The organism is Microbacterium sp. RG1 (assembly GCF_005347485.1).
GTDB classification, from domain to species: Bacteria; Actinomycetota; Actinomycetes; order Actinomycetales; family Microbacteriaceae; genus Microbacterium; species Microbacterium binotii_A.
On sequence record NZ_CP034121.1, the window covers coordinates 57,672 to 114,925 of the forward strand.

Sequence of the window (57,254 nt, forward strand, 5' to 3'; positions counted from 1 at the left end):
AGCTCGACGGTCAGGTGGGCATCATCGGCAACGGAGCGGGCCTGGTCATGTCCACGCTCGACGTCGTCGCCTACGCCGGCGAGAACCACGGCGGCGTGAAGCCCGCGAACTTCCTCGACATCGGCGGCGGCGCATCCGCCACCGTCATGGCGGCGGGCCTGGACGTCATCCTCGGCGACCCGCAGGTCAAGAGCGTCTTCGTCAACGTCTTCGGCGGCATCACCTCGTGCGTCGCCGTGGCGGAGGGCATCGTCAAGGCGCTCGAGATCCTCGGCGACACCGCGACCAAGCCGCTCGTCGTGCGCCTGGACGGCAACCAGGTCGAGGAGGGCCGCGCGATCCTCGCCGCGGCGAACAACCCGCTCGTGACCCTCGCCGCAGGCATGGACGAGGGCGCCGACAAGGCCGCCGAGCTGGCCGCCGCCTGATCGCCCGCATCGGATAAGGACACAGACATGTCGATCTACCTCAACAAGGACTCCAAGGTCATCGTCCAGGGCATCACCGGCGGCGAAGGCACCAAGCACACCGCTCTCATGCTGAAGGCGGGCACCCAGGTCGTCGGCGGCGTCAACGCGCGCAAGGCCGGCACGACCGTCTCGCACACCGACAAGGACGGCAACCCCGTCGAGCTGCCGGTCTTCGCGAGCGTCGCCGAGGCCATCGAGGCCACGGGCGCCGATGTCTCCATCGCCTTCGTGCCGCCGGCGTTCACGAAGGACGCCATGATCGAAGCCATCGACAGCGAGATCCCGCTGCTCGTGGTCATCACCGAGGGCGTGCCGGTCGGCGACTCGGCCGAGGCGTGGGCTTACGCGATCGAGAAGGGCAACAAGACCCGCATCATCGGTCCGAACTGCCCCGGCATCATCACCCCCGGTGAGTCGCTCGTGGGCATCACGCCCGCCAACATCACCGGCAAGGGCCCGATCGGTCTCGTGTCGAAGTCCGGCACGCTGACCTACCAGATGATGTTCGAGCTGCGCGACCTGGGCTTCTCGACCGCCATCGGCATCGGCGGCGACCCGATCATCGGCACGACGCACATCGACGCGCTCGAGGCGTTCGAAGCCGACCCCGAGACCAAGGCGATCGTGATGATCGGCGAGATCGGCGGCGACGCCGAGGAGCGCGCGGCCGACTACATCCGCGCGAACGTCACGAAGCCCGTCGTCGGCTATGTCGCCGGATTCACCGCCCCCGAGGGCAAGACGATGGGCCACGCCGGTGCGATCGTCTCGGGCTCCGCGGGCACCGCGCAGGCCAAGAAGGAAGCGCTCGAGGCCGCGGGCGTGAAGGTCGGCAAGACGCCGTCCGAGACCGCCGCGCTCATGCGCGAGATCATCCAGGGTCTGTAGGACCCCTCACGAAGGGCGGATGCGGGCGGCCGAGGCTCCCGCATCCGCCCTTCGTCGTATCTCGCCGCAGTAGCCTGGACGCATGCCGCTGACAGGGGAGTACAAGCCGAGCACGTCCGAGTGGGCCCGGTCGCAAGCCGAGCTCTACGAAGCCACCAACGGTGCCGAGGGCGGTGAGCTGCGCGGTGTTCCGATCATCGTGCTGACTACCGTCGGCGCCAAGAGCGGTGGCCTGCGTAAGACCGCGCTCATGCGCGTCGAGCACGACGGGGACTACCTCGTCGTGGCCTCCAAGGGCGGGGCGCCCGAGGAGCCCGCCTGGGGGAACAACATCCGCAAGCATCCGCACGTCGAGCTGCAGGACGGCGCCGTCAAGCGCGACTACACCGCGCGCGAGCTCGAGGGCGAGGAACGCCACCTGTGGTGGGAACGCGCGGTGGCCGTGTGGCCCGACTACGCCGTCTACCAGACCAAGACCGACCGCCAGATCGCGATCTTCGTGCTGGAGCCGCGCGAGGTCTGAGCGCCCGCACACACGCGAACGAGCATCCGTTCGCCGAGTGAGCACCACATGGAGTGCTCGTTCGATGAACGGGTGCTCGTTCGGCGTCGAGGTGGTGGCTCAGCCGCCGAGGGCTGCCTCGATCGGACCACGTACGAAGAACACGACGAAGCCGGCGGCGACGATCCACAGCAGCGGACTGATGCGACGGGCGTGCCCCGACAGCGAGCGGATGACGACCCAGCTGACGAAGCCCGCACCGATGCCGTTGGCGATCGAGTACGTCAGCGGCATGACCGTGATCGTCAGGAACACCGGGATCAGCACCGAGACGTCGGTGAGATCGACGTGGCGGATCTGGCTCATCATGAGTGCGCCGACGGCGACCAGGGCGGCCGAGGCGACCTCGCTCGGCACGATGGTGGTCAAGGGCGTCACGAACATGGCCAGCAGGAAGAGTCCACCGGTCACGAGGTTCGCGAGGCCCGTGCGGGCGCCCTCGCCGATGCCGGTGCCGGACTCGATGAACACCGTGTTGGACGACGACGAGGTCAGTCCGCCCGCGACGGCGCCGATGCCCTCGACCACGAGCGCGGAGCGCAGGCGCGGGAAGTTGCCGCGCTCATCGGCGAGGTTCGCCTCGCGCGAGAGGCCCGTCATCGTGCCCATCGCGTCGAAGAAGTTCGTGAACAGCAGCGTGAACACGAGCATCGCGGCTGCGAGCACTCCGATGCGGTCGAAGGCGCCGAAGCTGACCTGACCCACGAGGCTGAGGTCGGGCAGGCTGAAGATGGATGCCGGGATCTCGGGCACGCTGAGCCCCCATCCGCCGGCGTTGCCGTCGGCGCGGGAGCCGAGGTGCCAGATCGCCTCGACGATGACCGCGACGACGGTGCCGCCCGCGAGACCGATGAGGATCGCGCCCTTGACCTTGCGGGCGAGAAGGATCGCGATGGTCACGAGCGTGAGCACGAACAGGAGCGTCGGGACGGTGGCGATCGAGCCGTTCACGCCGAGACCGACGGGAGGCGACGCGAGGCCCGTGCTCTGCACGAGTCCGCCGTCGACGAAACCGATGAAGGCGATGAACAGACCGATACCGACCGTGATGGCGGTCTTCAGCGCCATCGGCACGGCATCGAAGATGAGCCGTCGCAGGCCTGTGACGGCCAGCAGCACGATCAGGAGGCCGTTGATGAGCACGAGGCCCATGGCCTCGGGCCAGGTGACCTCGCCCACCACGCTGACGGCCAGGAACGAGTTGATGCCCAGGCCCGCGGCGAACGCGAACGGCAGCCGGGCGACCAACCCGAAGAGGATGGTCATGGCGCCGGCGGTGAGCGCGGTGGTCGCGGCGACTTGGGCGAAGCCGAGGGCGTTGCCGGCCACATCCGTTCCGCCGGACAGGATGATCGGGTTCAGCAGGACGATGTAGGCCATCGCCACGAAGGTGACGACGCCGCCGCGGATCTCGCCGCCGACGGTGGCGCCGCGCGCCGTGATGCCGAAGAAGCGGTCGAGACGGCCGGGGGAGGTGGACGAGACGCTGGTGGTACGGGGGTGGTGCACCCGACGAGAGTAGTCGGATGCGGCCCGCTGCGCGACGCGGGAGAGCCGTGGCGGATGCGGGCGGCGTGGGGGGCGGTCACGCAAAGGTCCTCTGGGTAGGGTCAGGGGGCCATGCAACGCGTCCTCGTCCTTCTCCTCTCCGCCCTCGACGCCCTCGTGGCGGCGGCCGTCGGCCTCGCCGTCGCGGGCGCCCCGCTGACGGTGTTCTGGTTCGTCGCGTTCGGCTCGGGAGATCTCTCCGCGATCTGGCAGAGCGCCGCGACCATCTGGCAATTCGGGCATTCTGTTCCCGTCGCGATCACACTCCCCGAGGTCTACGTCGCCGAGTTGGGCGTCGATGCCACCCTCGCGAGCTTCACACTCTCCCTCGCCCCGTTGGCCTTCGCCGCGTTCACCCTGCTCTTCGGCGGGCGCTCCGGAGCCCGCGCCGGGCGCGCCGGGGCGCCGTGGAGCGGCGCGCTCACGGGAACGCTCGTGTTCGCCGCGCTCGCGTCCGGCATCGCCGTCACCTCGCAGGCGTCGTTGACCGGCACCGATCTCTGGCGCGCCATCTGCTATCCCACCGCGTACTACGCCGCCGGCGTGCTCGCGGGCGCTCTCCACCGTGCCTGGGTCGACGGTGACGACGGGCCCGTCGACGCCCTCCGTGCTCGACTCGACCGCGCCCGGGGTGCTTGGCCCGAGGTGCCCGAGCTCGCCGTGCGCGGCGGGGCGATCGCCGTGACGGGGATGGTCGCCGTGGGTGCCGCGGTCCTCGGGGTCGCCCTCATCGTGCGCGCTCCGAACATCGTCGCGCTCTCTCAGGCGGGCAACCTGGATGCGGGCGGCGCCGCGGTCCTCGCGCTCGCCCAGTTGCTGTACCTGCCGACCCTGCTCGTCTGGGCGTTGTCCTTCGTCGCGGGCCCCGGCGTCGGGCTCGGCGCGGGGAGCGTCGTCTCGCCGGCGGGCACGCAGCTCGGCGTGCTGCCGGGCGTGCCGATCCTGGGCGTGCTGCCGGAGGGGGCCAGCAGCTGGTACCTGCTGTTCGCCCTGCTCCCGATCGCGGTCGGAGCCGTCGCCGGCTGGGCGACCCGATCCCGCCTCAGCCCGCGCGGCTCGACGGCGGATGCGGAGAGCACCGGCATCCTCGTGACGCTCACGCTGTCGATCGCCGCCCTGGCCGGGCTCGCCACAGCCCTGATGGCGGTCCTCGCCAGCGGCAGCATGGGACCCGGACGGCTGTCTGCTGTCGGCCCGGACGCCGTCGCCGTCGGCGTCGCCATCGGCGTCGAGGTGGGGCTGGGTGCGGCGATCCTGCTGCTCTCGCCACGTCGGCGCGGCGACGAGGCGGCGGCGACGACCGCATCCGAGCCGGGTGTGTTCGCGCGGCTGACGGGCGCGCGCGGAGGCGCGGATGACGGCGCCGAGCGGGCGGATGCGGCGCGCGACTAGACTGTGCGGGTGCTCACGGTCGCCGTTCTCATCTCCGGCACCGGCTCGAATCTCCGAGCCCTGCTGGAGGCCGCGGCGGAAGCCGATTTCCCGGCCCGCGTGATCGTGGTGGGCGCCGACCGCGAAGCCTCCGGTCTGGCTCACGCCGAGGAGTTCGGCATCCCGAGCTTCGTCATCCCGTGGCAGGGCGCCGACCAGCGCGAGGCCTGGGGGGAGGAGCTCGATCGGCAGCTGCGTGTCTGGCAGCCCGACCTCGTCGTGCTCTCGGGGCTCATGCGACTGCTGCCGCCGTCGGTCGTCGCCGCGTGGAGTCCGCGCCTGATCAACACACACCCCGCCTACCTGCCGGAGTTCCCCGGTGCCCACGCCGTGCGCGACGCGATCGCTGCGGGCGCCGCCGAGACCGGAGCGAGCGTCATCGTCGTCGACGACGGCGTCGACACCGGTCCGATCCTCGCCCAGGAGCGCATCGCGGTGCACCCGGGCGACGACGAGTCCGCGCTCCACGAACGCATCAAGCCCGTCGAACGACGTCTGCTCATCGACGTCGTTCGCCGCATCGCCACCGGCGAGCTCGACCTCGCCGCATCCGCCGTCTGACCCACCGCAACCGCCCCACCCCGAGGAGTCCCATGGCCGGGCCCAGCCACGATCCGTCCCTCTACCGCGACCGCGATGTCGTTCCCGTCCGCCGCGCGCTCGTCTCGGTCAGCGACAAGACCGACCTGCTGCGTCTGGCCGAAGCGCTGGTCGCCGCCGGCGTCGAGATCGTCTCGACCGGCTCCACCGCGCAGACCATCCGCGACGCCGGGCACGACGTCGTCGACGTCTCGAGCGTGACCGGGTTCCCCGAGTCCCTCGACGGTCGAGTGAAGACCCTGCATCCGGGCGTCCACGCGGGTCTGCTCGCAGACCTCCGCCTCGCGCACCACGAGGAGCAGCTGACCGATCTCGGCATCTCGCCCTTCGAGCTCGTGGTCGTGAACCTCTACCCGTTCGTCGAGACGGTCGCATCCGGCGCATCCGGCGACGCCGTGGTCGAGCAGATCGACATCGGCGGGCCCGCGATGGTGCGCGCCTCGGCGAAGAACTACGCGAACGTCGCGATCGTCGTCTCGCCCGAGTCGTACCCCGCGATCATCGACGCGATCGCCGCCGGCGGCACCTCGCTCGCCCAGCGCAGGGAGCTCGCGGCGCGTGCCTTCGCCCACACCGCGAACTACGACCGCGCCGTCGCGACCTGGTTCGCCGACGAGACCCTCGCCGAGGGCGAGCAGTTGCCCGCGCACCTGACGATCAAGGCCGAGCGGCTCGCGACGCTCCGCTACGGCGAGAACTCCCACCAGCGCGCGGCGATCTACACCCGCACCGGCGGGCACGGCATCGCGCAGGCACTGCAGCTGCAGGGCAAGGAGATGTCGTACAACAACTACGTCGACGCGGATGCGGCACTGCGCGCCGCTTTCGACATGGTCAAGCCCGCGGTGGCGATCATCAAGCACGCCAATCCCTGCGGCATCGCCGTGTCGGCGCCCAACGCGCTCGACGAGATTGCGAGCGCGCACCTGCGGGCGCACGAGTGTGATCCCGTCTCGGCCTTCGGCGGTGTGATCGCGGCCAACCGCACGGTCACGCTGAAGATGGCGGAGAACCTGCGCGACATCTTCACCGAGGTGATCGTCGCCCCGGCCTTCGAGCCGGAGGCGCTGGAGCTGTTCCGTCTGAAGAAGAACCTGCGCGTGCTGCAGCTGCCGGCCGACTGGCAGCAGGAGCGCATGGACGTGCGCCTCGTCTCGGGCGGCCTGCTGCTCCAGGACGCCGACCGCTTCCCGGACGACATCGAGTCCGTCGCGACCGACTGGGAGCTCGTCGCGGGCGAGCGCCCGGCCGGCGAGGAGATGACGAACCTCATCTTCGCCTGGAAGGCGTGCCGCGCCGTCAAGTCCAACGCGATCGTGCTGGCGAAGAACTCCGCCACCGTCGGCATCGGGATGGGGCAGGTCAACCGCGTCGACTCATGCCGCCTGGCCGTCGAGCGGGCGGGCGACCGGGCGGTCGGCTCCGTCGCCGCATCCGACGCCTTCTTCCCGTTCTCGGACGGACCGCAGGTCCTGCTGGATGCGGGAGTCTCCGCCATCGTGCAGCCGGGCGGATCCGTGCGCGACGACGAGACGATCGCCCTCGCCCGCGAGCGCGGCGTGACGATGTTCTTCACGGGAGAGCGCCACTTCTACCACTGAGTCCCGGCGCTTTCGCAGGACATCACCGCCCCGCAGGACGATTTCTTCCGGATCGTCCTGCGGGGCGGTTGTCCTCCTGCCGGAGGAAGCTCAGGCGCTCGGGCGGCCGTAGGCCTCGAGCAGCCGCAGCCACACCTCGCTGAGCGTGGGATACGACGGCACGGCGTGCCAGAGGCGGCTGATCGGCACCTGACCGACGACGGCGATCGTCGCCGAGTGGAGGAGCTCGGCCACATCCTCGCCGACGAACGTGGCGCCGATGATCGTGCCCGCCTCCTCATCGACGATGGCACGGGCCTGGCCCCGGTAGTCGTCGGCGCGGGTGGCGGCCCCGGCGATCCACGAGAGGTCGTAGTCGAGGACCCGGATGCGGCGGCCCGCGGCTTTCGCGGAGGCCTCGGTGAACCCGATGGACGCCACCTCCGGATCGGTGAAGGTGACCTGCGGAACGGCGTCGTGGTCGGCCGTCGCGACGTGCGCGCCCCAGGGCGCGTCGTCGACGGCGGCGCCGGTCGCGCGGGCTGCGATGACGTCGCCCGCGGCGCGCGCCTGGTACTTGCCCTGGTGGGTGAGCAGGGCCCGGTGATTAACGTCGCCGACTCCGTACAGCCAGTCGGTCCCGGTCACGAGCATCGTGTCGTCGACGGACAGCCACTCGCCCGGGGTCAGGCCCACCGCATCCAGTCCGAGATCCCCGGTGCGCGGCACACGCCCGGTCGCCACGAGCACCTCCGCCGCGCGGATGCGGGTGCCGTCCGACAGCTCCAGCTCCTTCTCATCGCCGACGCGCTGTGCCGACACGACGTTCGTGTGGCGGAGGATTCGCACGCCCCGCTCCTCGAGGGCGCGGCCGACGAGCTCGCCCGCGAAGGGCTCGTTCGCTGCCAGCAGTGTGCCCCGCACGACGAGCGTGACCTCGGCGCCGAGATCCGCGTAGGCGGTGGCCATCTCCGCGGCCACCACGCCGCCGCCGATGATGGCGAGGGATGCGGGGATCTCCTGCGCGCTGGTCGCCTCGCGGCTCGTCCACGGCGCGATATCGGCGAGGCCCGGGGTGTCGGGAAGGAGGGCCGCGGTGCCCGTGCAGACGGCGACCGCGTGGCGGGCGGTCAGGCGGGTGACGGCGCCGTCGGCATCCGTCACCTCGACCTGCTTGACGCCGACGAGGCGACCGTGGCCGCGCACGAGGTCGATGCCCGCGCCCGTGAGCCACTGCACCTGCGAGGAATCGTTCCAGTCGTGCGTGAGCGTGTCGCGGCGCCGGAGGACGCCGGCGACGTCGAGGGCGCCCGACACGGCCTGCTTCGCGCCGTCGACGTCGCGTGCCTCGCGCAGCACGGCGCCCGCGCGCAGCAGTCCCTTCGACGGCATGCACGCCCAGTACGAGCATTCACCGCCGACGAGTTCGCTTTCCACGATGACGGCGGTGAGTCCGCCCTGCACGGCGCGGTCGGCGACGTTCTCGCCCACGGGGCCGGCGCCGATGACGATGAGGTCGTAGGTCTGCTCGCTCATGCTGCGACGCTACTCCGTCACGTCCGCCCTGGGCCCCCGCTTGCGCCCCCGCCCTCGCGGGTGTGCGTGTCCGCGCGTGGCCCGGCCCTGTGGCCCCGTTACCCGAGTTGCGTCGCATATGCGCAGATGCGCCACCTTTACGCAGATGCGCCAGAGAATGACTGGCGCATCTGCGTAAAGGTGTGGCGCCACCGGCCGCTGCGGGCGGTTCCGTCGCTCCGGTGGGGCCTGCGCTGCATCCGTTCTGGGTGCGAACGGGAAGCCCCGCATCCGCCACCATGCCAGTCACCTGGGCGGGCTCGGCTCCCCGCATCCGCGAGGCGGGCCCCCTCCGGTGCCGCGGATCCGCTACACCTTCACGCAGATGCGACAGTGAACGTCTGTCGCGGATGCGGAAACCTGTCGCATTTGCGCACATGCGACGCAACTTGGGCGGGAAGAGACGGCGCACCCCGTGCAGCACGCCCCGCGGACCCCGGCCCCCGGGCTGGGCCGCACGGGCACGGAGGCTGGGCCGGCGGCACGGGCCACGCTGCCGTGTCCGAAAACCGCGAGCCGGTGTCGGGGAGGCGTGACAGGCTGGGGACGTGCCCACCTCCGCGATGACCTTCGACGAGCGCTACCGTGCGATCGACGCGCGGGACGCGCGCTTCGACGGCCAGTTCGTCACCGCGGTGCACACGACCGGCATCTACTGCCGTCCCAGCTGCCCGGCGCGCACGCCGCGCGCCGAGAACGTCACGTTCTACCCGACGAGCGCCGCCGCTCATGAGGCGGGCTACCGCGCCTGCAAGCGCTGCCTGCCCGAGGCCGCGCCCGGATCGCCGGAATGGGACCTCCGCGGCGATGTCGCCGGGCGTGCCATGCGCCTCATCGCCGACGGCGTCATCGAGCGCGAGGGCGTGCCGGGGCTCGCCCGCCGGCTCGGCTACTCGTCGCGGCAGCTCGGCCGCATCCTCACCGCCGAGCTCGGCGCACCACCGCTCGCGCTCGCCCGGGCCCATCGCGCCCACACGGCACGGATGCTCCTCGTCGGCACGGACCTGGCTGCCGCAGACGTCGCCTTCTCCGCCGGCTTCGCGAGCGTGCGGCAGTTCAACGACACCGTCCGCGAGGTGTTCGGGATGACACCGCTCGCGCTGCGCGCGCGCCGGAGGTCCGAGAACCGCGCGACCCCCGGTGAGATCGATCTGCTCCTCGCGCACCGGCGTCCGATCGACGACGACGGCATCTTCGCGTGGATGACGGCCCGTGCGCTCCCGGGCGTGGAGACAGTCACGGCGACGACCTTCGCGCGCACCCTTCGCCTGGCCGGCGGAAACGCGTGGTTCGAGGTGCGCCGCGACGGAGACGCGCTGCGCCTCCGCGCCCGCCTTTCACAGCTCGCCGACCTGCCGCAGCTGGTCACGAGGGTGCGTCGGCTGTTCGACCTGGATGCGGATCCGCTCGCCGTCGATCAGGCGCTCGCAGCCCACCCCGAGCTGGCCGAGCGTGTCGCCGCGCTTCCCGGCATCCGCGTCCCCGGCGCAGCCGACCCGCACGAGATGCTCATCCGCGCGATGGTCGGCCAGCAGATCACCGTCGCCGCGGCGCGCACGGCCCTCGCCGCTCTCGCGCAGCACCTGGGGGAGCGGGTGCCCGCGCACGAGGGCACCGACCTGCTCTTCCCGACCATGGCGGCGATCGCCGAGCGCGGCGCAGAGGTGCTGCGCGGCCCCGCCGCCCGCATCCGGGCCATCGTGGGCGCCGCCGCCGCCCTCGCCGACGGCTCGCTCGTGCTCGACGCCGGCGGTGACGCCCACGATCAGCGCACGGCCTTGCTCGCGATGCCCGGGATCGGACCGTGGACCGCCGACTACGTGCGGATGCGGGTCACGGGCGATCCCGACGTGTTCCTCCCCGGCGACGTCGCCGTGCGTACGGGCGCCGCCCGGCTCGGGCTCCCCGCGGAGCCCCGCGCCCTGACCGCCTGGTCCGTCCGTGCCGCACCCTGGCGCAGCTACCTCACCGCGCACCTCTGGGCCGCCGTCGCAGCCGTGCCCGCGCAGATCCCCCGTCCCGCCCACCTCCCGAACGAGAGCCGCATCGCATGACCGCGCACATCGCCACCATCGCCACCCCCGACGGAGCGTTCACCGCTCTCGTCGACGATCGGCAGCGGGTCCTCGCCTCCGGCTGGAGCGCCGACCACGAGGTGATCGTCGCCCGCGTGCGCGCGGCGGATCGACCCGTGGGGATCGTCGAGGGCGCGGTCGACGCCCTGGATGCGGTGGCCGCGTACTACGGCGGAGACGTGCGGGCCATCGACGAGGTCGAGGTGCACCAGACGGGCACCGCGGGGCAGCTCGCGGGCTGGCGGATGCTGCGACGTATCGAGCCGGGGCAGCCTCTCACGTATGCGGAGTTCGCCGCGGCGCTGGGCAGTCCCCGCGCGGTGCGCGCCGCCGCATCCGTCTGCGCGCGCAACGCGCCGGCCCTGTTCGTGCCGTGCCACCGCGTGCTCCGCACCGGCGGCGGGCTGGGCGGCTTCGCGTGGGGCGTCGACGTGAAACGCAGTCTGCTCGCCCGAGAGGCCGCCTGATCCGCGCGTGGGAATGTCCGCGCGGAACTGATCGTTGCACTCAGGGAACACACAGCATAGGCTGGAGGGCTGTCGCGCGCACTCGCCGCGGCATCCGTGCACTCGAGGAGGACGATATGACTCAGGCATTCGCCATTGCGGTAATCCCCGCCGTCCTCGCGGTGCCCGCGCGCTTCGCGTAGCTGCCGCCCGCCGCCTCCGAGCGGCCTTCTCCCTCTCCGAGCCGCCGCACCTCTGCGTGCGACCTCATCCTTCTGCGGCACAGCTGTCGCACGCTCTCTTCGAGGATCATGAGTTCCACACCCTCTCGTTCGTCCACCGAGCCGTCCACGCTTCGCGCCCTCGCGAGGCTCCTGCCGTTCGTTCGTCCCGTGCTGCGTCCGCTCGTTCTCGGCGCCGTCAGCGCGCTCGCCGCCAGCGTCGTCGCCCTGATGATCCCGCTCGTGCTCGAGGGTGTCGTCGCGGGTCCGATCGCCTCCGCCGATCCGACGCAGATCCTCTGGGGCACGCTCGCCGTCATCGGGCTCGGGCTCGCCGAGGCCGCCCTCGTGTGGGGTCGTCGCTGGTTCGTGCTCGCGCCCTCGACCAAGGTCGAGTACGCCTTGCGCACCGGCTTCGCCGCGCGCCTGCAACGACTCCCCGTCGCCTTCCACGACCGGTGGCAGTCGGGTCAGCTGCTCAGCCGCATGATGCAGGACATCAGCCTCATCCGACGCTGGCTCGCCTTCGGCGTGATCCTGCTCGTCGTCAACGTGCTCACGATCGCGCTGGGGTCGGTGCTGCTGTTCCAGTGGCACTGGGTGCTCGGCACGATCTTCCTGCTGTGTTCGGCGCCCCTCTGGTACGCCGGGTACCGCTTCGAGAAGCAGTACGGGGTGCTCGCCCGCCAGAGCCAGGACCAGGCGGGAGACCTCGCGACCGCCGTCGAGGAGAGCGTGCACGGCATCCGCGTGCTGAAGGCGTTCGGGCGCGGATCCCACGCGCTCGCGAAGTTTGCGCGCCAGGCCGAGACGCTGCGCCGGACCGAGCTACGCAAGGCCACGGCCATCGGCCTGATCTGGTTCTGGCTCGTCCTGCTGCCCGAGATCGCCTTCGCGCTGTGTTTGGCGGCGGGGATCGTGCTCGCTCAGCTCGGCCAGCTCTCCGTCGCCCAGCTGTTCGCCTTCTTCGCGATGGCGACGGTGCTGCGCTGGCCCATGGAGTCGATCGGTTTCCTCTTCTCCTTCCTCCTGGATGCGCGCACCGCCACCGACCGCGTGTTCGAGGTGTTCGACGAGCAGGTCACGATCGACGACCCCGTCACGCCGGTCTCACTCGAGAACCCGCGGGGGCGGCTCGTGTTCGAGAACGTCCACTTCCGCTATCAGGACGCACCGGACGCACAGCGCGACCTGCTGGACGGCATCGACCTCGCCCTCGAGCCGGGCGAGACGATGGCGCTCGTGGGCCTCACCGGGTCGGGCAAGACGACCCTGACCACCCTGCCGACCCGTCTGTACGACGTGACCGGCGGGCGCGTGACGCTGGACGGCGTCGATGTCAGGGACCTCACCCTGGCCGAGCTGCGCACGCACATCTCGATGGCGTTCGAGGAGGCGACTCTCTTCTCCTCCTCCGTGCGCGAGAACGTGCTGCTCGGACGCGACGACCTGGATGCGGCGTCGCCGGAGGGCGAGCGCGTGCTGCGCCAAGCGCTGGAGGTCGCCCAGGCCGAGTTCGTCGAGCGTCTGCCTTCCGGCGTCGACACCGTGATCGGGGAGGAGGGGCTGAGTCTCTCCGGAGGCCAGCGCCAGCGTCTCGCCCTGGCCCGTGCGGTCGCCGCGCGGCCGTCGGTGCTCGTGCTCGACGACCCGCTGTCGGCGCTCGACGTCGACACGGAGGCACGCGTGGAGGAGGGGCTGCGTCGGGTCCTGGCCGACACGACCGCCCTCATCGTCGCCCACCGGCCCTCGACCGTTGCGCTCGCGGACCGCGTCGCCCTGCTGGAGGACGGTCGGGTCACGGCGGTGGGCACGCACAGCGAGCTGATGCGCTCCTCGGCGCACTACCGGCACGTGATCTCGAGTCTGGACGAGCAGGAGAAGGAGGAGGTGCGATGAGTACCGTCACGGGAACGAGCGGCGAAGACCGCTCCGACTACACCCGCGCCGAGAGCCGGGAGATCCGGCGCCGCTCGATGCGGCTGCTCGGCTCGCTCGTCGCGCCGCTGCGCGGCAAGCTCGTCCTGGCCGCTGTCGTGCTCGTCGTCTCGACGGCGCTGCGCGTGGTCGGTCCGGCGCTGATCGCATTCGGTATCGACAACGCGCTGCCGGCGGTGCTGGACGAGCTGGACTGGCTGCCCACGATCGGCGTGGTGGCCGTCTATCTCGTGTCCGGGCTGCTGGGTGCCGCCCTCATCGGGTGGTACGCGGTGGTCGCGGCACGCCTCACGCAGGCGGTGATGCTGGACCTCCGCACCCGCATCTTCCGCCACACGCAGCGGCTGAGCCTCGAGTTCCACGAGTCCTACACGTCGGGGCGGATCATCTCGCGCCAGACGAGCGACCTCGACACGATCCGGGAGCTCCTCGACGGCGGTCTCAACGAACTCGTCTCGGGTGTGCTGTTCGGTGCCTTCACGCTCATCGCGCTGCTGCTGCTGGACTGGCAGAGCGGGGTCGTGCTCATCGTCATGGGCATCCCGCTCGGCCTGCTCATGCGCTGGTTCTACCGCCGCTCGCAGATGGTCTACCGCGAGTCGCGCGTGATCAGTGCGAAGGTCATCGTGCACTTCGTGGAGACCATGACCGGCATCCGTGCGGTCAAGGCGTTCCGCAAGGAGAAGCGCGGCGACGTCGAGTTCGGCGAGCTGAGCGAGCAGTACCGCGACGTGAACATGCGCTCCATCCGGCTGTTCGGCACATTCGAGCCCGGGCTGATGGCGATCTCGACACTGAGTCTCGGTGCGGTCCTGCTCTTCGGCGGCATCCGTGTCGCCGGCGGGGCGCTGGAGATCGGTGTGCTGCTGGCCGCCGTGCTGTACGTGCGCAACTTCTTCTCGCCGCTGCAGGAGGTGGCGATGTTCCTCAACTCCTATCAGTCGGCCGCAGCGGCGCTGGAGAAGGTGTCGGGCGTTCTGGAGGAGGAGCCCACGGTTCCCGAGCCCGTGCATCCCGTCGCGCTGGAGCGCCCGCGCGGCGCCATCCGTTTCGATGACGTGGCGTTCGGCTACGGTGACGGGCGGGTCGTACTGCCCGACTTCTCGTTGGATGTGCCTGCGGGTCAGACGATCGCCCTGGTCGGTACCACGGGGGCGGGGAAGTCCACACTGGCCAAGCTCGTCTCCCGCTTCTACGACCCGACCCGCGGTGCCGTGACGCTGGACGGCGTGGACCTGCGGACGCTCGGTTCGGCGGATCTGCGCCGCGCGATCGTCATGGTCACGCAGGAGGCGTATCTGTTCAGCGGCACGGTGGCAGACAACATCGCGCTCGGAAAGCCGGACGCGACCCTCGACGAGGTGCGGGATGCGGCGATGGCCGTCGGCGCGCACGCGTTCATCGAGGCGCTGCCCGACGGCTACGACACCGACGTGAACAAGCGCGGCGGACGCGTGTCAGCGGGACAGCGCCAGCTGATCTCCTTCGCGCGCGCGTTCCTGGCGAACCCGGCGGTGCTGATCCTCGACGAGGCGACCGCTTCGCTCGACATCCCGAGCGAGCGCCAGATCCAGTCGGCTCTGGGGACCCTGCTCGCGGATCGCACGGCCATCATCATCGCCCACCGCCTCTCGACGGTCGCGATCGCGGATCGTGTGCTCGTCATGGAGCACGGGCGCATCGTCGAGGACGACGCGCCCGAGGCGCTCATCGGCGGCACCGGCACCTTCGCGCGCCTGCACGCCGCCTGGCGCGACTCGCTCGTGTGACGGTTCGGGATGCGGCGACCCGCCGCATCCCGAACTCACACGCGTGCGGCGAGGAACTCCGCCTGGGCGAACCACTGGTACATGAGACCGCCCTCGTGCTGGTTGTGGGGGTAGACCTCGATGTCCGCCTCGCCCGCGTAGTGGTTGCGGGCGGCGAAGACCGTCGAGGGCGGGCACGTCTGATCGTGCAGCGCCGTCGAGAACAGGGCAGGCGCCTCGGACCGGCGCGCCATGTTCACCCCGTCGAAGTACGACAGCGTGGTGAACACGCGCTCCTCGGTGTGGCGGTGCACCGCGAGGTAGCGCACGATCTCATGGTACGGATCCGCGTCCGTGAGCCCCACGGCCCGCTCGAAGTGGCAGAGGAACGGTACATCGGGCATGACCGCGACGAGTCCCTCGGACAGTGCGCCCGCGGCCAACGCGATCCCGCCGCCCTGGCTGCCTCCGCACACCGCGACGCGGTCGGCGTCGACGATGTCGAGCGTGCGCGCCGCATCCACCAGGCGCACCGCATCCGTGAACACGCGACGGTAGTAGTACTGCGCGGGATCCTCGATGCCGCGCGTCATGAAGCCGCTGACCGACGGGCCGGTGCCGTGCGGGTCGGGGGTGTCACCGCCGGTTCCCCACATGGAGCCCTGGCCGCGGGTGTCCATCAGCAGGTGCGCGTAGCCGGCGTTGGCCCAGCCGAGACGCTCGCCCGCGAGCCCTCGTCCGCCGCCGTAGCCGTTGTACTCGACGACGGCGGGGAGCGGCTCGTCCGCGCCGGCCGGCACGGTCAGCCAGGCCCGCACCGGCTCGCCCGCGTAGCCGCTGAAGGTGACGTCGTAGACGTCGACAAGGCTGAACGGCGACGCGACCCGTTGGTAGCGCACCTCCTCGCCCGCGGCTCGGGACGAGGCGATCGTCTCGGCCCAGAAGGCGTCGAAGTCTGCGGGCTCGCGCACCTCGGGCCGGTACTCGCGGAGGGCGTGCGGATCCATGTCGAAGCGCGGCATGAGCATCACGATAGGGGCATCGGGGTTCTCGCCGCGGCACCGCGGCCGGAGAATGGGGTGCTCATCCGTCGAGAGTGACGCGGTGGCCGCCTCCCGCCCCGTCGCTATGATCGCGATCGGGGAGGTGGGGCATGAGCAGCACAGAGACACCGACGGACGCGCAGCCCGAAACCGCAGTGTGGTGGGCGATGGATGCCGACCGTGTGGCGGCCGAGCTCGGCACGGACATCGGCGAGGGGCTGTCGGACGCGCAGGCGGCCAGGCGACTGGCCGAGAACGGCCCCAATGCGATCGCCGCGCCACCCTCGCCCCGCGCGGTGACCATCGCGCTGCGTCAGCTCGCCGACCCGATGAACCTCATGCTCATCGGCGTCGTCGTGGTCAGCATCCTCATCGCGCAGCCCTCCGTCGCCGTCGTCGTGGCCTTGCTCGTGGGCCTTAACGTGGTGCTCGGCACGCGGCAGGAGCTCGCGGCGCGTCGCAGCGTCGACGCCCTCTCCCAGTTGCAGATCCCCCAGGTGCGGGTGCTCCGCCAGGGCACGCTGCGCCAGACCGACGCGACGGACGTCGTCGTCGGGGATGTCGTCCACCTGGAGGCCGGCGATCTCGTCCCGGCGGACGGCCGCATCCTGCGCAGCGCGACCTGCGAGACGCAGGAGTCGGCGCTGACGGGGGAGAGCGCCCCGGTGCCGAAGGATGCGGGAACGCTGGCCGGCGCCGACGTCGCGCTGGGTGACCGCGAGAACATGCTCTTCCAGAACACGAGTCTCACGCGCGGGACCGCCGTGATGGTCGTGACGGAGACCGGCATGCGGACCCAGATGGGCCGTATAGCGGGGATGCTCACGGCCGTCGTCGGCACACGGAGCCCTCTGCAACGGGAACTGGACGGGCTCACGAAGGTGCTGGGACTCATCGCGTGGGGCGCCGTCGCGATCATGATCGTGCTGGGATTCGCCCGCGGCGAGTCGATCCAGACGGTCTTGCTCGTGGGGATCGCCATGGCGGTCTCCGCCATCCCTTCCGGGCTGCCGACCTTCGTGCAGGTGATGCTCTCGTACGGTGCCAAGCAGCTCGCCGAGCATCGGGCGGTCGTTAAGAACCTGAGCGATGTCGAGACGCTCGGTGCCACATCCGCGATCAACTCCGACAAGACCGGAACGCTGACGCTCAACCAGATGACCGCTCGCCGCCTCTACGCCCGCGGCCAGTGGTTCTCGGTCGAGGGCGAGGGATACCGCAAGGCAGGCGCCCTGCGTCATGCCGCGGGCCTCGAGGTGCCCGACTTCACGGCGCTCGCGTACGGGCTGTGCCTCAACAGCGACGCGACGGTGTCGGATGCGGGCACGGTGGTGGGAGATCCGACCGAGGCAGCCCTGGTGGTGCTCGCGGCCAAGCTCGGCGCCGATGCCGAGGAGACGCGGCGACTGTATCCGCGCGTGGCGGAGGTGCCCTTCGACTCGGCGTACAAGTTCATGGTGACCTGCCACGACGTGCCGTGGGACGGCGCCGGCGCGTTCGTCGCGACCATCAAGGGCGGACCGGATGTGGTCCTCGATCGCTGCGGCCACGCGCTGACCGCGGAGGGGGTCGTGCCCATCGCGGACGCGCGCGACGACATCCTCGCGGCCAACGCCCGGCTCTCGGGCGAGGAGCTGCGCGTGCTGGCGTTCGGCTACCGCATCCTGAACGACGAGCGGGAGGCGGCGATCGCCGATCCGATGGCCTTCGCGGACGACTTCGTGTTCGTGGCACTCGTCGGCATCGTCGATCCCCTGCGCCCCGAAGCGATCGAGGCGGTGCGGATCGCGGCGGGGGCGGGCATCGAGGTGCGCATGATCACCGGGGACCACGCCGTCACGGCGGCCGCGATCGGCGACGAGCTGGGCCTCGGCCCCGGCGCCATCAGCGGCTCGGAGCTGCGCGAGCTGAGCGATGCGGAGCTGTCGGCACGCCTGCCCGAGCTGCACGTGTTCGGCCGCGTGACTCCGGAGGACAAGCTGCGGGTGGCACGCCTGCTTCAGGAGCGCGGTGAGATCGTCGCGATGACCGGCGACGCGGTCAACGACGCCGCGGCCCTCAAGCAGGCCGACATCGGTGTCGCCATGGGCTCCGGGAGCGAGGTCACGAAGCAGGCCGCGCGCATGATCCTGACGGACGACGACTTCGGCACCCTCGTCGAAGCGATCCGGCTGGGTCGCGGCATCTACGAGAAGATCGTCGGCTACGTCCGGTACCAGATGTCGACGCTGTTCTCGCTCGTTCTGCTCTTCCTGGCCGCCAGCGTCCTCGACATCAACAACGGCGTGCCCCTCACGCCGCTCATGGTCATCTTCCTCAGCACCTTCATCACGTTCTTCCCCGTTCTGACCATCACATTCGGACCCGACCCGGACGGAATCATGTCGCGACCGCCCCGCGACGTGCGTCAGACGCTCGCGAACCGCGGCTCCATCACGCAGTGGCTCGTGTACGGCGGCAGCATCTTCGTCACCGCGCTGGCCGCGCTCCTGCTGGCGCCGGGCGAGGCGCGCACCGCCGAAGCGTCGGTCCCGGTCACGATGACGTTCGTCGTCATCAGTCTGGGTTCCGTGCTGGCGGGGATGGCGATGCGGCGGGACCCCGCATCCGGATTCACGGCGCCATGGGCGGACGCGCTCAAGTGGATGTGGATCCCCGTCGCGTTGACCGTCGTCTGCGTCGAGGTCGGCTTCGCCCAGAACCTGCTGATGACGACGAGCCTGAGCGGCGGCGAGTGGTTGCTGGCGCTCGCGCTCTCGGTGATCCCCGCCGTCGTGGTGGAGGCGGACAAGGCCCTGCGTCGTGCCCGCGCCCGGCGCTCCTGACTCGCGTGCGGCGCGCGCTCGCGTGCGGCACCGTACGTCGAGCGGCACCGTACGTCGGAGATTCGGGTGAATGTCGGAGGATGCGGGCTGAAACCTCCGACATCGGGGTCGCTCTCCGACGCGCGTGCGCTCAGCGGACCAGGTGCAGGCCGGCCGCGACGGCGCGGGCGACCGTGCGCTCCACGCTCGGCCAGTCGTAGACGACCTGGGCGTACCCGAAGCGCAGCACGGTGTACCCGCGCAGCCGCAGCTCCGCATCATGGGCGATGTCGCGCCCGCGCTGGGCGGCGCCCTGATGATGGGCGAACCCGTCGAGCTGTATGACCAGTCGATCGCCGATGAGCACATCGACGCGGTGACCCGCGACGACCGCTTGTTGCCGGATCGGCAGTCCCCACGGGCCCAGCCGGACGACGAAGAAGGTCTCCAGCCCGGAGTCCGACAGCCCCGTCACCTCGCGCGCGAGGGCGGATGCGGCGGGCGAGCGCCATCGCACGAGTCGTAGCGCCTCCACCGACAGTCCCTCCGCCCGGACGGCGGATTCCCACACGATGCGCGCGGCCTCGGGCGCCAGGCACGCCGCCACGTGCCGGAGAGCGTCCTCCACGGACTCCACCAGCGCGAATCGGCCCGCAGGCGCGACGGGCACGCTCCAGTGCGCGATGGTTCCGGCGGGGACGTCGCCGGAACGCCCATGCGGCGGCAGATGCAGGTGCAGGGCGGGGTCGACCAGCGGGGGCAGCCACCATCCCCGATGGCGCGCGGCGGACACGCATGCCACCCGCCCACCCGCCGTCGCGGCGGCGGCGAGATCGGCGGGCGCGGCATCCGTGGCGATCCACGCGCGTCGCAGGATCCGGATGCGGCCGGTCGCGGCGTGCGCGCGCACCTGACGGGCGTCATAGCCCGCGTCTGCGGCAAGGGCGCGGTGGGCCACGCCGCCCTGCGTGCGCAGCCAGTCCTCGAGCGTCATCCCGCCAGCATCCACGGCGTGCGCCGCAACGCGGGTTGCTGCGGCGCAGGATGTGCGCGACACGCAGCCGGGCGGTCGCGGGGGAGGGAAGGGCGCTCGATGCTTCCGGTCGGAGATTCCCCTTCGCGTCGGAGGATTCCGGCCGGAACCTCCGACATCCGGGCAGATCTCCGACGCGCGCGCAGCGCCACGCCGCAACTCCGACGCGCGCGCAGCGCCCACCCGGATGCGGCGGCGACCGCGCCGAGCGCGCGGCCGCGTCAGAGAGCGATGCGCGCGACGACCTCGCCGAACTCGGTCTCGCCGACGGGCTCGAAGCCGACGCGGCGGAAGAACGCCTCAGGGCCGCCCTCGCCCGCCTCGTAGATGACGTCGACGTGATCCATGCCGCGTTCGCGCGCCTCGTTCATGAGACCTTCGATGGCGAAGCGTCCGATCCCCTGGCCCTGATCGTCGGCGTCGACGTTGATGCGCCACAGAACGGAGCGGAACCACTCCTGTGTCTCGTGCTCATCGAAGTTCGCGCTGACGAACCCGACCACGTCCTCGCCTGCGAGCACGACGCGCTGCCAGCTGGTGCGCGGATCGATCACGGTCGCCGCGACCCCATAGCTGACCGGGGCGAGGAACTGTTCCTGCCCGGGTTTGAGTGACATGTTGTTCACGGCGACGATCGTCGCGGCCGACAGCTCTTCGAGGCGCAGTTCGGTCATGGTCACAGGCTAATGCCTGGCGCCCGCCTGCGGGGAGGGATGCGGGCCGTGTGAACCCGGCGATGCGGATGCCGTGAGAACCGGGCCGGGTGAAGGGGGAGATATCTCGACATCGAGATAATCGGACCGGGTGCGATAGGCTGGCGGCTGACCCTCGACGCCTCTATGGAGAGACAAATCCGTGCCTGATTCCACGATCATCTACACGCACACCGACGAGGCTCCGGCGCTCGCCACCGCATCCTTCCTTCCCATCGTCCGCGCCGTCGCCGGCCAGGCGGGGGTCGAGATCGCGACGCGCGACATCTCGCTCGCCGGTCGCATCCTCGCCGCCTTCCCGCAGCAGCTCACCCCCGAGCAGCTCGTCGGCGATGCGCTCGCCGAACTCGGCGCGCTCGCGACGCTGCCGGAGGCGAACATCATCAAGCTCCCGAACATCTCGGCATCGATCCCGCAGCTCAAGGCCGCCATCGCCGAGCTGCAGGCTCAGGGCTATGACATCCCGGACTACCCCGACGAGCCCAACGGCGTCGAGGAGGAGAGCGTCCGCGCGCGCTACGACAAGATCAAGGGCTCGGCGGTCAACCCGGTGCTCCGCGAGGGCAACAGCGATCGCCGTGCCCCCGGCGCGGTGAAGAGCTACGCGCGCAAGCACCCGCACCGCAACAAGGCGTTCGCCGAAGGCTCGAAGACCCGCGTCGCGACTCTGGGGCACGACGACTTCCGCTCGAACGAGATCTCCTGGGTCTCGCCCGATGACGACACCCTCACCATCCGTCACGTGGATGCGGCGGGCACCGAGACCGTGCTGAAGTCCGGCCTCAAGGTGCTCCCGGGCGAGATCGTGGACGCCACGTTCCTGTCGGCGGCCGCGCTGGACGCCTTCCTCGCCGAGACGCTCGAGACGGCCAAGGCCGAAGACGTGCTGTACTCGGTGCACCTCAAGGCGACGATGATGAAGGTCAGCGACCCGATCATCTTCGGCCACGTCGTGAAGGCGTTCTTCGCCGATGTGTTCGCCCGCTACGGCGACCAGCTCGCGGCCGCGGGGCTCACGCCCAACGACGGTCTCGGAGCGATCCTCTCCGGGCTCTCGGGTCTGGAGAAGGGCGACGAGATCGCCGCCGCGTTCGAACAGGCGATCGCGTCGGGTCCGCGCCTGTCGTACGTCAACTCCGACAAGGGCATCACGAACCTGCACGTGCCCTCCGACGTGATCGTCGACGCATCCATGCCGGCGCTCATCCGCAACGGCGGAAAGCTGTGGGGCGTCGACGGCGGCGAGGACGACACGCTCGCGGTCATCCCCGACTCGTCCTACGCCGGCGTCTACCAGGCCGTGATCGAGGACGTCATCGCGCACGGTCCGCTCGACCCCGCCACGATCGGCACCGTCCCGAACGTGGGACTCATGGCGCAGGCTGCCGAGGAGTACGGCAGCCACGACAAGACGTTCGAGATCGCCTCCGCCGGTGTCGTCCAGGTCGTCACCTCGGCGGGTGAGGTCGTGCTCGAGAGCGCGGTCGAGGCCGGCGACATCTGGCGGGCCACGCAGACCAAGGACATCGCCGTGCGCGACTGGGTGAAGCTCGCCGTCACCCGCGCCCGCGCCACCGGCGTGCCCGCCGTGTTCTGGCTCGACGAGGGCCGCGCGCACGATGCCCAGCTCATCGCCAAGGTGCGCACCTACCTCGCGGAGCACGACACCGAGGGTCTGCAGATCGAGATCCTCGCGCCGACCGACGCGACGCTGTTCTCGCTCGAGCGCCTGCGCGCGGGGCAGGACACCATCTCGGTGACCGGCAACGTCCTGCGCGACTACCTGACGGATCTGTTCCCGATCCTCGAGGTCGGCACGAGCGCCAAGATGCTCTCGATCGTCCCGCTGCTCGCGGGCGGTGGACTCTTCGAGACGGGCGCCGGCGGCTCCGCGCCCAAGCACGTGCAGCAGCTGCTGGCCGAGGACTACCTGCGCTGGGACTCGCTGGGTGAGTTCTTCGCTCTCGCCGCGTCCTTCGAGCACTTCGCGACCTTCACCGGCAACGTCCGCGCGCAGGTGCTCGCGGACACGCTGGATGCTGCGACCGGCACCTTCCTCGAGAACGACAAGTCGCCCGGTCGTGCCCTCGGCACCATCGACAACCGCGGCAGCCACTTCTACCTGGCGCTCTACTGGGTGCAGGAGCTCGCCGCGCAGTCGGCGGATGCGGAGCTGGCCCGAGTGTTCGCGCCGATCGCGCAGGAGCTCGCGGCGGCCGAGGAGACGATCGTCGCCGAGCTGCTCGCGGTGCAGGGCAAGCCCGTCGAGATCGGCGGCTACTACCACCCGAGCCCGCGTCTGGTCGAAGAGGTCATGCGTCCGTCCGCGACCCTGAACCGCATCATCGACGCGATCTGACGTCGCACGAAGAAGGGGCCGGATGCATCCGCATCCGGCCCCTTCTTCGTCTGTGCGACTCAGTAGTGGACCGAGACCTCTGACCCCTTGGACAGGAACTCGTAGGCCCAGGCCGCCTGATCGATCGGCATGTTGATGCAGCCGTGGCTCATCGGGCTGCCGAAGTTGTTGTGCCAGTACGTGCCGTGGAAGCCGATGTCGGGGGCGAAGTACGTGACCCACGGGACATCCTTCGTGCAGTAGGTCGAGGTGGGCGTGCAGCCCATGTCCTGCATGCGCACGTGGGCGAAGACGGTGAACTCACCCGTCGGCGTGGCATTCGCACCGAGGCCCGACGAGATCGGCCAGCTGTTCACGACCTGACCGTTCTCGTAGAAGGTCGCCCGCTGCGTGCTGAGGTTGACGTCGGAGTAGCGGTGGAGGGCGGTCGTCGTGAAGGGAGCCTCTGTCACGGGCAGCTGGTAGGCGGCGTCGCCGGCGGCGAGCTGAGCGGCGAAGTCGTCGGCCACCTGGGAGGTGTCGCCGAGCGTGCGACCCACCGCGCCCGGCGTGAGGTCGCGGAGGACATCGCCCGCGGCGTTGGTCACGACGGTGGCGTCGACGGGCGCGCGGTCGACGAGGGGAGCCAGCGTGTCGACGGTCTTCTGGATGGCGTCGGCATCGGCCGAGAGGGTCAGCCTGCCGTCTTCGGTTCCGAGCTTCAGCCAGGATGCGGCCAGTGCGCGGTCGACGGGAACAGTGCGCTCGTCGCCGACGTAGAAGCCGATCGTGTCGAGGATGCCGTTCAACCGGGTTACCGAGGTCTCGGCATCCGCGGTCGTGATGGCGGCGTCCACGGGCACGATGGAGGCGTCGATCGTGGTGCTCCCCCCTCCCGAGGAGAACGCCTCGGTGAGGGCCGTGCGCACCTGGTCGAGGTCGATGCCCTCCCCGGCCGTCGCCGGCGTTGAGACGTACGAGGCGGTCGCCGCGTCGAAGGTCACCGTCGCATCGGTGGGGTCGGTGTAGGCGCCGGGGGCCGCCTCGCGGAGCGCGTCGGTGGCGACGGCGGGATCGAGCGTCACGTCGGCGACGAGCGGCTCGGAGTTCCATTGCGTGACGTTCCAGAGCGGGTGGGCGTCGAAGGCCTGCTCCGCGATCGTGCGCGCATCGATCGAAGCACCGAGTTCGGCGCCGGTCACGGTGACGTCGCCGTCGGGGGTGTTCAGCACGACGGTGGCGCCGGCGAGGCGGGAGGACAGCGCGTCGGCCGCACCGCCCACCGTCATGCCGCCGATCGGGACGCCGGCGACGGCCGTGCCGGGCGCGATGAGAACGAGAGACGCCGTGACGGCGGCCACCGCGAGCACGCCGGAGGGGATGCCGATCCAGAGCCCGAGGTGGCGCTTGCGCGGCTTGGGCTCTTCGGGGGCCCACGCGTACACGGGCGTCGTGCCGTCGCCGGACCCGGCGTCGGTGTCGTCCGCCGCCGTGTCGTTCTGTGCGTGCGGTCCGGTTGCCAGATCCGTCACACCATCACCCCCGTGCATCGTGTGCTGTGTCTTCCCAGGGTACGCGAGCAAATCTGATAAAGGCGTGGTCAGTGTCCGATCTCCGACAACGTTCCGATCACGGCCTCGTGTAACAGTCGTGTGACGAGCGCGCAGAGTGCTTGCATCATGTTTGTTCGTAAGGTGTACTAACAAACATGACTGCATCGGAAGTGCAGCGCGGCTCTTCCCTCTCGGAGCCCACGCACACCCACACGACCTCTCGCGGCGCCTTCGCGCCCGGACGCGTCCTGCGCGCCGGAGTGAAGGTCCTGCCCGAGCACGCACGCGGACACAACCGCTCGCTCGTGCTGCAGACGCTCTTCCACCGCGGCGCGATGAGCCGTGCGGACCTGTCGCGGGAGACCGGGCTCACCCGCGTCACGATCTCGGACCTCGTGGCCGAGCTGATCGGCGATGGATTCGTGGTCGAGAAAGGGATGCGCGAGGGCAGCCGCCCCGGCAAGCCGGCCATGCTCGTCGACGTCGACCGCGCCGGTCACCGCATCATCGGACTGGACCTCTCCGGCAGCGACGTCTTCATCGGTGCGGTTCTGACCCTCGACGGCGACATCGTCGCGCGCGCCGAGACCCCGCATCCCGCCGCCGCATCCGAGGTCCTGGCCGCCGTCATCTCGCTCGCGGAGCGCCTCGTGGCCGAGGCGAAGGCTCCCGTCCTCGGCATCGGCGTCGGCACTCCCGGCGTGATCGACGACCGCGGCATCGTGCTCACGGCCCCGAACATGGGGTGGGCCGGATTCGACCTCGAGGGTGTGCTGAGTGAGGCGCTTGGGCTCGAGGTGCTCGTCGCCAACGACGCCAACGCCGCCGTGCTGGCGGAGTACACGTTCGGCGGCTCCGGCGACGATGTGCTGCTGGTGAAGGTCGGCAGCGGTGTCGGCTCGGGCCTGCTCGCGGGCGGCCAGCCGATGCGCGGCAGCCGCTTCGCCGCGGGTGAGATCGGTCACGTCACCGTCGGCACCGACGGCGGTCCGCTCTGCGCGTGCGGCAAGGTGGGCTGTCTCGAAGCGTGGCTCTCCGTGCCGGCGCTGACGGCCAGAGCGGATGCGGCGGCCCCCAGCGAGCGCGACACGGTCCTTCGCGACGCCGGAGAGCGCCTCGGTATCGCGCTCGCCCCCGTCGTGGGTGCGCTCGACCTGTCGGAGATCGTTCTCTCCGGCCCCCCTGAACTCCTCGGCGGTGTGCTTGCGCAGGCCACCGCCGAGGCCCTCCGCACGCGGACACTCGCCCCCTTCCACGAGGGCGTCCGGGTGCGGATGACGGAGCAGGGCCAGGACATCGTCCTGCGCGGTGCGGCCGTCATGGTGCTGTCGGCGACGCTCGGCGTCTCCTGACATCACCTCCCCGTCAGCGCCGCCGGCGCTCACGGTCTCATCATCAAGAACAGAGGACAGCACATGAAGAAGTTCCTCCCAGCCGTCGCCCTGATGGGCGCATCGGCGATTGCGCTTGCCGGATGCGCGGGGACAGGAGGCGGCTCGTCGAGCGGCGGCAGCGCGGAGATCCGTGTCTGGCTCGTCGGAACCGACACCCCTCAGGATGCCCGCGACTATCTCGTGAAGACGTTCGAGGACCAGAATCCCGGTTCCACGCTGGTCATCGAGGAGCAGCAGTGGACCGGACTCGTCGACAAGCTCACCACGAGCCTGTCGTCCAACGACAGCCCCGACGTGGTCGAGATGGGCAACACCCAGGCTCCGGCGTTCACCTCGAGCGGAGCACTGCTGAGCCTCGGCGACATCGAGGACGAACTCGGCGGCTCGGACCTGCTGCCCGGATTCGTCGAAGCGGGAAGCTGGGACGGCGACCTGTACGCCGCGCCCTACTACTCGGGCTCACGGGTCGTCTTCTACAACACGGCGCAGTACGCGCAGGCGGGTGTCTCGGTGCCCACGACCCTCGACGAGTACGTGTCGAACGGCGTGACCCTCGCGGCGGCCCTCCCGGGTGTCTCGGGCGTCTACTTCCCCGGCAAGGACTGGTACAACGGCCTGCCCTTCATCTGGGAGAACGGCGGCGAGGTCGCTGTGCAGGAGAGCGACGGCAGCTGGGACGCCCAGCTGTCCAGCCCGGAGTCGATCGCCGGCCTCGAACAGGTGCAGGAGCTGATGACGAAGGCGTCTCTCGCGCCCAAGGACGGCGACGAGACCGAGGGCTGGGTGCCCTTCCGCACCCAGCAGTCCGCGACCTACTCGGCGCCCAGCTGGGCGTACTGGTCGATCGTCGCCGATGAGGACAAGCAGGCGACCGCGGTCGCCGAGACGACCGGCGAGTTCGCTCTCCCCGGCGCCAAGGGCGGGGCGGCGCAGGTGTTCGCGGGCGGCTCCAACGTCGGCATCGCGGCCAAGTCGAAGAACCCCGAGCTGGCGAAGTCGGCGCTGGAGATCATGCTGAGCGACGAATACCAGACGATCCTGGCCGAGGCGGGTCTCGTCCCTGCGAAGACGTCGCTGGGCGACAAGGTCGCCGCCGCCACGCCCGAGCTCGCGTCGGTCATCGCGTCGGCTGCGGCGAACGCCAAGCTCACGCCGGCATCGCCGAACTGGGCGGATGTGGAGGCGAAGGGCATCATGCAGGACCTGTTCGTCAACATCGCCGGCGGAGGCGACGTCGCCTCGCTCGCCGCCGCCGCCGACGAGCAGATCGAGTCCATCCTCAACGGCTGATCCACCCCCAGCGACGAGTCGAGACTCGTCCGTCGTCTCGGCTCGTCGCTGCGTTCTTCGTGGGGTGCCCGCCACCGGGCGCCCCACGGAGAAGCGCCCCTATCCGTTCTAAGGAGTCACCGTGGCCGTCGCCACCGAGCTGCCCGTCGGCACCGTCGCCGTGTCCGGGCCTCCCCCCGCCCCGCGGCGTCGCCGTCGCCGCGCGCTCACCCCGCTTCTGCTCCTGTCGCCCGCTCTCGTCATGCTCGCCGTGTTCATCGGCTGGCCGCTCGTGCAGATGGTCGTCATGTCGTTCCAGGAATTCGGCCGTGCGCAGATCTTCGGCGCGCCGCCGTCCTTCGTCGGGCTCGACAACTACATCGCCGTCCTGACGGACGCGGGATTCTGGCAGGTGCTCGCGCGCAGCGTTGCGCTGTGCGTCGTCTGCGTCGCGGCGACCATGGTGCTGGGCGTGCTCGTCGCGCTGCTCATGACGAAGCTCGGCCGCGTCATGCGCACCGCCGTCTCGGTCGCGCTGCTGCTCGCCTGGGCCATGCCCGCGCTGACCGCCACGATCGTGTGGGGCTGGATCTTCGACACCCAGTACGGCCTCGTCAACTACGCGCTCACCCAGTTGACCGGCACGGACTGGACCGGACACAGCTGGCTCATCGACCCGATCAGCTTCTTCGCCGTGGCGGCCATCATCATCACGTGGGGCGCGATCCCGTTCGTGGCGTTCTCCGTCTACGCCGGGCTGGGCCAGGTGCCCGACGAGGTCCTCGAGGCCGCCCAGCTGGACGGTGCGGGCGCCTTCTCGCGCTTCCGCCTCATCGTCTTCCCGTACCTGCGCTCGATCCTCATCGTGCTCCTGATCCTCCAGGTCATCTGGGACCTGCGCGTGTTCGCGCAGATCTACGCCCTGCAGACGATCGGAGGCGTCCGCGCAGACACCAACACCATCGGGGTCTACATCTACAGCGTCTCGATGGCCTCGGGCGACCTCGGCTCCGGCGGTGCGATCTCGGTCATCCTCGTGGTGATCATGCTCGTGATCTCCGGCTACTACATCCGCTCGATGCTCTGTCAGGAGGAGGCATGACCACGCGCGCACGCACCCGCACCGGTCGGGTCCTGCTGAATCTCTGCGCCCTGGTGGTGATCGTGTGCGCGGTGTTCCCCGTGTACTGGATGATCAACACGTCACTGCTGCCCGCCTCCGCCGTGCGCGGGGCGACGCCGCACTTCTGGCCCGACCAGTTCACGCTGCGCAACTACGCCACGGCGCTCGGCGAGGGCGGCTTCCTCGGCGCTCTCGGCACCTCGGTGACGGTGACGGGCATCACCCTCGTCGCCGCTCTGCTGTTCGCGTTCCTCGCGGCCGTCGCGCTCTCGCGCTTCCGGTTCCGCAGCCGCAAGAGCATCGTCGTCGCGATCCTCGTCGTACAGATGATCCCCGCGGAAGCCATGATCATCTCCACCTTCCGCGTGCTGGACGGCTGGGCCCTCGTCAACACGATCGCCGGCCTCAGCCTCGTCTACATCGCGATCGTGCTCCCCTTCACGATCTGGACGCTGCGCGGCTTCGTCGCGGGCGTGCCCGCGGAGTTGGAGGAGGCGGCGATGATCGACGGCTGCAGCCGTACGGGCGCCTTCTGGCGGGTCACATTCCCCCTGCTCGCCCCGGGGCTCGTCGCCACCGGCGTGTTCGCGTTCATCCAGGCCTGGAACGAGTTCGTGTTCGCACTCGTCATCCTCACCCGTCCCGACCCGCAGACCCTGCCCATCTGGCTGCGCGCGTTCGTGCAGGTGACGAAGGCGACCGACTGGTCCGTGGTCATGGCGGCGTCCACCCTGATGGCATTGCCGGTCGTCGCTTTCTTCCTGATCGTGCAGCACCGCATGACCGGGGGACTGGTCTCGGGCGCGGTGAAGGGATGAGGGTCGGACTCGACGTCGGCGGCACCAAGACGGATGCGGTGGTCGTCGATGCCCGAGATCGGGTTCTCGCCTCGGTGCGGCTCGCGACGCTCTGGGGGCCGGTGGGCGTGGTGGAGACCGTCGCCGATGCCGTGGCCGCACTCGGCGCCATGGCGGGCATCGACGCCGCGCAGTTCTCGTCGGTCGGGATCGGGATGCCGGGTCAGGTGCATCCGGGGTCGGGTCGTGTGACCCATGCGCTCAACCTCGGCGTCGCGGATCTCGATGTCGCCGCCGCCGTGACCCCTCGGGTGGGACTGCCCGTGCACGTCGAGAACGACGTGAAGGCCGCCGCGCTCGGAGCCGCGGCGCTGGAGCGGCCCGGCGCGAGCCTCGCGTTCTTGAACCTCGGCACCGGCGTCGCGGCCGGCATCGTGCTCGGCGGGCGTCTCTGGCGCGGCGCCGGCGGATCCGCGGGCGAGGTGGGACACATCAGTATCGATCCCGCCGGACCGCCGTGCCGCTGCGGCGGCCGCGGATGCATCGAGGCGCTCGCCGGGGGAGCGGCGATCGCCGACCGCTGGGGACGCCCCGCAGCCCTCCCGGTGCGCGACGTCTTCGACGGCGCGGACGCGGGCGATGCGCTCGCCACCCTCATCCGCCGCGATCTCGCGCGCTCGGTCGCGGCGGCCGTGCGCATCCTGGTGCTGACGGCCGACGTGGAACGGGTCGTGATCGGGGGAGGCCTCACCGCGCTCGCCGATCGCATGCTCCCCGAAGTGCGCGTCGAACTGGAGCGCAGCGCCGCCGCATCCCCGTTCCTGCGATCGCTGCGGCTCGCGGATCGCATGCGGGTGCTGCCGACCGGATCACCGGTCGCGGCGGTCGGGGCGGCCATCGTGGGAGGAACGGCAATCGAGCAGGAGGTGAGCGCACGTGGCTGAAGTGGTCATCGTCGCATCGGAGCAGGAGGGCGGCGCGATCGTCGCCGACGAGATCGTCCGGCTGATCCGGAAGCGGGAGGACACGGTTCTGGGACTCGCCACGGGCTCGACGCCGCTGCCCGTGTACGAGGCGTTGCGGGAGCGCATCGGGGACCTCGACGTGTCGCGGGTGCGCGGGTTCGCGCTCGACGAGTACGTCGGACTGGACCCCTCGCACCCCGAGAGCTACCGCTCGGTGATCGCGCGTGAGGTGGTCGGGCCGTTGGGCCTGGACCCGGCCCGCATCCGCGTGCCGGACGGCCGTGAGGCGGGCATCGCCACGGCGGGCGAGGAGTACGAGCGCGCGATCCGGGAGGCGGGCGGTATCGACCTGCAGATCCTGGGGATCGGCACCGACGGGCACATCGGGTTCAACGAACCCGGCTCGTCGTTCGCATCGCGCACGCGCGTGAAGACCCTGACCGCGCAGACCCGGGAGGACAACGCCCGCTTCTTCGCCGATGCCTCCGAGGTGCCGCGTCACTGCATCACCCAGGGTCTCGGCACGATCCTCGAGGCCCGGCATCTCGTGCTGCTCGCCTTCGGGCGCGAGAAGGCGGATGCGGTCGCCGGCGCCCTCGAGGGGCCGGTCACCGCGATGCTCCCCGGCTCCGCGGTGCAGCTGCATCCGCATGTGACGGTCGTGGTGGATGAGGCGGCCGCATCCCGTCTGCGCCTGGCGGACTACTACCGCGCCAGCTGGGAGGGAAAGCCCGACTGGCAGGGGCTCTGACCCCTCCGCGCGCCGCGTGCCGCATCGCACCCCTCGAACGTTGCGGCGAGGGGGACACGACGGCGATCAGTCGGCGAAGACGACGCCGGGATTGAGGATGCCGGTGGGATCGAAGACGCGCTTGATGTCGCGCTGCAGCTGCCACTGACGTGCGCCGAGCTCGTCGCGCAGCCACCGGCGCTTGAGCACCCCGACGCCGTGCTCGCCGGTCAGTGTGCCGCCGAGGCGCAGTGCGGAGCGGAACAGGTCGTCGGCCGCGCGCCAGACGACGTCCGGCACCTCGGGGCCGTCGAAGACGAAGTTCGGGTGGAGGTTCCCGTCACCCGCGTGCGCCACCGTGGGGATCGTGAGTCCGTAGTCGCGCTCGATACGCATGATCTCGTCGAACATCGCAGGCAGTGCCGATCGCGGCACCGAGACGTCCTCGATCAGCGTCATGCCGAGTCGCTCCATGGCCGGATGCAGCGATCGCCGCAGCTGAAGCAGCGCCTCGCCCTCCGTCTCGTGCGCGGCGAGGCGCACCCGCCCGCCCGCGTGCTCGAGCACCTGCGCGATGAGCGCGGCGTCGTCTGCCGCCCTCGGGCCGTCGGTCTGCACGGTCAGCAGGCTCTCGCCACCGGTGGGCGCGGGCAGGGAGAGGAGCACGTGGACTGCGGCGAGGCTCGCCGCATCCATGAGCTCCATGATCGCCGGCTGCACACCCGACGCGGTCACGGCCGCGGCGCCCGCAGCCGCAGCGCGCACGTCGCTGAAGGATGCGGTGAGCGTGCGCGGCTGCCCGGCGACGAGGCGGCGCAGCTTGAGCGTCGCCCCCACGACGACCCCGAGCGTGCCTTCGGATCCGATCATGAGCGACGTCAGATCGAGGCCGGTCACGCCCTTCACACTGCGATGCCCGAGCCGGACCAGCTCACCGTCGGCGAGGACGACGTCGACGCCGAGCACAGCGTCGCGCACGACGCCGTACTTCGCGCACAGCAGCCCGCCCGCACCGGTCGCGATGTTGCCGCCGACGGTCGAGATGGCGCGGCTCGCGGGGTCGGGCGCCCACCACACTCCGTGGCGGGCGAGCTCGGCGTTGAGGTCCGCTTTGATGATGCCGGGCTCCACGACGGCGAGCAGGTCGTCCGGGCGGATCTCGAGGATGCGGCTCATCCGCGCGAGCGAGAGCGCGATCCGGCCGGTGCCGACGTTCGCGCCTCCTGCGAGCCCGGTGCCGGCACCGCGCGGGACCACGGGCGTACCCGTCGCATGGGCGATGCGCAGCGCGACCTGGACGTCCTCGACGCTCTCGGCGTGCACGACGGCCAGGGCGCGGCCGTCGGCGGCGTGACCCGACTTGTCGGCGCGGACGGCCTCGAGCATCGCCCCGGTCGTGTCGATCCGGTCGCCGAGCGCCTCACGCAGCAGGTCGACGACCGACGCGGTCATGCGAAGCGGCGGCGTCCGACGACCAGGCCCACCGTGACCGCGACCACGGCATAGGCGATGCCGATCCAGGTGAGACCGAGCGACCACAGGGCGGCCGTCGCTGCGGCGTAGACCAGGAGTTCGGCGACGGCGCGCACGAAGGGGTGCACGGCGAAGACGGCGCGGGGGGAGACGAACAGCGCCCACAGCACGATGGCGGCGGCGGGGGTGAGGATGCCGACGACGAGGTTCCACGGGAACGGCCACGTCGCGAAGCCCCAGATCGCCAGGGCGACGATGCCGCCGATCTCGCACAGGAACGCCACCACGTCGAGGGCGGACAGTGCGGGGCGCGTGCCGGCAGGCAGGGGCGCGGACGAGGGGGTGCTCACCCGCCCATTCTACGTGGGCGCGCGGACGCGGCCCGGCGGGTCAGACCGGCTCGCCGCCCAGCCATACCCGGGCGACGCGCAGGTCGGCGCTCAGCAGCACCGCGTCGGCGAGACGCCCCGGCTCGAGGGCTCCCAGGTCCTCACGGCCGAGCACGCGCGCGGGGGTCTCGGTGAGGGCCTGCACGGCGGCGACCAGCGGCACCCCCGCCGCGACGGCGACGCGCAGGGCCGCATCCTGCGTCAACGTGGACCCGGCGATCGTGTCGGTGCCGGCCACGTGCGCGACGCCGCCCGTGACCTCCACCTCGAGCGCGCCCAGGCGGTACGCGCCGTCCGCGGCGCCCGCCGCGGCCATCGCGTCGGTCACGAGGGCGAAGCGGCCTACGGCGGCGGATGCGGCGATCCGCACGACATCGGGATGCAGGTGCACGCCGTCGGCGATGATCTCCAGCACGACACGGTCGTCGGCGAGCGCCGCCCCGACCGGCCCCGGGAAGCGGTGGTGGAGGCCGGGCATCGCGTTGAACGCGTGCGTCAGCACCGTCGCCCCTGCGTCGAAGGCCGCGGTTGCGATCCGGGCGTCGGCGGAGGTGTGTCCGACGGCCGCGACGACGCCGGCCTCGACGATGCGGCGGACGGCGTCGAGGCCGCCCGGAAGCTCCGGGGCGAGCGTCATCTGGCGCACGGTGCCGCGGCCGGCGGCCAGCAGGGCGTCCAGCGTCTCGGGGTCGGGTGCGCGCAGCAGGTCTCCGGCGTGCGCGCCCCGGTGACTCGGTGCGAGGAAGGGACCCTCCAGATGGGAGCCGAGGATGTCGGGGGCGGTGCGGGTCAGGGCCGCGATCATCCGCAGTCGGTCGACGAGGTCGTCGAGGGTCGAGGTCGCGAGCGACAGGACGGCGCGTGTGGTGCCGTGCGCGAGATGCAGCGCGCGGGCGGCGCGCACCGCATCCGGTCCGTCTTCGTAGGAGCGGCCGCCGCCCCCGTGTCCGTGCAGGTCGATGAACCCCGGACTGAGGACCGCGTCCGGGCCCGCCAGCGCACGCGCATCGACGATCGTGTCGCCGTCATGGTCGCACCAGCCGGTGCCCGTGCCGCGGTGCGTGATGCGGCCGTCGTCCCAACGGGCCCAGCCGTCCGGCGTCTCGCGGCCGCCGTCGACGAGCCGTGCGGAGTGGACGATCACGCTCATGGTCGCCGCCACGGAACGTCGTCGATCCGGCGATAGGCGAGCCCGTCGGCATCCCACCGCGTCGCGAGATCCGCCAGGCGCTCGAGGAAGCTCTCCCACGATCGGGATGTGCGCGCCGACCAGGCCACTTCCGCGGCGGCCGCGAGACGCGGGAACACCATCTGCTGAATGTCGTCCTCGGTGCGGATCGTCTCGGTCCACAGCGCCGCTTCGATACCGAGGATCTGCTCTTCGCGGATGCCGGAGACGACCTCGACGGGTTCCCAGTCGTACGCGCGGTGCAGCGGCGTCGGCCCGTTCGCCCACGTGAGGCCCAGCGCGGACTCCGCACTGTCCTTCATGTCGAGATAGACCGCATCGGCGGGCGACAGGATGAGGCGTCCGCCGCGCTCGAGGAAGCCGCGGGCCTTCTCGTCGGCGCCGTCGACGGGGCGCACGAAGCCCCAGTACTGGCCGATCGTGCCGGCCGCGAGGTTCGCCGCGGTGCCGGCCTCGTGCCAGGCGATCGGCGTCTTCTGCCGCGAGGCCACGAGCGCGGTGACCTCCGCGATCGCCGCGGCGTAGTCGTCGCGCGAGGTGCCGAGGGCTTCGTCCCCGCCGATGTGCAGGTACGGTCCCGGCGTCAGATCGGCCAGTTCGGTGAAGACATCGCGCAGGAATGCGCTCGTCGCCGCCTCGCCGATCCGCAACGACGAGAAGCCCACGCCGAAGCCGGTGTACGCCTGCCCGGCGACGGGCAGGCCGCCCCCGAACTCCGCGGCCGTCTCCTCGAGCTCGGTCGTGACGACGGGAGGCCGGGCGACCTCGGGGTATGCGAGCCCCACGGCGTGCGTGTGGCCCGGGACGTCGAACTCGGGGATCACCGTGATGTGAAGCGAGGCCGCCGCATCCAGGATGCGTCCCCAGTCGGCGCGTGAGTAGCAGCCGCCCGCATCACCCAGGGCAGCCGAGCCCGAGGCGGCCTCCGCCAGACGGGGCCGTGAATCCAGCGCCAGCCGCCAGCCCTGGTCGTCGCTGAGGTGAAGGTGCAGCACGTTGAGCTTGAGCTCCGCCATCCGCTCGAGCAGGCGTTCGACGACGTCGACGTCGAAGAAGTGCCGGGCGACGTCGAGCATCAGCCCGCGGTGGGCGAAGCGGGGTGCGTCATCGATCACGACGGCGGGCCACACCCATCCCTGCCTCGTGGGCGCCACCAGTTGGAGCAGCGTATGCACGCCGTGTTGGAGGCCTGCAGGATCGGATGCGGTGAGCTCGACCGTGTGCGCATCGATCGCCAGCCGGTAGGACTCCGCGGCGCCCTCGCCGTCGATGCGCAGGCGGATCGGCGCGTCCGAGGCGGCGGGGAGTGAGAGGCCGGTGCGCCGGTGCAGTCGCGCGTTCAGACGGGCGACCGCTTCCGCTTCGCCGGTGATCGAGACCGCATCCGTCAGCGCGAAGGCGCCGTCGCCGAGGGCCACGGACGTCGGTCGCGGGACGAGGCCGGTTGACATGTAAGGAACCTTAACAAACCTGTTCCCGGCGCACCATGCGTTCGTCCGCCGTCACCGTGCGTTCAGGTGTGCCCGTTGTCCGCTTCCGGTATGCTCGATCGCGTCGCGACTGGCGTTGAGGTGGATGACCACCGGGGAGCGACCGACACGGTATTCGGCCGTACGCCTGGGCCGATACGGAACCCTTCTGTCCGAAACCGTCGTCAGGGAGAGTCATGACCGACCCGTACTTCAACGCCCCCCTCGCAGAGGTCGACCCCGAGATCGCCCAGGTGCTCGAGCGCGAGCTCGAGCGTCAGCGCGGGTATCTCGAGATGATCGCGTCCGAGAACTTCGTGCCCGTCTCGGTGCTGCAGTCGCAGGGCTCCGTGCTCACGAACAAGTACGCCGAGGGCTACCCCGGTCGTCGCTACTACGGCGGCTGCGAAGAGGTGGACGTCGCCGAGGAACTGGCGATCGCCCGCGCCAAGTCGCTGTTCGGCGCCGGTTTCGCCAACGTGCAGCCGCACTCCGGTGCGTCCGCCAACGCCGCTGTGCTGCACGCGATCGCCCGCCCCGGCGACACGCTGCTCGGCCTCTCGCTCGACCAGGGCGGTCACCTGACGCACGGCATGAAGATCAACTTCTCCGGCCGTCTCTACAACATCGTCGCGTACGGCGTCGACCCGGAGACCAGCGTCATCGACATGGACGAGGTGCACCGCCTCGCCGTCGAGCACAAGCCGAAGGTCATCATCGCCGGCTGGTCGGCGTACCCCCGCCAGCTCGACTTCGCGCGCTTCCGCGAGATCGCCGACGAGGTCGGCGCGTACCTCTGGGTCGACATGGCGCACTTCGCGGGCCTCGTCGCCGCGGGCGTGCACCCGAACCCGGTCCCGCACGCGCACGTCGTCTCCTCGACCGTGCACAAGACGATCGGTGGCCCCCGTTCGGGCTTCATCCTCACGAACGACGAGGACCTCGCCAAGAAGATCAACACCGCGGTCTTCCCCGGCCAGCAGGGCGGTCCGCTCATGCACGTGATCGCCGCCAAGGCGACCGCGTTCAAGCTCGCGGCGACCCCCGAGTTCAAGGAGCGCCAGGAGCGCACGGTCCGCGGTGCGGCGATCCTCGCCGACCGGCTCGCCCAGCAGGACGTGAGGGACGCCGGCATCGCGGTACGTTCGGGCGGCACCGACGTGCACCTCGTGCTCGTCGACCTCCGGGAGGCGGCCATCGACGGCAAGCAGGCCGAGGATCTCCTCCACGACATCCACATCACGGTCAACCGCAACTCGGTGCCCAACGACCCGCGTCCGCCGATGGTCACCTCGGGTCTGCGCATCGGCACGCCGGCGCTGGCGACGCGCGGGTTCGGCGACGCGGAGTTCACCGAGGTCGCCGATATCATCGCGCTCGCGCTGCTGCCCGGTGCCGACGTCGAAGCGCTGCGCACCCGCGTCGCGGCACTGACCGCGGCGTTCCCGCTGTACCCCGACCTCCAGCAGTGATCGGAGCGGATGCGGCAGCACCGGGTGTTGCCGCATCCGTATCCCTACGTGCATAGTGATTGAGTACCCTCGGTCGCGACCCTGCGCTCACCGCGCAGATCGGTGCGTGCTCGGGGCGGGCTCGAAGAGGAGACGACAATGACCGCGATCACACTCGACGGCGTCCGCACCGCGGCCGCGATCAAGGAAGAACTCACCGCGCGCGTGGCGGCACTCGCCGAGCGCGGGGTGGTTCCCGGCATCGCCACGGTGCTGGTGGGGGCGGATCCCGCCTCGCAGCTGTACGTGGGCATGAAGCACAAGCAGTCCGTCGCGATCGGGATGAACTCGATCCAACGGGAGTTGCCCGCGGATGCCACGCAGGAGGACGTCGAGGCGCTGATCGACGAGCTCAACGCCGACCCGACCTGCCACGGGTACATCGTGCAGCTGCCGCTGCCGAAGCACCTCGACACGGACCGCATCCTCGAGCGGATCGACCCCGACAAGGACGCCGACGGGCTGCACCCCACCAACCTCGGCCGTCTCGTGCTGAACGTGAACACGCCGATCACCTCGCCGCTGCCGTGCACGCCGCGCGGTGTGATCGAGCTGTTGCAGCGCAACGGCTACGACCTGTCCGGCAAGCACGTCGTGGTCGTCGGCCGCGGCGTCACGATCGGCCGCTCGATCGGGCTCCTGCTCACGCGCCGCGACATCAACGCCACGGTCACCCTGACCCACACCGGTACCGCGGACCTCCCGTTCCACCTCGCGCAGGCCGACGTCGTGGTCGCGGCCGCCGGCGTCAAGCACCTCGTACGCGCCGAGCACCTGCGCGCGGGCGTCGCCGTGCTGGATGTCGGCGTCACGCGTGAGACGCATCCGGAGACCGGCAAGAGCATCGTCTACGGCGACGTGCATCCGGATGTCGTGGAGGTCGCCGGCTACGTGTCGCCGAACCCCGGCGGTGTGGGGCCCATGACCGTGGCCCTGCTGCTCACGAACGTCGTCGAGGCCGCGGAGCGCGCCGCAGGTCTCTGACCCGCCGACGGCGCGGTAACGCGCCCGTGATCTCGGGCTGAGACGATCGGGTCATGCTGACCCTGCGCGGCGCGCGCCGCATCCTCGTCGACCGTCGCACCGAGCGGGACGGCGACCTCGTGCTCGACGGCGCCGTGGTGTCATCGTCGGGGGAGGCACCGGGCGAGACGCTCGATGTGTCCGGCTGTGTCGTGACGCCGGGGCTCATCAATGCGCACCACCACCTCCTGCAGACCGGCTTTCGCACCCTGCCCGGCACCCGCGGGGTGCCGATGCGGGACTGGCTGCCGGCGATGGCCGCGGCCTACGCGGGCGCCGGCATCGACGCCTCGCTCACCGGCGCCACGGCCTCTGCGGGCATCGCCGAGTCGCTGCTGAGCGGGGTGACGACGGTGGCCGACCACCAGCTGAACTGGCCCGACCCCGCGGGCTCGCCGCATCCGGTCGACGACACCGTCGCGATCACCCGGTCCGTCGCGGATGCGGCCGCCGAACTCGGCGCCAGGCTCGTCTTCGTGCGCGGTTCCGCCCGGGACGCCCCCGAGGCGGCCGAGGCGAGCGCGCGTGCCATCGCTGCCGCCTTCCTGACGCCGGATGCGCGCGGGATGAGCGCCGACGGGATGCTGCAGCTCGCGGTGGGCCCGGCGGGCGTGCACTCCGACGGGGAGGACACCTTCCGTGCGCTCGGAGCCGTGGCGCGCGAGTACGGACTCCGCCGTCGCACTCAGGCGAACGAGCAGGTCGACACGCAGATCGCGCTCGATCGCTACGGCCGGCGCCCCCTGGACCTGTTGGAGGAGTGGGGGTGGCTCGCGCCCGATGTCACGATCGCCCACCTCTGCGATGTGACGGATGCCGAGATCGACCGTCTGGCCGCGGCGGGAGTCACCGCGACCCACGCCCCCGGGTGCGACGTGCCGATGGGATGGGGGATCGCGCCGATCGCACGGATGCGCGAAGCCGGCATCGCGGTGGGACTCGGCACGTCCGGAGGGGGATCCAACGATGCCGGCCATCTGCTGGCCGACGCGCGGCTGGCCCTGCAGGTGTCGGCGCTCGTGGGTCCGCAGCTCGACGCGCGCGACGTGCTGGAGATGGCGACCGCCGGCTCCGCTGCGGGGCTCGGCCGGCCCGAGCTCGGCCACCTGAGGCCGGGAGCGGCCGCGGACGTGTGCGTGTGGGACGTGGACTCGGTGGCGGATGCGGGTGTCGCGGATCCCGTGGCGGGACTGCTCTGGACCGCCCCCGGGCGCAGGCCACGCCACGTGATCGTCGCGGGGCGTGTGGTCGTGCGCGACTACCGTCTCGTGCGTGGCGACGAGCGCGAGATCGTCGAACGACTGCGCACGCGGGTCGGTAGCTGAACAGCGCCTGTGCCCTCAGAGATCGAGCACAATCCGTTCGCAGGCCGCGCGCGAGACGCAGACCATCATGACGGTCGAATCACGCTGCTCGATCGGTGTGAGCACCGAGTCCCGGTGCTCGATGTCGCCCTCGAGCACCGGGACCTCGCACGTGCCGCACGTGCCGCGGCGGCAGCTCGAGAGCACGAGCGTATCGGGGGACTGCTCGCGGATCGCGTCGAGAACCGACTGCTCCGGCGAGACCACGACGACGTCGCCGCTCATCGCCAGTTCCACCTCGAACTGCCCCGGCCACACCGGCTCCCCGAACTCCTTCGCCTCGAAGCGCTCCACGTGCAGCGCGCGCTCGTCGATGCCCGCCTCCAGCGCGTCCAGCATCCGCTTCGGTCCGCATGCGAACACGGCCGTGCGCCCGTCCACGGATGCGGCCAGCGCGTCGATGTCGAGGCGGGCGCCCTCGTCGCCGGCGTGGATGCGTACGCGGTCGCCGAAGGCGTCGGCGAGCTCCGCCGCGAAGGCCATGCCGGCGCGCTTGCGCCCGGCGTAGTCCAGCTCCCACTCGGCACCGGCGGCCTCGGCTGCGGCCGCCATCGCCCGGATCGCCGTGATGCCGATCCCGCCCGCCACGAACCGATAGCGCGTACCGGGGGAGACCTCGAACGGGAAGTGGTTGCGGGGGCCGCGCACGCGCACACGCGTGCCGACCGCGAGCTCGTCGTGCACACGCACGGATCCGCCGCGCCCGCCCGTCTCGCGCAGCACCGTGATGCGCCATCGCCCGCGCTCCGCCGTGTCGCCGCACAGCGAGTACTGGCGTTCCACCGGGCCGGTGCCGTCGGCATCCGGAAGGATCACGTCGAGATGGGAACCGGGGGTCCAGGCGGGCAGATCGCGCCCGTTCGGAGACGCCAGATCGAAGGCGACGATGTCGCCGGTGAGCGCGGTGCGCTCCACCACGACCAGATCGCGTTCGACGTCGCTGAAGTAACTCACAGCGCGCCACGCTAATCGGCCCGTGTGACGAGCAGATGACGACGGGTGCGTTACCGGCGGGAAACGCGCGGCGGATACGGTCGGCGCTGGCGCCGGACGGTGCCGGAGAGGGAGCGCCATGACCGAGTCGCCGCAGGCCACGATGATCGATCGGATCGCGGGGGCCGCGCTCGCGGACGGCTCCCGTGTCGACGTCACGATCGCCGACGGCCGGATCGCCGCCGTGACGCCGGCGGCCTCTGTCCCCGCACCCGGTGCGCACGATCTGTCCGGCTTCATGCTGCTCGCCGCTGCGGCCGAGCCGCACGCGCATCTCGACAAGGCGCTGAGCTGGGATGCCATCCGCTCGCCGATGGGGGATCTCCGTGCGGCGATCGCCGCCTGGCGCGTCTACGCCGAGACGATGACCGTCGCCGATGTGACCGAGCGGGCTCGCACGCAGGTGCTCCGGATGCTGCGCAACGGCACCACGGCCATCCGCACGCACGTCGACGTGCTGCTGGGCGACGCGCCGCTCCGCGGGGTCGAGGCGCTCGTGTCGCTCCGGGAGGAGCTGGCCGCACTCGTCGACATCGAGATCGTCGCCCTCGCCGGTCCCGACGTCCCGACCGCGCACCTGGAGGCGGCGTTGGATGCGGGCGCCGATGTCGTCGGCGGAGCCTCCCACCTGGCCGACGACCCGATCGCCGATCTCCATCGACTGCTCGAAGTCGCCGAGCGTCGTGGCGTGCCCGTCGATCTGCACACGGATGAGGGGCTTGCGGCAGCCGTGACCCTCGACGCCTACGCGCGACGCACGCGCGGCTGGTCGCAGAACCGCTCCGCGGGGCACTGCGTGCGTCTCGGAACCCTCGAGGAGCCGGCGCGCGATGAGGTCATCGCGGAGGTCGTCGCGTCGGGAGTGGGCATCATCGCCAACCCGATCACGAATCTGTCGCTGCAGGGGTGGGGCGTCCCCGTCTCGACGCCCCGCGGCATCGCTCCGGCTCGAGCGCTCCTCACGGCAGGCGCGCGGTTCGCCGCCGGTGCCGACAACGTGCGCGACCCGTTCAATCCGCTCGGCCGCGGTGACGCGCTCGAGACCGCGATGCTCCTCGTCGTTGCCGCGCACCTCACGGCGGACGAGGCGTATGCCGCGGTGTCCACCGGTGCACGCGAGGTCATGGGGCTGCCGGAGGCGGGTGTCGTCGTCGGTGCGCGCGCCGACCTGCTCGCGGTGCGGGCGGACTCGCTGGTGCAGGCGATCGCCGAGGCGCCGGCGGACCGCCTGGTGATGCGCGGTGGTCGGCTCGTGGCGGCCACGACGACCGAGGGCTGGGCCGCCGCCCCCTGATCGCAAACCGCGTGTTGCGTGCGCGAAACATGAACGGCGCATGATGATCGCGGGCCACGGCCTCTGCGCGGCGAGTGACTCATCACCCGGCTCGTCGCGCTCCTTCGTCGGGAGATGCACGCGAAGGAGGATTCCCATGACCGCACCCGATTACGCCGCCCTCGAGCGGGAACTGCGCGACCTGCTGGGCCCCCGCGGCGTCTCCAGCGACATGCGACAGCGCGAGAAGGCCTCCGTCGACGGTGCGCGGATGTCGCCGATCATCGCCGAGATGCTGCCGCTGGGGATCGCCGACCTCGTCGCGTTCCCCACGACCGCGCAGGAGATCGCGGACGTCGTCGGCCTCGCCGCCCGTCACGGTGTGGCCATCACGCCACGCGGTAAGGGGACCGGCAACTACGGGCAGGCGATCCCCATGCCCGGCGGACTCGTGCTCGACACCTCGCGCGCCCGCACGATCGTGGAGGTGGGCGACGGCTGGATCACGGCGGATGCGGGCGCGCCGATGAACGCCCTCGAGACCGCCGCCCGCGCGGCCGGTCAGCAGCTCTGGATGTACCCGTCGACCGTGCACACCACGATCGGCGGATTCCTCGCGGGCGGATCCGGTGGAACGGGAACGATCGCGCACGGCTCGAACGATGCCGGCTTCGTCGTCGCGCTCGACGTCGCGACGCCCGCATCCGAGGATGCACTGCGGCACGTGGAGGGCGACGAAGCGCAGGGCTACGTGCACAACTACGGCACCGCGGGCATCATCGCGCGGGCCACCGTGCGCCTCGAACCGCTGCAGGACTGGCGAGGCCTCTACGCGTCGTTCCCCGACTTCTCCGGAGCCCTGTCCGTGCTGCGAACGCTCGGCCGGATGACGCCGGCGCCGCGGCTCGTATCGGCCGACACCCCGCACATCACCGCGCAGCTGCCGCCGGACGAGGCGTTCCCCACCGGTCGCAGCTCGCTGCGCATGATCGCGGATGCCCGCATCCTCGAGGACGCGATCGCCGTCATCGAGCAGGCCGGCGGAAGGATCGAGGACGTGCGGGAGGGGCCGGGCGTCAGCGCCGCCATCTCCGTGCTCAGCTACAACCACCCGATCGAGTGGCTGCAGAAGTCCGAGCCGGGCGTGTACTTCCACGTCGAGGTCTCCGGTGACGCACTGGTCGAGCGCATCGACGATGTCCACGCCGTGTACCCCGGCGGCCAGTTGCACATCGAGGCGGGTCACACCGTTCCGATCGGGATGCTGGCGGGTGTCTACGAGAGCCCGGAGGCGGTCTACGCCGGCATCGAGCGGCTCGGCGAGCTGGGCGTCGGCGTGCACAACCCCCACCAGTGGAACGTCGATTTCCGCCTCGACGAGACGGTGGCGCTGGCGCGGCGCACCGACCCGCAGGGACTGCTGAATCCGGGCAAGCTCAACCCCGACTACGCCGGCCCGACCAAGGGGGCGATCCGATGACGGCGACCACGAGGCGATGGGACGATCTCTCGGGACCCGCGCTGGTCGCCGCCACGAGCGACCGGTCGATCGCCGTCGTGCCGATCGGGGCGATCGAGCACCACGGTCCCCATCTGCCGCTGCGCACCGACACGCTGATCGCGGAGGCGGTCGCCACCGCGGCCGTCGAGCGCGTCGCGGCGCAGGGCGTGGATGCGTGGCTTCTCCCGACCCTCGCGTACGCCAAGTCCGATGAGCACTACTGGGCCCCGGGAACGCTCTGGATGGAGGGCACGACCCTACTGCAGCAGCTCGTCGAGATCGGCCGCGCCATCGCGCAGACGCCCGTGCGCACCGTCGCCTTCGTCAACGGCCACGGCGGCAACGTCATGCTCCTCGGTTGGGTCAACCGGGAGCTCCGGCGCCGATTCGGGCTGCGCTCGTTCTCGATGGGCTCGGGGGCGGGTGTCGCGGGCGACGGACGCGACGACCGTCCGGATGAGCTCGGACAGGGCATTCACGCCGGCTGGGGCGAGACCTCGGTGGTCATGCACCTTGCGCCGCACCTGGTGGCGAAGGAGCTGCCGCCGCGCAACGTGCCCGAGCGCATCGCGGGGCTGACCCACATCGGCTTCAATGCGAAGCCCGTGATGTTCGGCTGGACGAGCGACGACTTCGGCCCCGACGGCGTGATCGGGGATCCCACCGGTGCCAATGCGGAGGACGGGCGGCGGATCTTCGAGGCGGGCGTTGCGTTCGTCGCCGAGGCTCTCATCGAGATCGACGGATTCGAGTTCGCATGACCGGCCCTCCCGCATCCGACGTCGTCGCCCTTCGAGTGCCGCGCATCGACGTGGCCACCGACCCGGTGCACGCCGAGGACCCGCCGCGCGATCCCCTCGCCCTCGCGGCTGCCTGGCTGCCCGGGGAGGGCGAGGAACGCGCCCTCATGACGCTGTCCACCGTCGACGAGGACGGCTTCCCCCGCGCGCGCACCGTCATGCTGACCGAGTTCGACGGGGAGCGCTTCTTCTTCCACACGGATGCGGCGAGCCGGAAGGTGCGGGAGCTGAGCCTCAATCCGCGGGTCGCGCTGACCGTGCTCTGGCCCGGATTCACGCACCAGCTCGTCGTGCAGGGGACCGCGGCCGTGGCGGAGGAGGAGGAGATCGCGCGCGCCTACGCGGACCGTTCCGCCTACCTGCGCCAGCTCGCCTGGCTGAACACCGCCGAGTACGCCCGCCAGCCGCGTGCGCGCCGCGAGCGGCAGTGGGCCGCGTTCGCCGCGGCGAACCCGCATCCGGCGCAGCCCGACGGCTGGATCGGATACGCGGTGCGGCCGCGGCGCATGCTCTTCTGGACGTCGCATCCCGCCGCGGCGAGCCGCCGCCTCGAATACGTGCGCGAGGACGGCGGCGGCTGGATCTGCCGGCACCTTCCGGGCTGAGCCGGCCGCCCGGGTCGGCGGGTCACGCGGGTTGCGCCGGTCGCGCCGGTCACGCTGGTCGGACCGGTCGCGCCGGTCACGCCGGTCGGAGAAAGCGCGCAATGTCGGAGGTTCCGCGCCGTATCCTCCGACATTCGCGCGAATCTCCGACCGAGGGAGTCCGGCTGTGCGTCAGACGCCGGCTCCCGCCCCTGCCCCTGCTCCTGCTCCCGCCCCTGCCCCTGCTCCGGCTCCCGCCCCTGCCCCTGCGCCCGCTCCTGCTCCTGCCCCGGCGCCCACGGGCCCGCGGCGCCGGGCGGGACGCCCCGCATCCCTCGCGCCCAGGCGGGCCGCCTCGGCGATCCACGCTCGGCGTGTCTCGTCGCCGCGGTGGCGCACCTGATCGAAACGGGTCACGCCGATCGTGCGTACACCGCAGTAGCCGAGCACCGCATTGCGCAGACTCGTCTCCGCCGCGTGGCGGTACACGACCGCGTTCCACACGCGCGGCGAGTCCATGGTCATGACGAGGCGGGCGGTGCGGCCGGTGAGGAGCTTGTCCCACAGGGGTCCGGTCGGGCGATAGCGGAACGCGAATCCCGACAGGAACACGCGGTCGATGAAGACTTTGAGGGCCCCGGGATAGGTGCCCCACCACTGGGGGAAGAAGAACACGAGGTGCTCCGCCCACGCGATGTCCTCGATCGCTCGCGCCGCGACCGCATCCAGCGGTGCGTCGTCGGCGGCGCGGGGCATCCGCACCTCGCCCGTGGTTCGCGGATGAGCGGGGGCCTCTTCGGTGGCGAGGTCGATCACACGTACCTCGGCGCCGGCGGCGCGGGCAGCATCCGTGTACGACGCGGCGAGGGCGTGGTTGAGGGTGTCGGGCAGCGGAGTGCCGACGATGACGACGATCCTGGTGCTCACGGTGTCTCCTTCTCTCGGACGAGCTCCGTCAGCACCTCCAGCTGACGGGCGAGCACAGCGCGATCGACTCCGGTGTCGATCAGGCGCGGATCGTCGAAGAGACTCATGAACTCGGCGTCGAGCTCGCCGCCGGCGCGCTGAACGAGGCTTGCGCCCGCATCCGTCAGTCCGACGAGGATGCGGCGCCCCGGACCGTTCGAGGTGCGCACCCACCCCGCCTCGGCGAGATGCGGCATCCGCTTGCTGACGGCGGCCTTCGTGACCATGAGGCACCGCGCCAGTGAGGTCAGATCGAGCGGTTGCTGATCGGCGATCGTGGCGAGGTAGATGAAGTCGCCGATCGAGATCCCGTAGGCACTGCGCAGACGCGCGTCCGCGAATGCGTCCACGGTCGCGACGAGCTCGTGCAGGGTGAAGGAGATCCGTTCGGCCACACTCCGAGTAAACCAGTTGACATGACCTGAGTCAACCAGTTGACATCTGCTGCGCGTGCGCCGTCGGAGGACGCGCGCCGAGTCGGAGGATGCGCGGTGAATCCTCCGACCGCGGCACGAATCTCCGACCGGTTGCGCAGCGGCAGCCGCGCTTCCAAGACGTCGCACGTTGTACGCGACGGCGAAGCGGGATGCAGGGGCGCGCCGCGCGGGCGAATGCTTGGCGCTGCGCAGCGGATGAGAATGGGCACGTCCCGATGGCGGGATGACCCGACCGAGGAGAGCTGAGATGACCGCACTCACCGAGACCGACCTGCTCGCCCGCGTCCGCTCGCAGCTGTTCATCGCCGGCGAGTGGCGCGACGCATCCGACGCCCAGACGTTGGACGTGCGCGACCCCGCCACCAACGCCGTCGTGAAGACGATCGCCAGCGCCACGGTCGCCGACGGCGCCGCCGCGCTGGATGCGGCCGTCGACGCGTTCGCGTCGTGGTCGCGGACCCCGGCGCGCGAGCGGGCGGAACTGCTGCGCCGCGCGTTCGATCTGCTCCAGGAGCGCAAGGAGGAGTTCGCGCTCCTCATGACGATCGAGATGGGCAAGCCGCTCGCGGAGGCCCGTGGCGAGGTCGTCTACGGCGGCGAGTTCCTGCGGTGGTTCAGCGAAGAGGCCGCTCACGTGCAGGGACGGTACGGCGCCAACCCCGAGGGCACCGGTCGCATGATCGTCTCGCAGCATCCCGTCGGTCCCTGTTACCTCATCACCCCCTGGAACTTCCCGCTCGCGATGGCCACCCGCAAGATCGCCCCGGCGCTCGCCGCGGGCTGCACGGTGGTCATCAAGCCGGCGGAGCTCACGCCGCTGACGACCCTGTACTTCGCCCAGCTGCTGCAGGATGCGGGGCTGCCGGACGGCGTGGTCAACGTGATCACCACGTCGCACTCGGGCGCCGTCTCGGAGCCGATCATCCGCGACCCGCGGCTGCGCAAGCTGTCGTTCACGGGCTCGACGCCGGTCGGGGTGAAGCTGCTCGAGCAGGCGGCGGGGGGTGTGCTCCGGACGTCGATGGAGCTCGGCGGCAATGCGCCCTTCCTCGTCTTCGACGACGCCGACCTCGACAAGGCCGTGGAGGGGGCGATGCTGGCGAAGTTCCGCAACATCGGCCAGGCGTGCACCGCCGCCAACCGCTTCCTCGTGCATCGCAGCGTCGCGGAGGAGTTCGCGCGCCGTGTCACCGAACGGGTGCAGGCGATGCGCGTCGGTCGCGGCACCGAGGACGGCGTGGCGATCGGCCCGCTCATCGACGACCGCGCGGTCGCGAAGGCGGAGGCACTGGTTTCGGATGCGGTCGCGCGCGGCGCGAGCGTGCGCACCGGGGGCGCGGCGATCCCGGGCGAGGGGACGTTCTTCGAGCCCACCGTCGTCTCCGACGTCGCGGCGGGAAGCGACATCCTGCGCGAGGAGATCTTCGGCCCCGTGTTGGCGATCGTCCCCTTCGACACCGAGGACGAGGCGGTCGCCCTCGCCAACGCGACCGAGTACGGACTGGTGTCGTATGTCTTCACCGAGAACCTCGCGCGCGGCCAGCGCATGATCGAGCGCCTCGAGACCGGGATGATGGGGCTCAACATGGGTGTCGTGTCCAATGCGGCAGGGCCCTTCGGCGGATGGAAGTCCTCCGGTCTCGGCCGCGAGGGCGGCGCCGAGGGCATCCACGAGTACCTGCAGACCAAGTACACGCTGACGCCCAACCCCTTCGCCTGAGCATCAGCGGGCCGGAGCGCCGCGGCCTCACGCCGTCCCGCGCCTGCTCCTTCGTCCGCCGCCGAGCGAGCATCCGGTTGCCGAGCGAGCACCGCATTGGGTGCTCGTTCGATGAACGGATGCTCGCTCGGCGAGCGTCGGGGTGTGAGTGCGCCGGTGTCAGGCGTGTCGGGGGGAGACGCCGCAGGCCGCGAGGTGGCGGCGGAAGGTCGAGCTCGTAGCGAGGTGCGGCATCTGCCAGCGCACGATCCGCTTACCGGTCACCCCGCGGATCCAGTCCTCTCGTTCCTTCTCGTCGGCGAGCGCCCGAGCGGGCGTGCGGCCGTTCAAGAAGCGGGGATCAGTGTACTTCGCGGCGCCGTCGAACTCGCCCCACACCGTCCCGAGGTCGAAGTCGATGAGATAGTCCGCGCCGCGTGGACCGCTGACGGGGACCTGGAGCTCCGGGTCGGCGAAGCCGAGCTCTCGCAGCAGGAGCCGGCTGACGCTCTCGCCGGGAAGCTGTGCACGTGCATCCGCGAACTCCGTCACGAAGCGGGCCGCACGGATCCCGCGTCGTCCTGTTCGACGACGTAGGTGGTCGGTGATCTCCTCACGAAGATCTTCGGCGCGCTCGAGATCGATCGCGCCAGTCGCGTTCGTCGCGACTGTGCGCAGAGCCGCATCCGCGAGGGACACGCCCGCCTCGAGCGGTACCGTGGCGATGACATCCGCGACCGTCCGAGCCAGCGTGGTCACACCGAGTCGACCGGACTCGAGCCACACCACGTCCGCGGGCGGGAGTGGCAGTCGATGACGGAACACCTGCGGCGTGGACCTCGCCGGGCCGTCGACCGTGACGTGCGCACGCGTGGCGCGGACACGGAAGAGCGGCAGGCCCCAGAGCGCGGCGGCGCTCAGGTGCGAGAACACGATCGGAGCGCCTCTGCCCGCTTCGTGCGCGGCAGCGGCCGCCCAACGCGCGCGCTCCTCGGATGCGAGGTCCTTCCATGCCGAGGCGGCGGCGTAGACGCCCGGCCGCACACGGTCGAGCCTGCCCCGATCGCGGTCCGCGCGAAGCGTCGTGTCCGAGGCGCCGCGCGCAAGCGCGTCTCGGCGGGTGAAGACGGCGTCGTCGAATGATGGCAGCATCCGTCCACCCTCGGTGGTGAGACGGCGCGCTGTGCCGGTCGCTGCCTGCTGTGTGCACAGCTCGCCGCCGTCGAGGGATGGGGAGGGCCGGTGCGTCCCTGCATCCGCCGTCGCTTCGGCACCTCCCGGGTGCACCCAGACGGCCGAGTGAGCATCCGATCATCGAGTGAGTACCTGATCGGGTACTCACTCGACAAAGGGATGCTCGCTCGGCGGCTCGGCGGCTCGGCGGCTCGGCGGCTCGGCGGCTCGGCGGCTCAGCGCACCGCGCCGGAGGTGAGGCCCCCGACGAGCCACCGCTGCAGGAACACGGCTGTCGCGAACACGGGGATCACGCCGATGACGGATGCGGCCGCGATCTTGCCCATGTGGGGGGTGCGCTCGCCGTAGAACAGTGAGAGCACCACGGGCAACGTGCGGGCATCGGGGGACTGGGTGAGGAAGGTCGCCAGCAGGAACTCGTTGTAGTTCAGGACACCGGCGATGATGCCCACCGCAACCAGCGCGGGCGCGACCAGCGGGGCGAGGACCGAGACCAGGACGCGGAGGGAGCCGGCGCCGTCGATCCTCGCCGCCTCCTCGATCTCGATCGGGAGCTTGCGCAAGAACCCCTCCAGCAGCCAGATCGCCACGGGCACGTTGACCAGCGCGTAGACCAGGGTCAGGCCCCACAGCGTGTTGTTCGCGCCGAGCAGGCGCAGCAGGGTGAACAGCGGCACGACGGCGACGATCGGCGGCAGCAGCCACGGGCTCATGATCGTGCCCGCGAGCGTCGCGCCGCCGGTGCGGAAGCGCACCATCGCCCAGGCACCCGGCAGCGCGATCAACAGGGAGACGAGCGCGCCGCCGATCGCGGCGATCAGGGAGTTGGCGATGCCGCGCAGCAGATCCGACTGCGTCAGCACATCGGTCCAGTTCGAGAACTGCGGCACCGCAGGTATCAGCACTCCCTGACCCGTCTCGTTGCGGCCCATGAACGACACCGAGACCAGGTACAGCAGCGGCGCCACGAAGAACAGCACGAGAGCTGCGAGCACGATGGTGGCCAGGATGCTGCGGCGCGACGCGCGCGGTCGCCGAAGGGCGAGGAGCTCACTCATGGTTGGCCTGCAATCTGCGCGCCGCGAGGGCGAAGGGAAGGGTCGCGACCGTGACGAGCACAGCCAGCAGCAGGGTGATGACGGCGGCCTTACCGAGGTCGAACTCGCGCAGGGCCGCCTGGTAGATGAGATAGGAGGTCGTGGTCGTCGCCTGTCCCGGACCGCCCGAGGTCATCATGAAGACGAGATCGAACACCTTGAACGCCAGCACGAGACGGATGAAGAAGGCCGCCGCGACCACGCCGGAGATCGCCGGCAGGGTGATGTGCCGGAAGAGACCGAACCCGTGCGCGCCATCCAGGCGGGCCGCCTCGAGCGTCTGCGCGTCCTGCGCGAGCAGTGCCGTGAACACGAGAAGGGCGACCAGAGGCGTCCACTCCCACACGTCCGCGAGCGCGATGCCGGGCAGTGCCCACGCGGTGGAGGAGAGCGGCGCGATCGCGTCGCGGGGCGCTCCGAAGAATCCGAGCACAGTCGCGAGGAGCCCGCCGCCGGGGTTGTACACGAGCTTCCACAGTGTTCCGACGATGACCGGGGGCGTGATGAGCGGCAACAGCAGGAGCGTGCGGACGAAGGAACCGCTGCGAACGGCTCCGTGCAGCGCGAGGGCGGCGACGACGCCGAGCGCGAGGCTCGCCGCCGACACCCCGAGGGCGTAGACGAGGGTGCGTGCGAGGGTGGCGACCGCATCCGCATCCCCGAGCACCTTCTCGATGGTCGCGGTGCCGACCCACTCCTGGAAGGGGCGACCGAGCGAGGACTCGGTGAATGCCGCCCCCACGATGAACAGCAGCGGATACACGCCCAGCACGACGAGGGCCAGGATGCTCGGTGCGACGAACGCGCGGTGCGCCCACGCCGGTCCCCGAGGGGCACGGCGCGGGCGCACGCGCGTGAGGGCGTCAGCCAAGGAGCTCTTCCCACTCCGCCTGCGTGGCGTCGAGGGCTTCCTCGGCGGTGACCTCGCCGGCGACCAGCTTCGCCAGCTCGTCCGTGAGCACCTCGGCCGCCTGGGTGGCGTTCTTGCCCGTGGGCCAGGCCAGTGCGCCGTCGAGCGTCGCACGGTTCACACGCTGCAGATCGGGGTACGCCGTGCCGTAGGCCTCGCTCTCCAGCGAGGAGATCCGGTTGGGGTCGATCCCGGTCTGCGGGTCGGCGACGAGGAGCTCCTCGTTCACCTCGCTCGAGGACGCCCAGGCGATGAAGTCGCGCGCGAGATCGGTCTTCGCGGTGTTGGCTGCGACGACCCAGGTGAAGCCCGCGACGAGGGAGGCCCGTGAGGTGGTGTTCTCGCCGCCCACCGGCAGCAGTGTCACGCCCCACTTGTCCTTGACCGTCGAGTCGGGATTGGTCTGCGAACCCACGCCGAGGTCGGTCCAGTTCTCGATGAAGGCCGCGTTGCCGGCATACCAGGCCGAGTTGCCCTCGCCGAAGGCGGTCTCTGCGGGCGTGGGGTAGGCGGAGGCCAGGGAGTCGGCGAGCGACTGCGCGGCCTCGATCGCCTCGGGCGAGTTGATGACCGGCTTGCCGTCGGCGTCGACGAACTCACCGCCGAATCCGGCGAGACGGTTCGCGAAGCTCGCGCCGAGGATGAGCGGCGACTTCTGGCCGAAGATCACGTTGCCGTAGACCCCGTTCGCGCTCTCGTTCGCGGTGATCGTGCGGGACTGCTCGACGTACTCGTCCCACGTGGCGGGCGGCTGGGTGAAACCGTTCCGCGCCAGGATCTCCTTGTTGTAGAACAGCACGTGCGTGTCGCCGTCGAACGGCAGCCCGTACCGGCGCCCGTCGACGAGGCTGTACGGGTCGTAGATCGACGGGATGAAATCGTCCGTCTGCAGGTCGGCGTCGCTCTCGATCCAGTCGGTCAGGTCCTGGATGGCGCCGGCATCGGCCAGATCGCCGATCGACACGTACCAGGGTGCGGCGACGTCGATCGTGTTCGCGCCCGACTGCTGATCGAGCGCGAGGGTGTTGCCGATCTCGTCGTAGGGAACGATGACCGGGTTGATCTTCACACCGGTCTCGGCCTCGTAGCGCTCGGCGAGCAGCTTCGACGCGCCCTCGTGGGACGAGATCAGCAGGACGGTGAGCTCCTGGTCGTCGCCATCCGCGGAAGCGGAGCCGCTCGCGCAGGAAGCGAGGGCGAGGGCGGTGACCGCGAGCGTTGCGGGGACGGCGAGCCGGCGCAGGATGCGACGGGAGGAAGCGGACATGGCGGGCCTCTCGGGTGGGGGAGAGTGCGGGCTGTGGACCGCACGGTCCGTCATCCTGCACGGGGATCGGAGGCTCGTGCACCGCGGGTCGTAAGGAAACGTCATCCGCCGCGGCTGCATGAACGCGTGTGTCGGATGGGTGTGGGCGGCCCCGATCCGCGCTGCTAGCTTTCCGGCCGTACGGCGCTCGCCGGCAGGAAGGACGGACGATGAGCAAGCCCCTCATCCTCAACGCGTTCGAGATGAGCTGCGTCACGCACCAGGCCCCGGGGCTCTGGCGTCACCCGGACAACCGAGCCGACGAGTACAACCGGCTCGAGTACTGGATCGAGCTCGCTCGGCTTCTCGAGCGCGGCGGTTTCCACGCGATCTTCCTCGCCGATGTGCTCGGCGTCTACGACGTCTACCGCGATTCGGCCGCCCCCGCGCTGCGCGACGCCGCGCAGATACCGGTGGGAGACCCCCTGCTGCAGATCCCCGCGATGGCTGCCGTCACCGAGCGGCTGGGGTTCGGCGTCACGATCGCCTCGACCTACGAGCAGCCGTACGCCCTCGCGCGCACGCTGACGACCCTCGACCACTTCACGGGAGGGCGCGTCGGCTGGAACGTCGTGACCTCGTACCTCAACAGTGCCGCGCGAAACCTCGGTCTCGGCGACCAGATCGCCCACGACGACCGCTACGGCATCGCCGACGAGTTCCTCGACGTCGCCTACAAGCTGTGGGAAGGATCGTGGGAGGACGACGCCGTGCTCCGTGACCGCGCGGCCGGTGTCTTCACCGACCCCGAAAAGGTCCACCCGATCGGGCATCATGGCACGCACTTCGACGTTCCCGGCATCCACCTCGGCGAGCCCTCGCCGCAACGGACACCCGTGATCTTCCAGGCGGGCGCGTCACCGCGTGGACAGGAGTTCGCTGCGCGGCACGGTGAGGCGATCTTCATCAACGGCCTCGCGCCCGAGCTGACCCGGCGCACGACCGACAGTATCCGCGACAAGGCTGCGGCGATCGGACGCCCTCGCGACTCGGTGAAGATCCTCACCCTCGCCACCGTGGTCGTCGCCGAGACCGACGAGCTCGCCCAGCAGAAGTACGCCGACTACCGCTCCTATGTCTCGCTGGAAGGAGCACTCGCCCTCTACGGCGGCTGGTCGGGAATCGACCTGTCGACGCTGGACCCGGACGAGCCGCTCACCTACGTCGACACGGATGCAGCGCGCTCCGCTCTGTCGATCTTCACGAAAGCGGACCCCAGCCGTGCGTGGACGCCGCGCGACATCGCCGAGTACGTCGGCATCGGAGGCATCGGCGCCGTGATCGTGGGAAGCCCCGCAACCGTCGCCGACGAGCTGGAGCGATGGATCGAGGTGGGTGGTGTCGACGGGTTCAACCTCGCGTACGTCGTGACGCCGGGCACCTTCGAGGACATCGTCGAACTGCTCGTCCCGGAGCTGCGCCGGCGCGGACGCCTCGACGACGGCGGCCGGGTGGGCGGGACACTCCGCGAGCGGCTCACGGGCGACGCCGTCATCGCGCCGTGGCACCCCGCCCACGCGTACCGCGGCGCATACGTCGGCGCGCCGAGCGCCGCCGACAGCCCCGCATCCCTGGTCTCCACTCCCGTCTGAACAGGAACAGCCATGACGACACAGACTCTGACCCCTGCCCGCACCCATTTCCAGGGCACCGCGGATGCGGCGGAGCTCGCCCACTGGGATGCGGTCGCCGCATCCGTCGCCGAGCGACTCGCCCTCGACGCGCTTGCCCGCGACCGCGCGAACGCCCAGCCCTTCGCCGAAGCGCGGCTTCTGAAGGACGCGGGCCTGACGACTCTGCTCGACCCCGCGGAATACGGGGGCGGTGGAGCGCACTGGGAGAGCGCGTTCCGCGCGGTGCGCATCCTCGCGCGCGCCGATGCCTCCATCGCGCAGGTGCTCGGATACCACTACGTGAACGAGGCCAACATCGCCCTCGTCGCGCCCGCGGCCGAGCGTGAGCGCTGGTTCCGTGCCACGATCGCCGGACGCTGGGTCTGGGGCGACTCGGTGAACCCCGTCGACCCGAATCTCACTCTGACGGTCGACGGCGACGGCTACCGACTCAACGGCTTCAAGCGGTACTCGACCGGATCCGGTGTCGGAGAGGCGCTCCTGATCAATGCCGTCGTCGAGGACGGCCCGGATGCGGGTGCTTTCGCGTTCCTCGTGCTGCCCTACGGGCACCCCGGTGTCGAGCTCGTCGACGACTGGGACAACCTCGGCCAGCGTCTGTCGGCGAGCAACACCGTCACCTACCGCGATGTGCGGGTGGAACCCGAGCACGTGCTCGGCTTCGGTACGGACGAACCGATCCAGAGCTTCGTGACACCCGCCATCCAGCTCGTGTTCGGAAACCTCTACCTCGGGATCGCGCAGGGGGCTCTGGCGCAGGCGCGCGAACTGACCAACGCCAGGCCCAACTCCTGGTTCCTCTCGGGTGTTCAGACCTACAGCGACGATCCCTTCGTACGGCGGCTGTACGGCGAGCTCGTCTCGCGCACCGCTGCGGTCGAAGCGTTGGCCGACCGCGTGAACAGCCGCTTCGACGAGGTCATCTCCCGGGGTGCCGACGTCACGGCCGAGGACCGCGCGGAGATCGCGATCGAGATCGCGCAGCTGAAGGTCGTCGCCAGCGACACCGCGACCGACGTCGCCCACCGCGTCTTCGAGGCCACGGGAACGAGCTCGACGGCCAACCGCGTCGGCCTCGACCTGCACTGGCGCAACATCCGCACCCACTCCCTCCACGACCCGGTCGACTACAAGAAGCTCGAGGTGGGGGCCCACTTCCTCACCGGTGCCGTCCAGCCGATCTCCCTCTACACATGAGCACCGCATCCGTGGCGGCCCAGGTCCGCACCCACGTCGACGACCAGCTCTGGGCGCGGTTGCCCGCCGACATCGAGGCGCGCTTCCGTCCGATCCTCGACGCCGTGGCCGACGGCGCCGGAGGGCGCGATCTCGCGCGCGAGCTTCCCCGCGAGGCCGTGGCCGCCCTTCGCGAGGCGGGGCTCGGACGTGCCCGACTCTCCCTCGCCGACGGCGGGCTGGGGCTGGACTGGCCCACCTTCACACGGCTGCTCGTGGCCGTCGCCGCGGCCGACGCCAACATCCCGCAGATCCTGCGCGGTCATGTCGCACTCGTCGAGCAGGCGCTGACGACGACCGATGCGGGTTTCGCCACGCGGTGGGTCGACCGCATCGCGGCGGGTGAGATCAGCGGCAATTCCTGGAGTGAGGCCGCCGGCTCGACCACGTCACGGGCGAGCGCGGAGCTCTCGACCGACGCGGACGGCATCCTGCGCCTGAACGGCCGCAAGTTCTACACGACCGGCAGCATCTTCGCCGAGTGGACCGACACCGTCGCCCACCGCCTCTCCGACGGCGTGGACGTCGCCGCGCTCGTGCGACTCGACCAGCCGGGTGTCACGGTGATCGACGACTGGGACGGATTCGGCCAGCGCCTCACCGGAACGGGGACGATCGTCTTCGAGGACGCCGTCGTGGATCCCGCGGACGTCCTGCCGGTCGCCGAACGGTTCGCGTACCAGACCGGTCTGTACCAGCTCGTGCTGCTGGCCGTGCTCGCCGGCATCGCGCACGCATCCGTCGCCGACGCGGCCGCCGCGGTGCGCGCGCGGTCCCGCGTCTACAGCCACGGCACCGCCGCCCGGGTGCAGGACGACGCGCAGATCCAGGCCCTGCTGGGGGAGCTCGCCGCATCCGCCTTCGCCGTGGATGCGAGTGTCGCAGCCGTCGCCGAGGCGGTCGAGGACGCCTACGGGGCCGCGCTCGCCGTGCGCGATACGCCCGACGACGAGGTGGCCCTCGACCGTGCGCGCCGGCTCGCGGGGCTCGCGGAGATCCGAGCCGCACAGGCGCAGTCCTTCGCGACCGCCGCGGTGCAGCAGCTCACCTCACGCCTGTTCGACACCCTCGGCGCCTCGGCCACGGCGCGCGGTGCGCACCTCGACCGGCACTGGCGAAACGCCCGCACCGTCTCGAGCCACAATCCGGTGCTGTACAAGAACCGCTGGGTGGGCCAGTGGGTGCTGCACGATCGGTTGCCGCAGGCGCTCTGGGCGGTCGGCACGCCGGCCCCGGCCGAGTGAGCACCCGTTCGCCGAGCGAGCACCCCATCGAGTGCGCGCTCGGCGAACGGATACTCCCTCGCGCGGTGGGTCAGGCGTGCCGGTCGAGGAAGTCGTAGACCTCGCTGTCGTCGACGCCCGGGAAGGCGCCGCGCGGCAGCGGCGTGAACATCTGCATGTGCACGCGGGCGCTCGGCCACGCGCGTCCCTGCCAGCGCTCGGCGGCCTGGCTCGACGGGCGGCGGCAGCACGACTCGTCGGGGCACTGCGAACTCGCGCGCTTCGCCGTCTCCCGGCCGCGGAACCACTTCGCGTCGTCGAACGGCACGCCCACCGTGATCGAGAACTCGCCGTCGTGGGTCGTGCCGGTCTGCGTCGAGCACCAGAAGGTGCCCGAGGGGGTGTCGGTGTACTGGTAGTGCTCGGTCGTGCGGTTCTGCTCCGCGAAGGCCGCACGGGCGGCGAACTTGCGGCACACGATCTGCCCCTCGACCGCTCCCGTCACATCCATCGGCAACGGGAGGCCGTCGTTCTCGTAGACGCGTGAGATGGCGCCATCGCCGGCGACCCGCAGGAAATGCAGACGGATGCCGATGTGCTCGGTCAGCAGGTTCGTCATCCGCATCCCGGCGGCCTCGTGCGTCACCCCGAACGCGTCGCGGAAGTCCTCCACGGCGAGGTTGCGGTCCTTCTTCGCCTGCTGCAGGAAGGCCACGGCGGGTGCCGGCGGCATGAGGCAGGCCGCTGCATAGTAGTTGATCTCCAGCCGCTGCTGCAGGAACTCGGCGTAGTCACGGGGCGGCTGGTGTCCCAGGAGCCGGTGCGCCATCGCCTGCAGCGCCATCGAGCGCAGTCCGTGGCCGCCGGGGATGGAAGCCGGCGGCAGGTAGATGCGCCCGTTCTCGAGGTCGGTGATCGACCGCGTGGATGCGGGCAGGTCGCCCGCGTAGATCAGCTCGAAGCCCAGCTGCTCGGCCATGATGCTCACCGTGCGGTGCGTCAGGGCGCCCGAGGTGTGTCCCGCCGACTTGAGCTGTTTCTCGGCGAGCTTCTCGATATCGGGGAGGTGGTTGTTCATCTCCCGCATGCGCAGCCGCATGTCCGTGTTGGCGCGGCGGGCTTCTTCGGGCGTCGCGATG

The 57,254-nt window shown here is 70.9% G+C and carries 47 protein-coding genes and 1 riboswitch (2 of these 48 cut by a window edge); of the genes, 29 read left to right on the forward strand and 18 right to left on the reverse strand.

Features of this window, described 5'->3' with window-relative positions; all coding sequences use genetic code 11:
- The 3 genes from sucC to EHF32_RS00295 all read left to right on the forward strand — a co-directional run.
- A protein-coding gene (gene sucC / locus EHF32_RS00285; RefSeq protein WP_137416259.1) for an ADP-forming succinate--CoA ligase subunit beta crosses the window boundary here: on the forward strand, positions 1–428 show its final stretch. It extends 739 nt beyond the left edge of the window; only the last 428 of its 1,167 coding nucleotides appear in the window; the start codon falls outside the window, past its left edge; it ends in the stop codon at positions 426–428.
- 27 nt (positions 429–455) lie between these two features.
- Positions 456–1,358, forward strand: a complete 903-nt coding sequence (gene sucD / locus EHF32_RS00290; RefSeq protein WP_137416260.1) for a succinate--CoA ligase subunit alpha — start codon at positions 456–458, stop codon at positions 1,356–1,358.
- Positions 1,359–1,440: 82 nt separating this feature from the next.
- Entirely contained in the window at positions 1,441–1,881 is a 441-nt protein-coding gene (locus tag EHF32_RS00295) for a nitroreductase family deazaflavin-dependent oxidoreductase (RefSeq protein ID WP_137416261.1), read from the forward strand.
- Positions 1,882–1,980: 99 nt separating this feature from the next.
- Here the strand turns inward: EHF32_RS00295 and EHF32_RS00300 are convergent, their stop codons facing one another.
- A complete protein-coding gene (locus EHF32_RS00300; protein ID WP_137416262.1) occupies positions 1,981–3,429 on the reverse strand; it encodes an NCS2 family permease in 1,449 nt (482 codons plus the stop codon).
- A 111-nt stretch (positions 3,430–3,540) separates the two neighbouring features.
- Here EHF32_RS00300 and EHF32_RS00305 point away from each other — a divergent pair, with 111 nt between their 5' ends.
- The 3 genes from EHF32_RS00305 to purH are packed head-to-tail and all read left to right on the forward strand — an operon-like array spanning position 3,541 to position 7,100.
- Positions 3,541–4,860, forward strand: a complete 1,320-nt coding sequence (locus EHF32_RS00305; protein ID WP_192900663.1) for a cell division protein PerM — start codon at positions 3,541–3,543, stop codon at positions 4,858–4,860.
- Positions 4,861–4,869: 9 nt separating this feature from the next.
- The gene (purN, locus tag EHF32_RS00310; protein ID WP_137416263.1) at positions 4,870–5,460 is read left to right on the forward strand and encodes a phosphoribosylglycinamide formyltransferase; all 591 of its coding nucleotides are present in this window, start codon (positions 4,870–4,872) and stop codon (positions 5,458–5,460) included.
- A gap of 32 nt (positions 5,461–5,492) precedes the next feature.
- Positions 5,493–7,100 (forward strand): bifunctional phosphoribosylaminoimidazolecarboxamide formyltransferase/IMP cyclohydrolase, encoded by a 1,608-nt coding sequence (gene purH, locus EHF32_RS00315; RefSeq protein WP_137416264.1) that lies wholly within the window; start codon positions 5,493–5,495, stop codon positions 7,098–7,100.
- Positions 7,101–7,190: 90 nt separating this feature from the next.
- Here purH and EHF32_RS00320 read toward each other — a convergent pair whose 3' ends face one another.
- Positions 7,191–8,615 (reverse strand): dihydrolipoyl dehydrogenase family protein, encoded by a 1,425-nt coding sequence (locus EHF32_RS00320; RefSeq protein WP_137416265.1) that lies wholly within the window; start codon positions 8,613–8,615, stop codon positions 7,191–7,193.
- 602 nt (positions 8,616–9,217) lie between these two features.
- On the opposite strand from EHF32_RS00320, the gene EHF32_RS00325 reads away from it, so the two are divergent.
- From EHF32_RS00325 to EHF32_RS00340, 4 genes are all read left to right on the forward strand, one after another.
- On the forward strand, positions 9,218–10,708 hold the full coding sequence (locus EHF32_RS00325; RefSeq protein WP_137419052.1) for an AlkA N-terminal domain-containing protein: 1,491 nt from the start codon (positions 9,218–9,220) through the stop codon (positions 10,706–10,708).
- Positions 10,705–11,196: a methylated-DNA--[protein]-cysteine S-methyltransferase gene (locus tag EHF32_RS00330; protein WP_137416266.1), complete on the forward strand. Its 492-nt coding sequence runs from the start codon at positions 10,705–10,707 to the stop codon at positions 11,194–11,196. The genes EHF32_RS00325 and EHF32_RS00330 overlap by 4 nt, the downstream gene beginning before the upstream one ends.
- A 290-nt stretch (positions 11,197–11,486) precedes the next feature.
- Positions 11,487–13,295: an ABC transporter ATP-binding protein gene (locus tag EHF32_RS00335; protein ID WP_137416267.1), complete on the forward strand. Its 1,809-nt coding sequence runs from the start codon at positions 11,487–11,489 to the stop codon at positions 13,293–13,295.
- Positions 13,292–15,103, forward strand: a complete 1,812-nt coding sequence (locus EHF32_RS00340; protein WP_137416268.1) for an ABC transporter ATP-binding protein — start codon at positions 13,292–13,294, stop codon at positions 15,101–15,103. The genes EHF32_RS00335 and EHF32_RS00340 overlap by 4 nt, the downstream gene beginning before the upstream one ends.
- 35 nt (positions 15,104–15,138) lie before the next feature.
- Here the strand turns inward: EHF32_RS00340 and EHF32_RS00345 are convergent, their stop codons facing one another.
- The gene (locus EHF32_RS00345; protein ID WP_137416269.1) at positions 15,139–16,104 is read right to left on the reverse strand and encodes an acetylxylan esterase; all 966 of its coding nucleotides are present in this window, start codon (positions 16,102–16,104) and stop codon (positions 15,139–15,141) included.
- Positions 16,105–16,235: 131 nt separating this feature from the next.
- On the opposite strand from EHF32_RS00345, the gene EHF32_RS00350 reads away from it, so the two are divergent.
- Entirely contained in the window at positions 16,236–18,950 is a 2,715-nt protein-coding gene (locus tag EHF32_RS00350) for a cation-translocating P-type ATPase (protein WP_137416270.1), read from the forward strand.
- A gap of 130 nt (positions 18,951–19,080) precedes the next feature.
- Here the strand turns inward: EHF32_RS00350 and EHF32_RS00355 are convergent, their stop codons facing one another.
- Together EHF32_RS00355 and EHF32_RS00360 are read right to left on the reverse strand one after the other, a co-directional pair.
- A complete protein-coding gene (locus EHF32_RS00355) occupies positions 19,081–19,923 on the reverse strand; it encodes an endonuclease domain-containing protein (protein ID WP_137416271.1) in 843 nt (280 codons plus the stop codon).
- Between the two features lie 260 nt (positions 19,924–20,183).
- Positions 20,184–20,636, reverse strand: a complete 453-nt coding sequence (locus EHF32_RS00360; protein WP_137416272.1) for a GNAT family N-acetyltransferase — start codon at positions 20,634–20,636, stop codon at positions 20,184–20,186.
- Between the two features lie 181 nt (positions 20,637–20,817).
- On the opposite strand from EHF32_RS00360, the gene EHF32_RS00365 reads away from it, so the two are divergent.
- Positions 20,818–23,034, forward strand: coding sequence for an NADP-dependent isocitrate dehydrogenase (locus tag EHF32_RS00365; protein WP_137416273.1), 2,217 nt, complete (start codon positions 20,818–20,820; stop codon positions 23,032–23,034).
- Positions 23,035–23,093: 59 nt separating this feature from the next.
- On the opposite strand, the gene EHF32_RS00370 is transcribed toward EHF32_RS00365, so the two are convergent.
- Positions 23,094–24,545: a L,D-transpeptidase family protein gene (locus EHF32_RS00370; RefSeq protein WP_137416274.1), complete on the reverse strand. Its 1,452-nt coding sequence runs from the start codon at positions 24,543–24,545 to the stop codon at positions 23,094–23,096.
- 176 nt (positions 24,546–24,721) lie between these two features.
- Here EHF32_RS00370 and EHF32_RS00375 point away from each other — a divergent pair, with 176 nt between their 5' ends.
- From EHF32_RS00375 to nagB, 6 genes are all read left to right on the forward strand, one after another.
- Positions 24,722–25,918: an ROK family transcriptional regulator gene (locus EHF32_RS00375; RefSeq protein ID WP_137416275.1), complete on the forward strand. Its 1,197-nt coding sequence runs from the start codon at positions 24,722–24,724 to the stop codon at positions 25,916–25,918.
- 63 nt (positions 25,919–25,981) lie between these two features.
- Positions 25,982–27,250 carry an extracellular solute-binding protein gene (locus tag EHF32_RS00380; protein ID WP_137416276.1) on the forward strand — a complete coding sequence of 423 codons (1,269 nt, stop codon included), beginning with the start codon at positions 25,982–25,984 and terminating at the stop codon, positions 27,248–27,250.
- Positions 27,251–27,371: 121 nt separating this feature from the next.
- Positions 27,372–28,331 (forward strand): carbohydrate ABC transporter permease, encoded by a 960-nt coding sequence (locus EHF32_RS00385; RefSeq protein ID WP_238343751.1) that lies wholly within the window; start codon positions 27,372–27,374, stop codon positions 28,329–28,331.
- Positions 28,328–29,170 carry a carbohydrate ABC transporter permease gene (locus EHF32_RS00390; RefSeq protein ID WP_137416277.1) on the forward strand — a complete coding sequence of 281 codons (843 nt, stop codon included), beginning with the start codon at positions 28,328–28,330 and terminating at the stop codon, positions 29,168–29,170. Before EHF32_RS00385 ends, EHF32_RS00390 begins: the two co-directional genes overlap by 4 nt.
- Positions 29,167–30,093: an ROK family protein gene (locus tag EHF32_RS00395; RefSeq protein ID WP_137416278.1), complete on the forward strand. Its 927-nt coding sequence runs from the start codon at positions 29,167–29,169 to the stop codon at positions 30,091–30,093. Before EHF32_RS00390 ends, EHF32_RS00395 begins: the two co-directional genes overlap by 4 nt.
- A complete protein-coding gene (gene nagB, locus EHF32_RS00400) occupies positions 30,086–30,865 on the forward strand; it encodes a glucosamine-6-phosphate deaminase (RefSeq protein WP_137416279.1) in 780 nt (259 codons plus the stop codon). Before EHF32_RS00395 ends, nagB begins: the two co-directional genes overlap by 8 nt.
- A 66-nt stretch (positions 30,866–30,931) precedes the next feature.
- Here nagB and EHF32_RS00405 read toward each other — a convergent pair whose 3' ends face one another.
- From EHF32_RS00405 to EHF32_RS00420, 4 genes are read right to left on the reverse strand one after another with little or no spacing between them, the layout of a single operon-like run.
- Positions 30,932–32,296, reverse strand: a complete 1,365-nt coding sequence (locus EHF32_RS00405; RefSeq protein ID WP_137416280.1) for an FAD-binding oxidoreductase — start codon at positions 32,294–32,296, stop codon at positions 30,932–30,934.
- Positions 32,293–32,667, reverse strand: a complete 375-nt coding sequence (locus EHF32_RS00410; protein ID WP_137416281.1) for a YrdB family protein — start codon at positions 32,665–32,667, stop codon at positions 32,293–32,295. Before EHF32_RS00410 ends, EHF32_RS00405 begins: the two co-directional genes overlap by 4 nt.
- A 40-nt stretch (positions 32,668–32,707) precedes the next feature.
- Positions 32,708–33,856, reverse strand: a complete 1,149-nt coding sequence (nagA, locus tag EHF32_RS00415) for an N-acetylglucosamine-6-phosphate deacetylase (RefSeq protein ID WP_137416282.1) — start codon at positions 33,854–33,856, stop codon at positions 32,708–32,710.
- Complete coding sequence (locus EHF32_RS00420) at positions 33,853–35,346, reverse strand: beta-N-acetylhexosaminidase (RefSeq protein WP_137416283.1); 1,494 nt, start codon at positions 35,344–35,346, stop codon at positions 33,853–33,855. Before EHF32_RS00420 ends, nagA begins: the two co-directional genes overlap by 4 nt.
- A 95-nt stretch (positions 35,347–35,441) precedes the next feature.
- A riboswitch (ZMP/ZTP riboswitch) is annotated at positions 35,442–35,525 on the forward strand.
- Positions 35,526–35,561: 36 nt separating this feature from the next.
- On the opposite strand from EHF32_RS00420, the gene glyA reads away from it, so the two are divergent.
- The 3 genes from glyA (at position 35,562) to EHF32_RS00435 (ending at position 39,223) form a co-directional block, all read left to right on the forward strand.
- Positions 35,562–36,836, forward strand: coding sequence for a serine hydroxymethyltransferase (glyA, locus tag EHF32_RS00425; RefSeq protein ID WP_137416284.1), 1,275 nt, complete (start codon positions 35,562–35,564; stop codon positions 36,834–36,836).
- Positions 36,837–36,974: 138 nt separating this feature from the next.
- On the forward strand, positions 36,975–37,859 hold the full coding sequence (locus EHF32_RS00430) for a bifunctional methylenetetrahydrofolate dehydrogenase/methenyltetrahydrofolate cyclohydrolase (protein WP_137416285.1): 885 nt from the start codon (positions 36,975–36,977) through the stop codon (positions 37,857–37,859).
- A gap of 53 nt (positions 37,860–37,912) precedes the next feature.
- On the forward strand, positions 37,913–39,223 hold the full coding sequence (locus EHF32_RS00435) for an amidohydrolase family protein (protein ID WP_137416286.1): 1,311 nt from the start codon (positions 37,913–37,915) through the stop codon (positions 39,221–39,223).
- Between the two features lie 15 nt (positions 39,224–39,238).
- Here the strand turns inward: EHF32_RS00435 and EHF32_RS00440 are convergent, their stop codons facing one another.
- Entirely contained in the window at positions 39,239–40,216 is a 978-nt protein-coding gene (locus tag EHF32_RS00440) for a PDR/VanB family oxidoreductase (protein ID WP_137416287.1), read from the reverse strand.
- Positions 40,217–40,334: 118 nt separating this feature from the next.
- Between EHF32_RS00440 and EHF32_RS00445 the strand changes: the two genes are divergently transcribed.
- The 4 genes from EHF32_RS00445 (at position 40,335) to EHF32_RS00460 (ending at position 44,434) form a co-directional block, all read left to right on the forward strand.
- Complete coding sequence (locus EHF32_RS00445; protein WP_137416288.1) at positions 40,335–41,549, forward strand: amidohydrolase family protein; 1,215 nt, start codon at positions 40,335–40,337, stop codon at positions 41,547–41,549.
- 136 nt (positions 41,550–41,685) lie between these two features.
- Positions 41,686–43,008 (forward strand): FAD-binding oxidoreductase, encoded by a 1,323-nt coding sequence (locus EHF32_RS00450; RefSeq protein ID WP_137416289.1) that lies wholly within the window; start codon positions 41,686–41,688, stop codon positions 43,006–43,008.
- Complete coding sequence (locus EHF32_RS00455) at positions 43,005–43,790, forward strand: creatininase family protein (RefSeq protein WP_137416290.1); 786 nt, start codon at positions 43,005–43,007, stop codon at positions 43,788–43,790. Before EHF32_RS00450 ends, EHF32_RS00455 begins: the two co-directional genes overlap by 4 nt.
- Complete coding sequence (locus tag EHF32_RS00460; RefSeq protein ID WP_137416291.1) at positions 43,787–44,434, forward strand: pyridoxamine 5'-phosphate oxidase family protein; 648 nt, start codon at positions 43,787–43,789, stop codon at positions 44,432–44,434. The genes EHF32_RS00455 and EHF32_RS00460 overlap by 4 nt, the downstream gene beginning before the upstream one ends.
- A 171-nt stretch (positions 44,435–44,605) precedes the next feature.
- On the opposite strand, the gene EHF32_RS00465 is transcribed toward EHF32_RS00460, so the two are convergent.
- Positions 44,606–45,340, reverse strand: coding sequence for an NAD(P)H-dependent oxidoreductase (locus EHF32_RS00465; RefSeq protein ID WP_137416292.1), 735 nt, complete (start codon positions 45,338–45,340; stop codon positions 44,606–44,608).
- Positions 45,337–45,774: a MarR family winged helix-turn-helix transcriptional regulator gene (locus EHF32_RS15690; RefSeq protein WP_161594039.1), complete on the reverse strand. Its 438-nt coding sequence runs from the start codon at positions 45,772–45,774 to the stop codon at positions 45,337–45,339. Before EHF32_RS15690 ends, EHF32_RS00465 begins: the two co-directional genes overlap by 4 nt.
- 289 nt (positions 45,775–46,063) lie before the next feature.
- Here EHF32_RS15690 and EHF32_RS00475 point away from each other — a divergent pair, with 289 nt between their 5' ends.
- Complete coding sequence (locus EHF32_RS00475; protein ID WP_137416294.1) at positions 46,064–47,536, forward strand: NAD-dependent succinate-semialdehyde dehydrogenase; 1,473 nt, start codon at positions 46,064–46,066, stop codon at positions 47,534–47,536.
- A gap of 159 nt (positions 47,537–47,695) precedes the next feature.
- On the opposite strand, the gene EHF32_RS00480 is transcribed toward EHF32_RS00475, so the two are convergent.
- The 4 genes from EHF32_RS00480 to EHF32_RS00495 all read right to left on the reverse strand — a co-directional run bounded on the left by EHF32_RS00480 (position 47,696) and on the right by EHF32_RS00495 (position 51,983).
- Positions 47,696–48,667, reverse strand: a complete 972-nt coding sequence (locus EHF32_RS00480; protein ID WP_137416295.1) for a type IV toxin-antitoxin system AbiEi family antitoxin domain-containing protein — start codon at positions 48,665–48,667, stop codon at positions 47,696–47,698.
- 257 nt (positions 48,668–48,924) lie between these two features.
- Positions 48,925–49,767 carry a carbohydrate ABC transporter permease gene (locus EHF32_RS00485; protein WP_137416296.1) on the reverse strand — a complete coding sequence of 281 codons (843 nt, stop codon included), beginning with the start codon at positions 49,765–49,767 and terminating at the stop codon, positions 48,925–48,927.
- The gene (locus EHF32_RS00490) at positions 49,760–50,677 is read right to left on the reverse strand and encodes a carbohydrate ABC transporter permease (RefSeq protein ID WP_137416297.1); all 918 of its coding nucleotides are present in this window, start codon (positions 50,675–50,677) and stop codon (positions 49,760–49,762) included. Before EHF32_RS00490 ends, EHF32_RS00485 begins: the two co-directional genes overlap by 8 nt.
- The gene (locus tag EHF32_RS00495) at positions 50,670–51,983 is read right to left on the reverse strand and encodes an ABC transporter substrate-binding protein (protein WP_137416298.1); all 1,314 of its coding nucleotides are present in this window, start codon (positions 51,981–51,983) and stop codon (positions 50,670–50,672) included. The genes EHF32_RS00490 and EHF32_RS00495 overlap by 8 nt, the downstream gene beginning before the upstream one ends.
- Before the next feature lie 209 nt (positions 51,984–52,192).
- On the opposite strand from EHF32_RS00495, the gene EHF32_RS00500 reads away from it, so the two are divergent.
- From EHF32_RS00500 to EHF32_RS00510, 3 genes are read left to right on the forward strand one after another with little or no spacing between them, the layout of a single operon-like run.
- Entirely contained in the window at positions 52,193–53,614 is a 1,422-nt protein-coding gene (locus EHF32_RS00500) for an LLM class flavin-dependent oxidoreductase (RefSeq protein ID WP_137416299.1), read from the forward strand.
- 12 nt (positions 53,615–53,626) lie between these two features.
- Positions 53,627–54,853, forward strand: coding sequence for an acyl-CoA dehydrogenase family protein (locus EHF32_RS00505; RefSeq protein ID WP_137416300.1), 1,227 nt, complete (start codon positions 53,627–53,629; stop codon positions 54,851–54,853).
- A complete protein-coding gene (locus EHF32_RS00510) occupies positions 54,850–56,136 on the forward strand; it encodes a monooxygenase (protein WP_137416301.1) in 1,287 nt (428 codons plus the stop codon). Before EHF32_RS00505 ends, EHF32_RS00510 begins: the two co-directional genes overlap by 4 nt.
- A gap of 70 nt (positions 56,137–56,206) precedes the next feature.
- Here EHF32_RS00510 and EHF32_RS00515 read toward each other — a convergent pair whose 3' ends face one another.
- Positions 56,207–57,254, reverse strand: partial view of a helix-turn-helix domain-containing protein gene (locus EHF32_RS00515; RefSeq protein WP_137416302.1) — the 3' portion only. 389 nt of this gene lie beyond the right edge of the window; 1,048 of the gene's 1,437 nt are visible here — the last part of the coding sequence; the start codon falls outside the window, past its right edge — the gene reads right to left on this strand; it ends in the stop codon at positions 56,207–56,209.

What these genes read in the sequence shown, in the direction of transcription:
- glyA (WP_137416284.1), top strand. Translation starts at nt 35,562, where the DNA reads ATGACCGACCCGTACTTCAACGCCCCCCTCGCAGAGGTCGACCCCGAG.
- EHF32_RS00455 (WP_137416290.1), top strand. Translation starts at nt 43,005, where the DNA reads ATGACGGCGACCACGAGGCGATGGGACGATCTCTCGGGACCCGCGCTG.
- EHF32_RS00420 (WP_137416283.1), bottom strand. Translation starts at nt 35,346, where the DNA reads ATGTCAACCGGCCTCGTCCCGCGACCGACGTCCGTGGCCCTCGGCGAC.
- EHF32_RS00405 (WP_137416280.1), bottom strand. Translation starts at nt 32,296, where the DNA reads ATGACCGCGTCGGTCGTCGACCTGCTGCGTGAGGCGCTCGGCGACCGG.
- EHF32_RS00380 (WP_137416276.1), top strand. Translation starts at nt 25,982, where the DNA reads ATGAAGAAGTTCCTCCCAGCCGTCGCCCTGATGGGCGCATCGGCGATT.
- nagA (WP_137416282.1), bottom strand. Translation starts at nt 33,856, where the DNA reads ATGAGCGTGATCGTCCACTCCGCACGGCTCGTCGACGGCGGCCGCGAG.
- EHF32_RS00295 (WP_137416261.1), top strand. Translation starts at nt 1,441, where the DNA reads ATGCCGCTGACAGGGGAGTACAAGCCGAGCACGTCCGAGTGGGCCCGG.
- EHF32_RS00435 (WP_137416286.1), top strand. Translation starts at nt 37,913, where the DNA reads ATGCTGACCCTGCGCGGCGCGCGCCGCATCCTCGTCGACCGTCGCACC.
- EHF32_RS00320 (WP_137416265.1), bottom strand. Translation starts at nt 8,615, where the DNA reads ATGAGCGAGCAGACCTACGACCTCATCGTCATCGGCGCCGGCCCCGTG.
- EHF32_RS00355 (WP_137416271.1), bottom strand. Translation starts at nt 19,923, where the DNA reads ATGACGCTCGAGGACTGGCTGCGCACGCAGGGCGGCGTGGCCCACCGC.
- EHF32_RS00460 (WP_137416291.1), top strand. Translation starts at nt 43,787, where the DNA reads ATGACCGGCCCTCCCGCATCCGACGTCGTCGCCCTTCGAGTGCCGCGC.
- EHF32_RS00445 (WP_137416288.1), top strand. Translation starts at nt 40,335, where the DNA reads ATGACCGAGTCGCCGCAGGCCACGATGATCGATCGGATCGCGGGGGCC.
- EHF32_RS00395 (WP_137416278.1), top strand. Translation starts at nt 29,167, where the DNA reads ATGAGGGTCGGACTCGACGTCGGCGGCACCAAGACGGATGCGGTGGTC.
- EHF32_RS00480 (WP_137416295.1), bottom strand. Translation starts at nt 48,667, where the DNA reads ATGCTGCCATCATTCGACGACGCCGTCTTCACCCGCCGAGACGCGCTT.
- EHF32_RS00450 (WP_137416289.1), top strand. Translation starts at nt 41,686, where the DNA reads ATGACCGCACCCGATTACGCCGCCCTCGAGCGGGAACTGCGCGACCTG.
- EHF32_RS00430 (WP_137416285.1), top strand. Translation starts at nt 36,975, where the DNA reads ATGACCGCGATCACACTCGACGGCGTCCGCACCGCGGCCGCGATCAAG.
- EHF32_RS00350 (WP_137416270.1), top strand. Translation starts at nt 16,236, where the DNA reads ATGAGCAGCACAGAGACACCGACGGACGCGCAGCCCGAAACCGCAGTG.
- EHF32_RS00390 (WP_137416277.1), top strand. Translation starts at nt 28,328, where the DNA reads ATGACCACGCGCGCACGCACCCGCACCGGTCGGGTCCTGCTGAATCTC.
- EHF32_RS00495 (WP_137416298.1), bottom strand. Translation starts at nt 51,983, where the DNA reads ATGTCCGCTTCCTCCCGTCGCATCCTGCGCCGGCTCGCCGTCCCCGCA.
- EHF32_RS00345 (WP_137416269.1), bottom strand. Translation starts at nt 16,104, where the DNA reads ATGCCGCGCTTCGACATGGATCCGCACGCCCTCCGCGAGTACCGGCCC.
- EHF32_RS00335 (WP_137416267.1), top strand. Translation starts at nt 11,487, where the DNA reads ATGAGTTCCACACCCTCTCGTTCGTCCACCGAGCCGTCCACGCTTCGC.
- EHF32_RS00500 (WP_137416299.1), top strand. Translation starts at nt 52,193, where the DNA reads ATGAGCAAGCCCCTCATCCTCAACGCGTTCGAGATGAGCTGCGTCACG.
- EHF32_RS00360 (WP_137416272.1), bottom strand. Translation starts at nt 20,636, where the DNA reads ATGACCGAACTGCGCCTCGAAGAGCTGTCGGCCGCGACGATCGTCGCC.
- EHF32_RS00510 (WP_137416301.1), top strand. Translation starts at nt 54,850, where the DNA reads ATGAGCACCGCATCCGTGGCGGCCCAGGTCCGCACCCACGTCGACGAC.
- EHF32_RS00330 (WP_137416266.1), top strand. Translation starts at nt 10,705, where the DNA reads ATGACCGCGCACATCGCCACCATCGCCACCCCCGACGGAGCGTTCACC.
- sucD (WP_137416260.1), top strand. Translation starts at nt 456, where the DNA reads ATGTCGATCTACCTCAACAAGGACTCCAAGGTCATCGTCCAGGGCATC.
- EHF32_RS00485 (WP_137416296.1), bottom strand. Translation starts at nt 49,767, where the DNA reads ATGAGTGAGCTCCTCGCCCTTCGGCGACCGCGCGCGTCGCGCCGCAGC.
- purH (WP_137416264.1), top strand. Translation starts at nt 5,493, where the DNA reads ATGGCCGGGCCCAGCCACGATCCGTCCCTCTACCGCGACCGCGATGTC.
- EHF32_RS00340 (WP_137416268.1), top strand. Translation starts at nt 13,292, where the DNA reads ATGAGTACCGTCACGGGAACGAGCGGCGAAGACCGCTCCGACTACACC.
- EHF32_RS00505 (WP_137416300.1), top strand. Translation starts at nt 53,627, where the DNA reads ATGACGACACAGACTCTGACCCCTGCCCGCACCCATTTCCAGGGCACC.
- EHF32_RS00375 (WP_137416275.1), top strand. Translation starts at nt 24,722, where the DNA reads ATGACTGCATCGGAAGTGCAGCGCGGCTCTTCCCTCTCGGAGCCCACG.
- EHF32_RS00325 (WP_137419052.1), top strand. Translation starts at nt 9,218, where the DNA reads ATGACCTTCGACGAGCGCTACCGTGCGATCGACGCGCGGGACGCGCGC.
- EHF32_RS00475 (WP_137416294.1), top strand. Translation starts at nt 46,064, where the DNA reads ATGACCGCACTCACCGAGACCGACCTGCTCGCCCGCGTCCGCTCGCAG.
- EHF32_RS00305 (WP_192900663.1), top strand. Translation starts at nt 3,541, where the DNA reads ATGCAACGCGTCCTCGTCCTTCTCCTCTCCGCCCTCGACGCCCTCGTG.